General features: G+C 36.8%; 47 protein-coding genes and 1 pseudogene (1 of these 48 cut by a window edge). 22 read left to right on the top strand and 26 right to left on the bottom strand.

What is annotated here, in order from left to right; translation table 11 throughout:
- The first annotated feature begins 513 nt into the window (after positions 1–513).
- Positions 514–927: a glyoxalase gene (locus KG732_RS09690; RefSeq protein ID WP_213523008.1), complete on the top strand. Its 414-nt coding sequence runs from the start codon at positions 514–516 to the stop codon at positions 925–927.
- A gap of 886 nt (positions 928–1813) precedes the next feature.
- A complete protein-coding gene (dnaN, locus tag KG732_RS09685; protein WP_213523006.1) occupies positions 1814–2929 on the top strand; it encodes a DNA polymerase III subunit beta in 1116 nt (371 codons plus the stop codon).
- Between the two features lie 93 nt (positions 2930–3022).
- On the opposite strand, the gene KG732_RS09680 is transcribed toward dnaN, so the two are convergent.
- The 3 genes from KG732_RS09680 to KG732_RS09670 all read right to left on the bottom strand — a co-directional run bounded on the left by KG732_RS09680 (position 3023) and on the right by KG732_RS09670 (position 5181).
- Complete coding sequence (locus tag KG732_RS09680; protein ID WP_213523004.1) at positions 3023–3541, bottom strand: DinB family protein; 519 nt, start codon at positions 3539–3541, stop codon at positions 3023–3025.
- Positions 3541–4014, bottom strand: coding sequence for a winged helix-turn-helix transcriptional regulator (locus KG732_RS09675; protein WP_213523002.1), 474 nt, complete (start codon positions 4012–4014; stop codon positions 3541–3543). Before KG732_RS09675 ends, KG732_RS09680 begins: the two co-directional genes overlap by 1 nt.
- 81 nt (positions 4015–4095) lie before the next feature.
- Entirely contained in the window at positions 4096–5181 is a 1086-nt protein-coding gene (locus KG732_RS09670; protein WP_213523000.1) for a M14 family zinc carboxypeptidase, read from the bottom strand.
- Between the two features lie 381 nt (positions 5182–5562).
- Here KG732_RS09670 and KG732_RS09665 point away from each other — a divergent pair, with 381 nt between their 5' ends.
- On the top strand, positions 5563–6018 hold the full coding sequence (locus KG732_RS09665; RefSeq protein WP_213522998.1) for a helix-turn-helix domain-containing protein: 456 nt from the start codon (positions 5563–5565) through the stop codon (positions 6016–6018).
- Positions 6019–6055: 37 nt separating this feature from the next.
- Positions 6056–6427 (top strand): DNA topoisomerase IV, encoded by a 372-nt coding sequence (locus tag KG732_RS09660; RefSeq protein ID WP_213522995.1) that lies wholly within the window; start codon positions 6056–6058, stop codon positions 6425–6427.
- A gap of 529 nt (positions 6428–6956) precedes the next feature.
- Here KG732_RS09660 and mscL read toward each other — a convergent pair.
- From mscL to KG732_RS09640, 4 genes are all read right to left on the bottom strand, one after another.
- Positions 6957–7391 (bottom strand): large-conductance mechanosensitive channel protein MscL, encoded by a 435-nt coding sequence (mscL, locus tag KG732_RS09655; protein WP_213522993.1) that lies wholly within the window; start codon positions 7389–7391, stop codon positions 6957–6959.
- A gap of 160 nt (positions 7392–7551) precedes the next feature.
- Positions 7552–10221, bottom strand: a complete 2670-nt coding sequence (locus KG732_RS09650) for a DNA gyrase/topoisomerase IV subunit A (RefSeq protein ID WP_213522991.1) — start codon at positions 10219–10221, stop codon at positions 7552–7554.
- 109 nt (positions 10222–10330) lie between these two features.
- Positions 10331–12187, bottom strand: a complete 1857-nt coding sequence (locus tag KG732_RS09645) for a DNA topoisomerase IV subunit B (RefSeq protein ID WP_213522989.1) — start codon at positions 12185–12187, stop codon at positions 10331–10333.
- 698 nt (positions 12188–12885) lie between these two features.
- A complete protein-coding gene (locus KG732_RS09640) occupies positions 12886–14238 on the bottom strand; it encodes an NAD-dependent succinate-semialdehyde dehydrogenase (protein WP_213522987.1) in 1353 nt (450 codons plus the stop codon).
- Between the two features lie 897 nt (positions 14239–15135).
- Between KG732_RS09640 and KG732_RS09635 the strand changes: the two genes are divergently transcribed.
- Positions 15136–18171: a T9SS type A sorting domain-containing protein gene (locus KG732_RS09635; protein ID WP_213522985.1), complete on the top strand. Its 3036-nt coding sequence runs from the start codon at positions 15136–15138 to the stop codon at positions 18169–18171.
- Between the two features lie 14 nt (positions 18172–18185).
- Complete coding sequence (locus KG732_RS09630) at positions 18186–18407, top strand: hypothetical protein (RefSeq protein WP_213522983.1); 222 nt, start codon at positions 18186–18188, stop codon at positions 18405–18407.
- A gap of 648 nt (positions 18408–19055) precedes the next feature.
- Here KG732_RS09630 and KG732_RS09625 read toward each other — a convergent pair.
- The 4 genes from KG732_RS09625 to KG732_RS09610 form a co-directional block, all read right to left on the bottom strand.
- Positions 19056–20024, bottom strand: coding sequence for a phosphoribosylaminoimidazolesuccinocarboxamide synthase (locus KG732_RS09625; RefSeq protein ID WP_213522981.1), 969 nt, complete (start codon positions 20022–20024; stop codon positions 19056–19058).
- A gap of 226 nt (positions 20025–20250) precedes the next feature.
- Positions 20251–22965 carry a TonB-dependent receptor gene (locus tag KG732_RS09620; RefSeq protein WP_213522979.1) on the bottom strand — a complete coding sequence of 905 codons (2715 nt, stop codon included), beginning with the start codon at positions 22963–22965 and terminating at the stop codon, positions 20251–20253.
- 45 nt (positions 22966–23010) lie between these two features.
- Positions 23011–23865: a GLPGLI family protein gene (locus KG732_RS09615; RefSeq protein WP_213522977.1), complete on the bottom strand. Its 855-nt coding sequence runs from the start codon at positions 23863–23865 to the stop codon at positions 23011–23013.
- Between the two features lie 304 nt (positions 23866–24169).
- Complete coding sequence (locus KG732_RS09610; protein WP_213522975.1) at positions 24170–25120, bottom strand: PhoH family protein; 951 nt, start codon at positions 25118–25120, stop codon at positions 24170–24172.
- 151 nt (positions 25121–25271) lie between these two features.
- On the opposite strand from KG732_RS09610, the gene KG732_RS09605 reads away from it, so the two are divergent.
- The 4 genes from KG732_RS09605 to gldG are packed head-to-tail and all read left to right on the top strand — an operon-like array spanning position 25272 to position 28826.
- On the top strand, positions 25272–26108 hold the full coding sequence (locus tag KG732_RS09605; protein WP_213522973.1) for an SAM-dependent chlorinase/fluorinase: 837 nt from the start codon (positions 25272–25274) through the stop codon (positions 26106–26108).
- Entirely contained in the window at positions 26105–26401 is a 297-nt protein-coding gene (locus KG732_RS09600) for a putative quinol monooxygenase (RefSeq protein WP_213522971.1), read from the top strand. Before KG732_RS09605 ends, KG732_RS09600 begins: the two co-directional genes overlap by 4 nt.
- On the top strand, positions 26398–27126 hold the full coding sequence (gldF, locus tag KG732_RS09595; protein ID WP_213522969.1) for a gliding motility-associated ABC transporter permease subunit GldF: 729 nt from the start codon (positions 26398–26400) through the stop codon (positions 27124–27126). Before KG732_RS09600 ends, gldF begins: the two co-directional genes overlap by 4 nt.
- A gap of 2 nt (positions 27127–27128) precedes the next feature.
- Positions 27129–28826, top strand: a complete 1698-nt coding sequence (gene gldG / locus KG732_RS09590) for a gliding motility-associated ABC transporter substrate-binding protein GldG (protein ID WP_213522967.1) — start codon at positions 27129–27131, stop codon at positions 28824–28826.
- Between the two features lie 148 nt (positions 28827–28974).
- Here gldG and ychF read toward each other — a convergent pair whose 3' ends face one another.
- From ychF to KG732_RS09565, 5 genes are all read right to left on the bottom strand, one after another.
- Complete coding sequence (gene ychF, locus KG732_RS09585; RefSeq protein ID WP_213522964.1) at positions 28975–30069, bottom strand: redox-regulated ATPase YchF; 1095 nt, start codon at positions 30067–30069, stop codon at positions 28975–28977.
- Between the two features lie 193 nt (positions 30070–30262).
- Positions 30263–30907 (bottom strand): DUF4252 domain-containing protein, encoded by a 645-nt coding sequence (locus KG732_RS09580; RefSeq protein ID WP_213522955.1) that lies wholly within the window; start codon positions 30905–30907, stop codon positions 30263–30265.
- A 49-nt stretch (positions 30908–30956) separates the two neighbouring features.
- On the bottom strand, positions 30957–31487 hold the full coding sequence (locus KG732_RS09575; protein WP_213522953.1) for a DUF4252 domain-containing protein: 531 nt from the start codon (positions 31485–31487) through the stop codon (positions 30957–30959).
- Between the two features lie 32 nt (positions 31488–31519).
- Entirely contained in the window at positions 31520–31984 is a 465-nt protein-coding gene (locus KG732_RS09570; protein ID WP_213522951.1) for a hypothetical protein, read from the bottom strand.
- The gene (locus KG732_RS09565) at positions 31981–32490 is read right to left on the bottom strand and encodes a sigma-70 family RNA polymerase sigma factor (RefSeq protein WP_213522949.1); all 510 of its coding nucleotides are present in this window, start codon (positions 32488–32490) and stop codon (positions 31981–31983) included. The genes KG732_RS09570 and KG732_RS09565 overlap by 4 nt, the downstream gene beginning before the upstream one ends.
- Positions 32491–32765: 275 nt before the next feature.
- Between KG732_RS09565 and KG732_RS09560 the strand changes: the two genes are divergently transcribed.
- A complete protein-coding gene (locus tag KG732_RS09560; protein WP_213522946.1) occupies positions 32766–34199 on the top strand; it encodes a S41 family peptidase in 1434 nt (477 codons plus the stop codon).
- Between the two features lie 634 nt (positions 34200–34833).
- Positions 34834–37965: a hypothetical protein gene (locus tag KG732_RS09555; protein WP_213522944.1), complete on the top strand. Its 3132-nt coding sequence runs from the start codon at positions 34834–34836 to the stop codon at positions 37963–37965.
- Between the two features lie 118 nt (positions 37966–38083).
- Here KG732_RS09555 and KG732_RS09550 read toward each other — a convergent pair whose 3' ends face one another.
- Positions 38084–38332 carry a VF530 family DNA-binding protein gene (locus KG732_RS09550; RefSeq protein ID WP_213523203.1) on the bottom strand — a complete coding sequence of 83 codons (249 nt, stop codon included), beginning with the start codon at positions 38330–38332 and terminating at the stop codon, positions 38084–38086.
- Between the two features lie 854 nt (positions 38333–39186).
- Entirely contained in the window at positions 39187–39726 is a 540-nt protein-coding gene (locus KG732_RS09545; RefSeq protein WP_213522942.1) for a histidine phosphatase family protein, read from the bottom strand.
- Between the two features lie 227 nt (positions 39727–39953).
- Between KG732_RS09545 and KG732_RS09540 the strand changes: the two are divergent.
- The 4 genes and pseudogenes from KG732_RS09540 to KG732_RS09525 all read left to right on the top strand — a co-directional run.
- Positions 39954–40265: pseudogene (locus KG732_RS09540) on the top strand (OsmC family protein); the annotation flags it as partial.
- A gap of 147 nt (positions 40266–40412) precedes the next feature.
- Entirely contained in the window at positions 40413–40715 is a 303-nt protein-coding gene (locus tag KG732_RS09535) for a YdeI/OmpD-associated family protein (RefSeq protein ID WP_213522938.1), read from the top strand.
- Positions 40716–40775: 60 nt separating this feature from the next.
- Positions 40776–41405, top strand: a complete 630-nt coding sequence (locus KG732_RS09530; RefSeq protein WP_213522936.1) for a superoxide dismutase family protein — start codon at positions 40776–40778, stop codon at positions 41403–41405.
- 311 nt (positions 41406–41716) lie between these two features.
- Complete coding sequence (locus tag KG732_RS09525) at positions 41717–42490, top strand: S1/P1 nuclease (RefSeq protein WP_213522934.1); 774 nt, start codon at positions 41717–41719, stop codon at positions 42488–42490.
- Between the two features lie 251 nt (positions 42491–42741).
- On the opposite strand, the gene KG732_RS09520 is transcribed toward KG732_RS09525, so the two are convergent.
- The gene (locus KG732_RS09520) at positions 42742–43482 is read right to left on the bottom strand and encodes a DUF6503 family protein (RefSeq protein ID WP_213522932.1); all 741 of its coding nucleotides are present in this window, start codon (positions 43480–43482) and stop codon (positions 42742–42744) included.
- Between the two features lie 51 nt (positions 43483–43533).
- On the opposite strand from KG732_RS09520, the gene smpB reads away from it, so the two are divergent.
- Positions 43534–43998, top strand: coding sequence for an SsrA-binding protein SmpB (gene smpB, locus KG732_RS09515; RefSeq protein WP_213522930.1), 465 nt, complete (start codon positions 43534–43536; stop codon positions 43996–43998).
- Between the two features lie 434 nt (positions 43999–44432).
- On the top strand, positions 44433–46928 hold the full coding sequence (locus KG732_RS09510) for a DUF5686 and carboxypeptidase regulatory-like domain-containing protein (protein ID WP_213522927.1): 2496 nt from the start codon (positions 44433–44435) through the stop codon (positions 46926–46928).
- A gap of 202 nt (positions 46929–47130) precedes the next feature.
- Here the strand turns inward: KG732_RS09510 and KG732_RS09505 are convergent, their stop codons facing one another.
- Genes KG732_RS09505 through KG732_RS09490 form a run of 4 tightly spaced genes read right to left on the bottom strand, consistent with a single transcriptional unit; the run spans position 47131 to position 51952 of the window.
- Positions 47131–47328 carry a hypothetical protein gene (locus KG732_RS09505; RefSeq protein WP_213522925.1) on the bottom strand — a complete coding sequence of 66 codons (198 nt, stop codon included), beginning with the start codon at positions 47326–47328 and terminating at the stop codon, positions 47131–47133.
- Between the two features lie 23 nt (positions 47329–47351).
- Entirely contained in the window at positions 47352–49289 is a 1938-nt protein-coding gene (locus KG732_RS09500) for an OmpA family protein (RefSeq protein ID WP_213522923.1), read from the bottom strand.
- Between the two features lie 6 nt (positions 49290–49295).
- Complete coding sequence (locus KG732_RS09495) at positions 49296–50222, bottom strand: type IX secretion system membrane protein PorP/SprF (protein WP_213522921.1); 927 nt, start codon at positions 50220–50222, stop codon at positions 49296–49298.
- Positions 50223–50278: 56 nt separating this feature from the next.
- Complete coding sequence (locus KG732_RS09490; protein ID WP_300980420.1) at positions 50279–51952, bottom strand: Ig-like domain-containing protein; 1674 nt, start codon at positions 51950–51952, stop codon at positions 50279–50281.
- A 182-nt stretch (positions 51953–52134) separates the two neighbouring features.
- On the opposite strand from KG732_RS09490, the gene KG732_RS09485 reads away from it, so the two are divergent.
- Together KG732_RS09485 and KG732_RS09480 are read left to right on the top strand one after the other, a co-directional pair.
- Positions 52135–52899, top strand: coding sequence for a CDP-alcohol phosphatidyltransferase family protein (locus KG732_RS09485; protein ID WP_213522917.1), 765 nt, complete (start codon positions 52135–52137; stop codon positions 52897–52899).
- Positions 52900–53348: 449 nt separating this feature from the next.
- Entirely contained in the window at positions 53349–54251 is a 903-nt protein-coding gene (locus tag KG732_RS09480; RefSeq protein WP_213522915.1) for a hypothetical protein, read from the top strand.
- Positions 54252–55002: 751 nt separating this feature from the next.
- Here the strand turns inward: KG732_RS09480 and KG732_RS09475 are convergent.
- The 3 genes from KG732_RS09475 to KG732_RS09465 form a co-directional block, all read right to left on the bottom strand.
- Positions 55003–55242, bottom strand: a complete 240-nt coding sequence (locus KG732_RS09475; RefSeq protein WP_213522913.1) for a hypothetical protein — start codon at positions 55240–55242, stop codon at positions 55003–55005.
- Positions 55243–55246: 4 nt separating this feature from the next.
- Entirely contained in the window at positions 55247–55693 is a 447-nt protein-coding gene (locus tag KG732_RS09470) for a hypothetical protein (protein ID WP_213522911.1), read from the bottom strand.
- Positions 55694–55907: 214 nt separating this feature from the next.
- Entirely contained in the window at positions 55908–56159 is a 252-nt protein-coding gene (locus KG732_RS09465; RefSeq protein WP_213522909.1) for a type B 50S ribosomal protein L31, read from the bottom strand.
- A 149-nt stretch (positions 56160–56308) separates the two neighbouring features.
- Here KG732_RS09465 and KG732_RS09460 point away from each other — a divergent pair, with 149 nt between their 5' ends.
- A complete protein-coding gene (locus KG732_RS09460) occupies positions 56309–56821 on the top strand; it encodes a DUF4199 family protein (protein ID WP_213522907.1) in 513 nt (170 codons plus the stop codon).
- Positions 56822–56869: 48 nt separating this feature from the next.
- Positions 56870–57671, top strand: the 5' portion of a protein-coding gene (locus KG732_RS09455) for a glycosyltransferase family 2 protein (protein WP_213522905.1). It continues 176 nt past the right edge of the window; the window shows 802 of its 978 coding nt (coding positions 1–802); its start codon is at positions 56870–56872; its stop codon lies beyond the right edge, outside the window.

Genomic DNA, 57671 nt, shown 5'->3' with positions numbered 1-57671 from the left:
CTAGAAGCTATTTTTAAGGTGTCTTCCCTATCATTTGCATCTGCAACAAGTTAACTATGCTTCATTCCCCCTGTTGTTCCTGTTATCGTTTCTTTAAAACAGAAAAATAATGCTGCCAGCACCCCACTAACTAGGTTATACGGGCAGCCAAATAAATTTTTTAGTGGCCTTCACGCCTTTTTGATTGCGCACCAAAGTTGCATACTTCACTATAGAAAGCAGCGTTTTAGGATCATCCATAAGTATCCTCCCAAGTGTTTTGTAAAAATAAACCTTGAAAATTCAAAATAAGAATGAAGACAAGGCCCTTCTTAGCCTTTTACAACCCTACACAGGATTTTTAAAATTTACTTGCAAAGAACCTGTTTTTAATTGCATCTTAAGAAACAGCTGCCCTGCCCAAAACAACTTTACTATACCTCTGTTTGCATGTTAACAAACTTGTTGAGAACGTAAGGCTTTGTATTTTCAATAAGCCAACGAGTGATTCTATCTTTATACAAATGAATTGTTATGAATGAAAGAGATGAATATCTAGTCGCATTAAGACCCGAAATTTTCGGGGCTCGTATTGATGACAACACGAGTGATGAAGAACGTTTCCAAAATGCCACCTTGCGCCCTATTGCAAAATTGCAAAATGACTTGATCACCGCTATTTTTAGAAACTACATTAAAAAACATAAAAATGTTTTTTACGGTCTTACGGCTCATAAACGTATCGATTACATTGAAAATGCGGTCAATAGGGATCAAAAATTTAGAAATTCTTTAAAAGGGGTGATCATGGGGCAATTCACTATAGCAGAATACCAGCAGTACATTTCCAACTCCAGCGCCCTAAATAAACGCATGATGAACCTTGTAAGAGAGCGACTTATCAGCAATATACAGCTGTTTGAAAAACCCATGATAGACTTAGAGTAAAGACCCTTCCTTATGGGCCGTGGTCAACACCTCCTTTGCCTTAACCTCTAAATAAGGCCTCCCCGTTTTAAAGGATGCCTATACTTTGGTGGAAAAATCTGTACTTAGAAGCTCTTGTTTTGTAACTAATTTAATAAAATAAAAAGATTTTATCTTAATGAGGGCTTTATTTATATGTGCTTTATCCAAATTTTTAAGGGGTGGTTGCAACTGGTCGCCTTTCCAACCGCCTCAGCATGCTACAAAGACGCTATAGGTAAGAATAGCTCTTAATTATTGATCGTCTTTCTAATGCTAGTTCTTTAGGTATTCTTTAAAATGCTTTCTTTTCTGGATTAAAAACTATACCAATTAGCGCTACGCTACCTTTTTAAGGGGCTTCTATCTTTCTAAAAAACATACCTCTCTATAAAATGTATGCGTTTTAACAGGTTCTATAGCTTCATGCAGATTTAAATCTAGTCTTTAATATATGTAGTAGTTCTCATAAAAAGCAGCCTATTCATTTTACCATTGTAACCAAATCAAGATACCTAGAACGATGTTAATGTGGCTTTTAAACAACCATCACCTACTTAAATGTGCGTAACTAATTTGATAATTATAAAATTTCAGATCATTATCTCTGAGATCTTGATCCTGTTAATCATATTCTCCCATACCAAACAAAAGAATGCAGCAACACGTATACCTTAATAAGAAAGGTTTTATTTATAAATAGGCTTGAATTGTTAATAAGTATGTTATGGTACTAGTTATATATAAAATATCTTTGTGATGCGTTAAAATTAGGAAGGTCATGGCTATACCAACCTTCCTTTTTGACCTAATTTCTTATAATTCTTTAGAGAAAAGAAGTTAAGATCACCAAATAATAACCTATAGGATGAAATTTATAGTATCAAGTTCTTATCTACAAAAACACCTGCAACTGTTAGGTGGAGTCATTAATAATAACAACACCTTACCTATTTTAGATAACTTCCTTCTAGAATTAACGGGTAATGAGCTTAAAGTTTCTGCTAGCGATATGGAGACGACCATTATTAGCAAACTTGAAGTGGAGAGTGAAGATGATGGAAGCATTGCTTTACCAGCAAAATTATTACTTGACACCCTAAAAACATTTCCAGAACAACCACTTACTTTTCATTCTGTGGACACCATGATGACGGTAAGTCACGATAAAGGTAAGTCTGAAATAGCTTGTGCCGCCGCTGCAGAGTTTCCAAAAGCGGTTACTATTTCAGATCCTAGCAGCACCTCTATAATGGGCGATACCCTAGCCACGGCGATTAACAAAACTATATTTGCGGCTGGTAATGACGATTTAAGACCTGTAATGAGTGGTGTGTTTTTTCAATTTGCAAGTGATTCACTTACTTTTGTAGCTACCGATGCTCATAAGTTGGTGCGTTATAAAAGAGAAGACCTTACTGCCAGTCAAACAGCAGAGTTCATCATGCCTAAGAAACCTTTAAATCTTCTTAGAGCCATGTTGCAAGGAAGTGAATCTGAAGTCTTGATTGAATACAATGAAAGCAACGCACAATTTAGCTTTGATTCTACCAACATTATTTGTCGTTTAATCGATGGGAAATACCCTAATTATGAAGCGGTAATTCCAAAGGAGAATCCTAATAAGCTCACCATTTCTAGAACACAATTTTTAAATTCTGTAAGACGTGTAAGTATTTTTTCCAACAAAACGACACACCAAATCAGACTTAAGATGGCAGGTGCTGAACTTAACATAAGTGCTGAAGATTTAGATTACAGCAATAAAGCCGATGAACGCTTGACTTGCGACTATCAAGGGGATGACATGCAAATAGGTTTTAACAGCAGGTTTCTTATTGAAATGCTTAATAACCTAACTTGTGATGACGTTTCTCTAGAGTTGTCACTTCCGAATCGCGCAGGTATTTTAACACCTGTAGACGGACTGGATGAAGGCGAAAACGTAACTATGTTAGTAATGCCGGTTATGTTGAACCAGTAACCCTGGTGCAACTTATTGACCACAAAGAAGGCTCGCAATTGCGAGCCTTCTTTGTGGTATTCACTTTCCTTCCAAAAGTATTTGAATACCTACTTATAGATAGCGTTCTTTAATGATGTTTTCATGGTGCAAACTATGACCAGCTATTAAAAAAGGAATCACGCGTGCGGTCATGAACTGACCACTTGCAACTCCTCTAAATTGTAAAGAATCTGCTGTTGCATTCTTAAACACATCTATAGTTGCCTGTCTAGTGGACTGCATGGAAGATAATAATTCCGCTTTCGCGAAAGCGGAATCTGCTAATGCTTCAACAAAAAGATCTTGATCAAATCCTGGTAAAGGAGTCGCATCGTTTCGAATAAATCTAAGAGCGCGGTAAGCAAAAATGCGCTCCGTGTCCAAGTTGTGCTGTAATACTTGACCTATTGACCACTTACCCTTTGCATAGGAATAAGAAAAAGGCTTATCAATAGAGTTCACTAACTTCACTGTTTGCGAGATACTGTCTAATAAAACAGACTCTAAAGCAGTTTCTTTATCTAACAAGGAGAGATAAGGAGTATAGTATTCTGAATATTCGCTTTTGTCGAGATCCTTTAAAAGAAACATTACAGGTCTTGAAATACTTTGTGCAACAACCTTTTCTTATCATTGATGCTTTCCTCCAGACTAATCATGGTTTCAGTGCGACTTACCCCATCAATATCGTCAAACATAAAAATAATTTTCTTTGCGTGTGTGGTATCTTTTGCACGTATTTTACAGAAAATATTGAATTTTCCAGTGGTAATATGAGCTACTGTAACAAAAGGGATTTCTTGGATCCTGCTCAATACAAATTGAGTAGTACTTGTTTTTTCTAAAAATACACCTATATAGGCAATAAAGGTATATCCGAGTTGATGGTAGTCTACCGTCAACGAAGATCCATGTATAATACCTGATTCTTCCATTTTCTTAACCCGAACATGTACCGTACCAGCACTAATATGAAGTCTTTTTGCTATATCTGTAAAAGGGGTTCTTGTATTCTCAATGAGCACATCCAGGATTTTTTTATCAATATCATCAACTTTTGCCATAACATAGGGGTTTTTCTAACAATTTTTCGTAAAATTAGGACAATAGATGATAATAAACTAACTAATTCAACATTTTTGAAATTAATTAGCAAATATTTTGATATTTAAAGACTCTGAATGGATTTCAAAACTGCCTTCTACGATCAAATCATTTTTAAAATGATGATGACCTAACAAGTCGATAACCCGATGCCCATTGAGAACGTCTTCTCTGTTCACCCCTATAAGAATAGGTATAAAATAGAGTTCACCCTCCCTAACCTGCTCATGGTACTGAATAGAAAGATGCCTGTTTCCAATTGGAGTTGGAACGTTTTTAATTAAAATATCTACATAAGCAGTGCTCATTTCTGGAATAGATTCATAGGCACTCACAACATTTGCATCGAGTATTTGGTTGGTACCAACAGATTTCAATGCTATCACAAGCGCCTGATACACCAACATACTTACCTTATCTCTAGAGTAATCATCTCCTGAATGACCTGCCTCAAATAAGACCGTAGGAACATGAGAGTTCATCATAAAATCTCCTACACAATTCCTATTAAAGTCGTCCTTATACCTTCCTATAATTCCGTCTACACGATGATTCAAGTTGGTGTTTATGGAATTAATAACACGCATCGCCTTAATACGAGCAACACTTAGGGATTTCTTTTGATCTCCTGAAGGCGCTAGAAACGATAATTGAGCTGGAGTTGACCCATTTAAAGATCCGTACATACTGCGTTGACCGTGTAAATTAAAACAATAATGAGGTTGAAAATCATCACAAACCTTTCTTAAAACAATACTTTCAGGCTGTGACAATAAGACTGCGTCCCGATTTAAATCCACATTATTTGCATTTACTCTAGTCCAATTTTCTGCACCGTCAGGATTTAAAATAGGAATAATATATAATTCAATATCCTCTAGTAGGTAATCTAAATCACTCCTTTTTAAAAGCTCACAAATCGCTCTTGTAGTAGCAGATTCATTTCCGTGCATTTGAGACCATGCCAAAACTCTTACTTTTCCAGAGCCAAACTTAAGCCCGTAAATAGGTCTTTGAAGCACTGATTTACCTATTATCAGATCCTGTAAAACAGTACCGTTTAAGGCATGTAGGATCTTTTGGAGATAGTCTTCAAATTGGGTATACGAGTAATATCTAGGAAGCATTCAATAAAAAGGTTTAAAGCCAGCATCCTAATCATACAGTTAGAATGCTATTTATAAAGTACAAATGTAAACTCTTTAAAGGTTACAAAAGTAAACATCCTTGTAGTTACAAATGTAAACAAGCTTTCCTGCCGGGTAGTTTACATTTGTAATCAGTCTTAAGTGGGTTGTCGTCGCTTTTTAACCCTACTTTCATTCCTGAATACCTATTGAATGTAAATTAACAGCTATTTAATTATAATTCAATATTTAAAGCATCATGAAGTAAAGTAATTGTTAATACTATACTTACTAGTTTTAAAGGTTTTTACAACCCGTTTTTAAAAATGTTTACATTAATAAACACAATTGTAGGCTATATTTTGTTTACTTTTGTAACCTATGATGAATTCAGCAGATTTTTCAAAAAGAATGCAAAAAATTATGGATAGGAACGATTTAAACGCTTCATCCTTTGCAGAACGTATCAATGTAGGACGCAGTTCTATATCACATATTCTGTCCGGACGCAACAAACCTAGCTTGGATTTTGTTATTCATACCGTGAAAGAATTTCCAGAAGTAGATTTCGACTGGCTACTCAATGGTAAAGGAACTTATCCCAAATCAGAAGTGCCACTAACACCTCCTACTCAACACTCCCCTCCTGCCGCTGCGCCTGAAAAGAAAACAATGGAGCCCAGTCGTAATGAGCCAGTACAAAAAGCCTCTCCAGATCTTTTTTCCACTTCAGAACACCAACAAAATATCCCCACAACTCAAATAAAAAAAGGGAAAAATATACAAAAGGTGATTTTGTTGTACGACGATGGAAGTTTTGAATATTTTATACCTTAACTTCCTGCTCAGGAAGTAACTTTGCAAAAAAAAATACATGAAGTATTCACCTCTATTGATCTTAATTTTATTTTTTACCACCAGCTGTTATGAAAACACCCGAGATTGTAAGGACTTTCAAGAAGGTACTTTTATATGGGAACAAGAAAGTGGTGGTCGTTTATTAAAGACAGAGTTTACTCGCACCAAAGATTTTCAAATTGAACGTTTTGAATCTAAAGTTGATACTTCAAGAATTGAATGGGTCAATGATTGCGAATGGAGAGTGATCCCTATTGATCCTAAAACAAATGCCGAAAGCCGAGCTTACCTATTTAAAATATTGACCACGAGTAAGAATTCCTATACCTTCGAATTTAAACAATCCGGTCGTGACCAGATTTATAAAGGATCAGCAACTAAAAAATAAACAACTCCATTGTGTTGGAACTCTTTTCTTAAGCAGATGCCCCAGATAACACTTCTATCCCTAAGCTTATTAGAACTAGTTTAACGTGTAGATGATATTTTTTTTATTGCTTTTGCTACAGATAAATCACCCCGTACTCTGGGCAATAAACTACTGCCCTAAGGTTTGATTGGCAAAGGTTTTGACTGCTATTTTACCCTTTCTGAAGTAATCCTATAAAATACTACAATGATATTCTCTTTTCTTTTGATAGCAGTTAAGTTGACTGCAGAAGTCGCTCCTATGTCTTCTTAAAGCTTCTTTGGATACCAAACAGCGCTTGGCCTAAATTATATTGATACGTTGCTATTTTCTTCTCTATGTTTGTGGGAGTACTCCATTTTAAGTAGCGTACTAAAAAGCTACAGATCATATGAAGGAGTGGTTTCCTTAAAATAAGAACATTTTATTTATAAGAAAACAACAAGCGTCAGAATAACTTCCGACGCTTGTTGTTTTTAGTGGAAGGGTAAGAAACCGTTTGAAAAAATCACTTCAGTTTCAATATTGCATTTTGTTCTTGCATCAATTCCTTTAAGTCGTTGAGTAATTCTATATCCTTAGGAGTTACTGTCTTTTTATTGCTAGGATCTTGAGCATTATTACGCAATTTATTCATAAGCTTTATCACCATAAACACCGTAAAGCCAATAACCATAAAATCTATGATAACATTGATAAGCAATCCATAACTTATAGCAATCTCTTGAGCACGATAACTACTGCCTTCTAGAGCTTCTCTTAAAATATATTTTTTATCCTCAAAATTCACACCATCAGTCAAATAAGAAAGTGGAGGCAAAATGACTTTTTTAACAAGTACCTCCACCACATTGTTAAAGGCGGTACCTATAATGATACCTACCGCCATGTCTATCATATTCCCTTTTACGGCAAATTCTTTAAACTCTTTTAATAATTTCATGCTATAAACTTTGAATTTTTGATTGAAAAACACTCCTTGTCTATTTCTAAAAAAAGAATAGAAAATAGCAGCTAACAGAATAGCGCTCATTGACAAAGCTAAAATATACAAAGCGGTTGAATTTAAAATTCAACCGCTTTTTTATAAATGTATAGGTTCGTTAAAATAAACTAGACTGTCCTGTATGATCTATATCTGGATCAGGTACATCGGAATCAATTTTTGAAGTTATGACTTGATCATCATCAGCGTTCTTAGGACTAACAACTTCCTCTTGATTCACTTCTACCTCCTGAGCTGGAATGGTAGCTTCAGGCTCATAAGGCAAAGGTTCTAATAAATTAATTTGTTTGATCTTACTTTTACTCAACATATTACCTTGTGCTGCAATCCCTTTGACAGAAATAAATGCCTCTAAGTTGACCTCCTCATTATCTGGTTGTTCCTTACCTCTAGGTTTTACGCGAACCAGCTCTACCCTAGGTTTGTAATCTGTAGAGATCACTTCTAGATAAGAGTCTTCATGGTCTGTAATAATAGACTCTTCACGTTCTTCATTTTCGATTAAAAATCTCTTGATATAAAAAAGCTGGCGCTCCCCATTAAAATAAATTGCGGTAATGGGTTTTTTAGGTATCCATTTTTCTAAAACCACGATGTCATCATCAAATCTTGCAGTAACCTCTGGAATAATGGTCTTTGCAATACCTCGTTGCGTGATAATTAACAATCGATCCTCCCCTCTAAATTCGCCTAACAACTCTCCCCTCTCATCTACATTGAGGCGTTGTACACTATCGTCAAACCATATTTTACGAGGTTTTAAAGTAGAAACACCCTCTTCTTTCAAGTCGACTTTTTTAATGTTGTATTTAGTCACTAGATTCCCTTTGGATGTACGTCCCTTGATTAAGATGTCTGAAAAATCCACATCCCATTTGATCTTTTTAATACTTCCTTGTTGACGCAAGTTAATACTTACTACTTCTGCCTCTCCATTTGGATTTGCGCTAAAATAGTGCAGGTAGGAACCTTTTTCGTCTGTACCCATAGGGTACTCTCGGTCTCTGGTCATACTAGTCACAGCAAATCTTTTGATATAATTTGGTCCAGTTTTACCGTCTCGATAAATGACATTATATATGGTGCGCTTGTCATTTTTCTTAAAGACAGCAACATGAACAATATTTTTACCAATAAAGGTCTTGGCATCAACCTTAGTAACCATCATGGTTCCTTCTTTGGTAAAGCAAATAATATCATCAATATCTGAACAGTCACAAACATATTCATCCCTTTTCAAAGCAGTTCCTACAAAACCTTCTTCCCTATTGACATAGAGTTTTGTATTACGGATGATTACTTTTGAGGCTATAATATCTTCAAAATTTTTCAACTCCGTCTTGCGTTCCCTACCTTTTCCATAATCCGTTTGTAATTTGGTAAAATAATCAATAGCAAACTGAATCAGGTTTTCAAGATGGTGCTTTAATTCTGCAATGCGATCTTCTAATGATTGAATTTTTTGTTGGGCTTTATCAAGATCAAATTTTGAAATACGCTTGATCCGTATTTCTGTCAATTTTGCAATATCTTCTTCTGTAATCGTTCTTTTTAAATGACCTATATGGGGTTTTAACCCTTTATCTATGGCGCTTATCACACCTTCCCAAGTTTCCTCTTCTTCTATATCCCTATAAATCCGATTCTCAATAAAAATACGCTCGAGAGAGGCAAAATGCCATTGCTCTTCTACTTCATAAAGTAATATCTCTAACTCTGCTTTAAGTAATTCTACCGTATGGTCTGCACTGCGGCGCAACATTTCTGTCACTCCTACAAAAAGTGGTTTATTATCCTCAATAACACAACCTAATGGTGAAATACTCACCTCACAATTGGTAAACGCATACAGCGCATCCATGGTTTTATCTGGAGATAATCCAGGTGGTAAGTGAATCAAAATCTCCACATTTGCAGCGGTATTATCTTCAATTTTCTTGATCTTGATCTTTCCCTTTTCGTTTGCTTTGAGAATCGAATCGATCAATGTACTGGTGGTTGTGGAAAACGGAATTTCCGTAATAACAATCGAATTTTTGTCAGGTGAGTGCATCTTGGCGCGCACCCTAACTTTACCGCCCCGAAGACCGTCGTTGTAATTAGCTATATCTGCCGCTCCACCAGTGGGGAAGTCAGGAAAAATCTTAAAACGCTTGCCTTGTAAATGCTTAATAGAAGCATCGATCAGTTCGTTAAAGTTGTGGGGCAATATTTTTGTTGATAATCCTACCGCAATACCTTCAGCTCCTTGCGCTAGTAATAAAGGGAATTTCACTGGTAGGTTGATAGGTTCCTTTCGACGTCCATCATAACTGGACTGCCATTCTGTAATTTTAGGATTAAAAAGAACCTCTAATCCGAACTTTGAAATACGCGCCTCAATATATCGAGAAGCCGCCGCAGGATCACCGGTGAGTATGTTACCCCAGTTTCCTTGCATGTCTATCAATAAATCTTTTTGGCCTATTTGCACCATAGCATCGCCTATACTCGCATCACCGTGAGGGTGGTACTGCATGGTATGACCTACTATGTTTGCCACCTTATTGTAACGCCCATCATCCAAATCCTTCATGGATTGCATGATGCGTCGCTGCACTGGTTTAAAACCATCTTCAATGGCAGGTACCGCACGTTCCAAAATAACGTAACTCGCATAATCCAAAAACCATTCTTTGTACATGCCGGTTACACGGGTAATCGTCTCGGTTGTTGGCTCTTCCAAGCCGGCACCTAAATCCTCTAATTCTTCGTTTTCTTCACTCATGGGACAGTAGTCCGTTATCTGTTAATTATCATCTGTTGTTAGATAACTCTTGTTTATAAATTGGTTTCGCTTTCGCGAAAGCGACATTAAAATGAAGTGCTTTACCTAATCATTCATTCTCAATTACGTCCAATTCCACCTTCAAATTATCAATAATAAAATCTTGCCTATCGGGCGTGTTTTTACCCATATAAAACCTCAGTAAATCTTCAATACTCATTCCGTCATCCAACATGATAGGATCCAGTCGTATATCTTCTCCTATAAAATGAACAAACTCATCTGGACTGATTTCTCCAAGTCCTTTGAATCTAGTAATTTCTGGATTTTTCCCTAATGTAGCCATTGCCTCAGCACGTTCTTCTGGGGTATAACAATATTTGGTTTCTTTCTTGTTTCTTACCCTGAACAAAGGCGTTTGTAAAATGTATAAATGTCCCTTCTTAATCAATTCTGGAAAAAACTGAAGAAAAAAAGTAATGAGCAGTAACCTGATGTGCATCCCATCGACATCGGCATCTGTTGCGATCACAATTTTATTGTAACGCAAGTCCTCCATACTGTCCTCAATATTCAAGGCTGCTTGAAGTAAGTTAAACTCTTCATTTTCATAAACAATTTTTTTGCTCATGTTGTAAGAGTTCAACGGCTTACCTCGCAAAGAAAATACCGCTTGTGTATTTACATTACGAGATTTAGTAATAGATCCACTGGCACTATCTCCCTCTGTAATAAACAAGGTGCTTTCTAAGTTATTATCTTTTTTAGTATCTCCTAAATGCACGCGGCAGTCTCTTAATTTTTTATTGTGCAAATTGGATTTTTTAGCGCGATCACGAGCTAACTTTCTAATTCCAGAAAGTTCTTTGCGCTCCCGCTCTGCTTGCACAATTTTCTTTTGAAGGGCATCTGCTACCAAAGGGTTTTTGTGCAGATAATTGTCCAGTTGGGTTTTGATAAAATCGTTTATAAAGGTTCTTACTGTGGGTAAGTTACCGCCCATTTCTGTCGATCCTAATTTTGTTTTGGTCTGTGATTCAAATACAGGCTCCATGACTTTAATAGCTACAGCGCTAACTATGGATTTGCGCACATCGCTGGCTTCATAATTTTTATTGTAAAACTCCCGAATGGTTTTCACAATACTTTCTCTAAAGGCAGCTTGGTGGGTTCCCCCTTGTGTCGTGTTTTGACCATTAGCAAAAGAGTGGTATTCCTCACTGTATTGCGTCCTACTATGCGTCATGGCTATTTCAATATCCTCAGACCTTAAATGAATGATAGGGTACAAGCGATCGCTTTCTATGATTGTCTCACTTAACAAGTCTTTTAATCCGTACTCTGAATAAAATTTCTCGCCATTAAAGATGATTGTTAGACCAGGATTAAGGTATACGTAGTATTTTAACATGCGCGCTACGTATTCTGGTCGGTACTTAAAGTTTTTAAAAATATCGGCATCAGGAATAAAAGTCATTTTTGTTCCCTTGCGTCGCGTTGTTTCTTCTAGTAATTCCTTCCCTATAAGCTCACCTCGTTCAAATTCGGCACTAGCACTTTTATTGTCTCTTGTAGATTCTACTCTAAAAAATGAAGAAAGTGCATTGACCGCTTTGGTTCCTACACCGTTTAATCCTACTGATTTTTTAAAAGCTTTGGAATCGTACTTCCCTCCAGTATTCATCTTGGAAACTACGTCTACCACTTTACCCAACGGGATCCCGCGACCGTAATCCCTTACAATAACTCGTTCTCCTTGAATAGAAACTTCAATGGTTTTTCCCGCACCCATCACGTACTCATCAATCGAGTTATCGATAACCTCTTTAAGAAGTATATATATTCCGTCATCGGCACTAGAGCCATCTCCTAGCTTACCTATATACATTCCAGGACGCATTCTTATGTGTTCCTTCCAGTCGAGAGAGCGTATATTATCTTCGGTATATTGCGTAGTTCCGTCCATTAAAATAAAATCTGTATGTTCCGAAATATAAGGATTGTAACTCCTTTTGTCTAACTAGAAAAACTAATTTAATTAACATATTTCAGGTATACAATGTGAATAAATACCTTTGCCTTACAACTAAAAGCGCATCATTTCCTAACTTTTAAAAGCACTTGGCTCTGATCGAATGCCTTTGAGTGTAAATTACAGAGGTTCTCAATAGCTTTTAAACACCCTGTTTTGTTACTTTTAAAATGAGGATTGTCTTTCTAATCAACGAATTTATACCCTGCATCAATAAAATAAAGACGGATGAAATACATTGTAATAAGGTTAATGCGATAATTGTTGACGTTTTATAATTCAGTAAAAACAATCGTAAAATTTGTGGTGTGAAAACCCAACACCTTATTCAACCTATACAATTAGTGAGGTTATCATTTACACCTTGAATATGATGGCATTTAAGGAAGCGACGTTCTGCTTGTTATTTTAGTTGGGTATCACCAAAATAAATAGCACCGAAATCCTTGGCATTGAAGTATTTCTCTAAATGTACATAGGCAGTACAAAGCACTATTCGATACCTTAAAGATCCTAGCTGGTAATGTCTCCAAACCGTCTATTCACAAAAGCTCTTAACACGTGGAGGGTATTTGTTCGGGAAAAGAAACCCAAGATCAATTCGCTTTCGCGAAAGCAAAATACCTAATCTATTATGCGATCACCACTGTCTTAATATTTACAAATTCTCTAATCCCATAGTGAGCTAATTCCCTACCGTAACCTGAAATTCCTGTACCACCGAAGGGCAAGGCAGGATGACTTGCTACTTTATGATTAATAAAAACAGCACCATCTTTTATTTGAACTGCCAATTCTTCCATCCTTTTTAAATCGGTTGAAAAAAGACTTGCACCAAGTCCAAACTTGGAATTATTGACCAAATTAATAGCTTCCTGTGGTGTTTTAAAGGTTGTAACTGCGATCAAAGGACCAAAAGTTTCTTTTTTAAAAACAGGCATATCAGCTGTGACATTAGTTAAAATGGTAGGGGCAAAATAAGTTTTATGCCTAGTGCCCCCATAATGCAGCACTGCTCCTTTTTCTATAGAGTCATTCATAAGCGCTTCTAATTCTTCTGCAAGATCTTCCCTGGCCATGACACCTATATACGTATCTTCTTTTAGTGGATCTCCTGAAACAAGCGCTTTTACCTTTTGGGTGAACTTATCTAAAAACTCCTCTGCAATTTCTTCTTGCAACAGCAATCGTTTTCCTGCGATACAACTTTGTCCTGTGTTCTGAAACCTAGCGGCAACGCATTCTTCTACGGTCTTATCAATAGTTGCGTCCTTAAACACCACCAAGGCATTAGTGCCACCTAACTCTAATACCGTTTTCTTGATTTGTTTTCCAGCAGCTGCTGCAACCGCTGCACCAGCATTCATAGATCCTGTTAAACTGACCGCTTTGATAATATCATTTTCAATAATTGCCTCCACAGCACCGCTTCCAACTATAAAATTCTGAAAACAGCCTTGTGGAACTCCAGCTTCTAAAAAGAGATCTTGTATTAATTCTGCACATCCCATAACACTGCTCGAATGTTTTAAAACGCCTACATTACCCGCCATAAGAGCAGGCACTATAAAACGAAAAACTTGCCAAAATGGATAATTCCAAGGCATGATGGCAAGCACAACACCAATAGGTTCATAACACACATAAGATTTAAAATACTCGGTCTTGATATGTTCTTTGGAGAGATAGTCCGAAGCATTTTCAGCATAATGATCACATAACCAGGCACATTTTTCTAGTTCGCCTCTAGATTGGGAGATGGGTTTACCCATTTCAGCCGTCATCATTTTTGCGTAGGACTCCTTATGTATTCGCAGCAATGTTCCTACTCGATACAAGTAATTGGCACGTTGTTCAAAACTAGTAGCCTTCCAATCGTCAAAAGCCTGTTGAGCTATTTCTAATTTGGCTTTTATTTCTTTTTTAGTCAGCTCTTGATAGTGATGTAATTCCTTACCATGGTATGGATTTATGGTCGTGATCATTCCTTTTATTTTAAAAATACAATGATAAGCCAGATGATCAAGGAGATTTTAGACGTCTTTAACGTTAAGAACCATAAGCACTTGCCAAAAAATCATGCCCCGAACATGCTTTTACACTATGTACCTGTTGCTTCCTGTAGAGCGCGTTGATCAACCAACAAGTGAAACCCTTCTGAAACAGTCAGGATCATTGTTAGAATAAACGTAAAAAAGGGCAACAAAATTTTAAAAAATTAATACTATCACGTTGAATATGAAGTGGCACTGCCTATACTATAGCATCCAGTACGTCTTAGGAAACCCAAATACTTACTGACAGACGTAACAAAAATACATCAACCAAAGATTAAGGCGTTTGCAAAAAAAAAAAAATAAACAATCAGGTGAAGTAACTACCCTAGAAGAATAAAACAACCCAATCACGGAAGCTTGGAACGCACATGTAAAAGATATATTTCTGATAATTCATTTTTTAGGAGTGTTAGATGCACCCTAATGTAATTTAAGTCTTCTTTAATTTTAACTTTTTAAAAATTGGTATAAACTTATCAATACTGGTATACTTATTAAAAAAATTATAAAATGAAGAGATAATTGTATATTATTTTTTCGTTTTTTACTTGCAGAAAACAATGAAATTCAAACCTAAAATGGTGAAATAGGGATTAAATAGTGGTACATATTTAAAAAATAGTTGTAAATTTTTACAAATTTTAAGATCAAACTTTTTAAGAAGTTACATTCTTGTAGTTTTACCAAATGTTTGGAGTCCGATTGTGGTTTCTTGTTTTTCTTGAACTTGATTCTTGTTTCACTAACTGCGATGTTTTTATGAATAAGATCCTCTACATAAAGATGTTTTAAGATAATTCACCTTACCCTCAAAAATTTACTGAAATGAAAATAGTTACTTTAAAAAAGAACATTATTTTAGTGTTGATTTTATCCTTATTCTATCTTAACGGACATTCTCAAACCGCTACAGCCCCTAGTGGTTCGGGTACGAGCGCCGATCCTTATTTAATAAGTTCGTTAGAAAATTTGTATTGGGTTTCTACCAGTTTAATAAATAATGCTACTTTTTCTGATGGTAAATTTTTTTTACAAACCAATAATATTGATGCTTCTGCTACCTCAAGTTGGACGAATAAGTGGATCCCTATTGGAGGTAGAACTTCAGTTCAACCAAGTGATTCTTCTGATAACGAAAATCGTCCGTTTAACGGAACATACAATGGAGCCGGCTATACAATTAATGGCGTAACTTATAATAATGCGTTCTCGGGTAACAGTTTAAATGGTTTTTTTGGAAGTGTTGAGGGGTCTATTCTAAATCTTAGATTGACAAATCTTTCTATCACTACAAATTCTCAAAAAACAGGTGGTTTAGTTGCGTTCCTTAGAAATGGTAAAATTTATAATTGTAGCACCTCAGGAACCATTGCATCTACAAGTGTGGCGGCTGGTGGTTTAGTCGGTCAAAATTTGAATGGGGTGATTTTTAATTCGTATTCTACTTGTGCGGTGTCCGCTTCAAGCGTAGCAGGAGGCTTGTTAGGTTTAAATCAAGAAGCTGTTTATGATTGTTATTCGCGGGGTAGTGTTACAACCTCTAGTGATAATGCACATATTGGAGGTCTTATTGCAGAGTTTAGCACTAATCCTCTTTTCAGGTCTTATGCAAACACTTCTATTACTATGGCGGGCAGTAGCACGACAACCTATAACGGCGGTTTAATTGGCAGGCTCAGGACTAATATGTCAACTACTTCTGGCAGTGAAAATTACTGGAATACAGATGTATATACCATTGGTAGAGGTACAGCGAACACTAATTCTTTTTTTGGTTCTGGACTGACTTCAAATGAATTAAAAGATGCTTCCAATTTTGGTGCTAATTGGGATTTTGTCAATACCTGGGGTTTTGGATCCGATGGTTATCCTATACTCAACAATAATCCCAATACGTGGTTAGGAATAGATACCAATTGGAGTAATACTTCGAATTGGAGTTTAGGAGTTGTTCCAAGTTCTAATACTTTTGCCTCACCTAATAACAACACTGCATTCTTAGCCAAGGACATGGTTTATATACCCGATGGTTTAACTAATTATCCTATTTTGACGGGAAATGTTACTGCCTATTCCATACATATTAAGAATGGAGCTTCTATAGATCTCAACGGTTTTTCAATCAATAGTTCCTTTAAATTTGAACAAAGCGGTTCAAATACCTCTACTTGGACCGGATCTACTAATACGTTGTGGAATGTTTCAACCAACTGGGATCCACAACTTATTCCGCAACAGACAAATGATATAATAATTACTAATACCACTAATCAGCCTGCGATCAGTAATTCTGTTGAAGTAGTAAATTTGACCATCCAAACAGGTGCTTCACTGACAATTCAATCGACTCAAACTCTGAAAGTCAACGGTAACATCAACAATAACGGCCAAATCATTTTTAAAAGTGATGCTACTGGAAGTGGTATGTTTGATCAATTTACAGGGACAATTTCTGGAAATGGCACCGTTCAAGTGGAACGTTTTATACCAGCCCAACGTGCTTTCCGTTTCTTAAGTCCTTCGGTAACTACTACTACTTCTATCAGAGACAACTGGCAAGAAAATGGAGGTACGGCTGCTGGTTTAGGAACGCATATCACTGGTACAGGTGGCAGTGCTAACGGATTTGATGTTACAGGGACTAATAACCCGTCGATGTTTACTTTTAGCAATGGCTCTTGGGTACCTGTAACAAGTACACTAGGTGTTTTGACCGCAGGAACACCTTATCGCTTGATGGTACGAGGGGATAGAACAACCGATTTAACTTCCAACACCCCCACACCGTCTCTCACTACATTACGAGCTACGGGTGCTTTGCACACTGGTGATTTTACACCTAGCTTAAATCAAACAGCAGAGGGCTTTAGTTTTATAGGAAACCCATATCAAGCGCCAATAAACATCAAAACCGCCCTTGATGCTGCTTCTTCCAGTATGAATACTGGTCAATTGTTCTACTGGGATCCAACGTTGAACACTAGAGGCAGTTATGTGACAAGAACACTATCAGAAGGAACAGCTTCTAATAATGTCTCTTCAAGCTTTACAGAAGTTTTACAACCAGGACAGGCCGTTTTTGTTAAAAAAGACAACACTTCAACTGCTCCCTCTCTGACTATCTCAGAAACACACAAAGTGGTATCACAAGGTGCTGCTGGCGCTTTTAGAAATGCTGTACAGAATAATTCAGTCGGCCTGATTAGAGCAAACCTCCAAGCCAATTGGAACAATCAATGGCAAACTACAGATGCTGCATTGGCTGTTTTTAACGATACGTACAGCTGGAATGTCACAGAAGAGGATGCAGTGAAAATAGGAAATCTAGATGAAGAAGTTAGTTTTGTTAAAGCTAATACGGCTCTGGCAATTACTCAACAAAGTAGTGCAGCATTAACAGATGAATTACCTATTCGATTGAATCAATTGCGACATACCAATTACCGTTGGTACTTTGATCTAACTCATTATAATGGACACGATCCGTATTTAGTAGATGTAGAGAGTAATACCATTACTGCTATTGATGACGCAACAGTAATTCCGTTTACAGTTGGTGCAGATGCAACGAACCGATTTAAAATTGTATTCCAAAATACCACACTATCAACGCCAGATGTTGAAAACCCTATAGTAGTATATCCCAACCCATCAACAGGAGGTGAACTATATATAAAAGGGGTAACAGGGGATGTAAGTGTAGCGATACACAACCTACTAGGACAAAACATTCCTGCGACACTTAATTCTAGAAATGGCTTAGTAGAAGTGACAACCAATACTACGTTATCTAAAGGGGTTTATTTAGTATCTGTAACTTCAGAAGGAATTACCCAACAAGTAAAATGGATGGTAAAATAAAACACAAAAACACCATGAAAAGAACACACAAATTAAAATTAAAAATTAGTCTTGTAATTTTAAGTGTATACACCGCAATAGCACAAGGACAACCAAGTTTTACCAATGATGTAGAAGATGTTCCAGCAGCTCCAATAGATGATTGGGTGATGCCTGTAATGGGAATAGCCATACTATTGATCGTGAGTTACTTTAGAAAAAAAACACGCTTAGAACGCAAAACAGCTCAGGCATAAAACCAACTACCTTAAAAGTTGATCAGAGGTGAAAGGAGTTCTAAACTCCCCCTCCTAGCCCCTTTATATCAAAGGACAGGTTCTTTACTCCCTACAGGTAAAAGCAACAGTTTCTCTTCTAGAGAAGGTAGCTGTTGCTTCCTGTTTTACTTTAAGGGTGCACAAACAGTTTGTTAGAACTCTTTTAGGGGTGCTTGGAAGTTGGTTACTACTGCACTACATACCACCAATGAAATTGCTTTTGGAGATGAATCCTCCTGTCTTGTAAGAGGGAGTACCTACCTATCTTAAACTCGTAATGGGTTGGTGGTATTTTGCTTCTTAACGGCTCTATATAACTAAGTAACCTAAAATACTTAGGACAATTCCCAGGTATTTTAACTTATTTCTTGTGCTTTGGAGCTGGGGTTGATAACTTATTAGTTTGTTGAATTCCATAAAAACTACTAGGTGAGTTCTCTAGATCAAAATTTTAAAAAAAATATAATCTTTTAAAAAATTCAGCATAATTGTTGCACCTATTTATTGAACTAAACGGGTTTTCAGTTAAGATAAAAGAGCTGCCAGAATGCATTAAAGTTCAACATTGATCCAGTAGAAGTGAGCTCAGAATGCCGTTTCATTAGTGTTAAGCAATACATTTAACAACTAAGAGCTCTTTTCTAACCAAGCCAGTACGTTGGTCTCTATACGCGACAGGATATCTGAAGTTGTTGCTTTTTCAAAAGGCTTACCTGTAATATTTTCGTAAAGTTCCATATAACGATCGCTTACCGATGCTATGTATTCATCAGTCATTTCAGGTACTTGTTGTCCTTCAAGCCCTTGAAAATCGTTGGCGATTAACCATTGGCGCACGAACTCCTTACTCAATTGTTTTTGAGTTTCTCCTTTATCTTGACGTACCTGATAACCTTCTGAATAGAAATACCTAGAAGAATCTGGAGTGTGAATTTCGTCTATAAGGACAATTTTTCCATCTTTTGTTTTACCAAATTCATATTTGGTATCCACGAGAATCAGTCCTCGTTTTGCAGCTAGTTCGGTACCTCGTTGAAACAAAGCCTTGGTGTATTGTTCTAGAAGTTCATAATCTGCCGAAGAAACAATACCTTTTGCAAGAATAGCCTCTTTAGAAATATCTTCATCATGGTCACCCATTTCAGCTTTGGTCGCTGGGGTAATGATGGGATTTGGAAAGGCATCATTTTCCTTCATTCCTTCTGGCATAGCAACTCCACAAAGCATTCTCTTACCAGTTTTGTATTCTCTTGCTGCGTGACCAGACAAATAGCCACGAATGACCATTTCTACTTTAAACGGCTCACAAAGGTGGCCTATGGCAACATTAGGATCTGGTGTAGCAATCAACCAATTAGGAACAAGATCTTGGGTAGCTGCCATCATTTGCGTGGCAATTTGATTTAGGATTTGCCCTTTATACGGAATCCCTTTAGGCATCACTACGTCAAAAGCACTTAGCCTATCACTGGCAATCATGACTAACAAATCGTTGTTGATGTTGTAAACTTCTCTTACTTTTCCTTTGTAAAGGCTCTTTTGACCTGGAAAATTAAAATTAGTATCAGTAATCGTTGCTGGAAGTGGTGTTGCCATTTTAATAATTTATTCTTAAAACAAATTTCTGCAATTTCGTTGAATATGTAGAAGGTATTCCTTTTTTTTTATTGAAGTTATCTACTAGATATGAGCAAAGACGCTGAAAGCTCTTTAAGGTTTAAATACACAGGGTTAATAAGAAGCTTAACAGCGCTACTGCAACCCCAACCGAAACTAAATTTAAGCTCTCGCCAAAAACAGTCCACGCGACCATAATAAAAGCTTATAAACTGTATACCACCCTAAAAGTGATAAAACGTGGCTGTATAAAGGTTTCAGAAGTAAATGCAGCTATGTTATTAACTCTGTTAGTTACCTGGGATGAAATATTCAAAAGGTTGGTCGCGTTAATTTCATATTCAAATTTTGCCTCTCGATCTTTTCTATAAGAAAGTTTTGCATCCCAATTTTGGAAGGATTGTGATTGTCCATTTCCTATATTTTGATTGGTATAAGAATAGTTGGTTCTAAAGGTAACAGACTTCCAGATATAAGCATCTACATCTACAGAAGGGGATGTGGTAATAAACTGCGTTTTACGACCACCTTGATTGTTATCATTAATACTGTAACGGTAACTTAGCGTTACATTAGGAGCTACTTTAAAATTCGTACGGATACTAGGCGTATAAGATTGTGTATACGCTTCATTAACAGAACGCACTTCCTGTATCAACTGGTTGAACTTACTGTAATTAAGACCCGCATTAAAACTCGCTCGAATCTTACCAAAAGTACGTTGCACACGTCCAAATACGTTGGCGTTTTCATCTGCAAACGCAGAGTTTAGAAATGTATTGGTTCTAATAACGCTTTCAAAATCAGTGGAACTTCTTATCTGATCTATATTATTAGAATAAGAAGCTCGTGCAAATACATTGGTATAATTGAACAGGTTAAAACTGCTATAGATCAAATTGACATTATGTGACAAGGCATTTAGTAAGTCTGGTGTCCCCGATTGTATGCTGTTAAAGCTATTTAAAACAAGACCTTGTGCAAGTCTCGTTACATCTGTAAATTGATTGCGGATGTCATACCTCATGGTAAGGGATTCACTTTTTTTGAATTGAATACGTGTTTCAAAATCTGGTAGTAACCTTAAGAAGTTATCTTTAAAAGTTTCACCAAATTGAGTGTTCTTATTGCCATAGGCGTGTAAAGAGAATCCAGGCGTAATGGTAAACTTACCTGTTTTCACTCGGTAATGAGCACCTAAATAAACATCTGTAAAATTGTACTGTGTATCGTTTACAGCAAGTCCGTTATTAATGGTAGGCGTTGGATTAAAAGTGGTTCCATCGTTTAAGAACTGAAAAAGATTGGAGTTAAATTCCTGACTGCTCAAAATGGTTCCTAAGGTAAAATTCAAGTTACTTCTAGGATTCAAAATATGAAAGTAATCTAATTTAGCATCCAGCTGATTGGATTTGATGCGCCTATTTTGCCCTATGTTATAGGTATCTAAACTAGAATTCAATCCTAAATTAGCTGCAGTAGCGTCGTACTCATCTGACCCATTTGGATCATTCTCTAACACCGCATTGTAAAATGGATCTTCGTTTTTAAGCAAGTGCTGTGCTTCTAAAGAGAAGATATTGTCTTCATCTAAGGTGTAATAATATTGAAGGCTTTGGTTGATAGTATAAGGAGTCACTTCTTCTAGTTGATTGGTATTACCTATTACAGAAGAAAACAAATTCTGACGTTGCTTATCGTTTGAAATACGTCCTAAAATATCATATTCTAATTGGTTGCTAAAATTAGGCTGATAAGAAGCGCTTAATTTGACCAATCCTTGATTAGAGCGTTCGTTATTATTTTGCTCTGTAAGTTCATCAGGGATATTTAAATCTTCATTAGTATATTGAACAAAACTGGTTTCTCTTGAAGCAATCTGACTGCTATTGAATATAACAAATCCACTTAAATCCAAAGCTGGGTTGACCGCATAACTAAAGTTTGCCGATGCCAATTGATTTTCAATTTCGACGGCATTATTCTGATTGGTTAAAAAGTTAAGACTGTTATCTCCCAAATTAAGAGCTGTTCCACTACTCCTACTCGGTGCTCTAAAACCACCTCCAAAATTACGTATATCTCTTCTGGTTAATGCCAGCTCTCCCGTATTGTTTAAATCACCTATAAAGTTGATGCTATACTTAGGAGTATAGTAAAATAGCTTAGGTTGTAATAAATAGAGCTCCTTATCAGGGGAGCTGCCCCCACCCATGGTAACATCACCAAACCAGAAGTTTTCTTTCCCCTCTTTAAGCTTGATATTGAGTGCTACGTTATCTTGATTATTAGTTACCCCTCGTAGTTGACCTACCTCAGAGTAATTGCGCAGTACTTGTATTTTATCAACTGCTTTTGAAGGGATGTTTTTGGAAGCTAATTTGGTATCACCATCAAAGAAATCTTTACCGTTGACCATGAGTTTATTGACCACTTTCCCTTCGACTTCTATCTGCCCATCTTCATTAATTTCGACCCCCGGAAGGTTGGCAAGAATATCTTCTAGCTTCCTTTCTGACCCATTTTGGAAAGAATCAGCATTGTAGGTGACCGTATCTCCTTTTATAGTTACTGGCATTTCATAAATGAGTTCTATAGCGTCCAAGGAATTTTCAGGATATAAGGTATAGTCTTTTGTAATATCAGCTTCTTTCACATTTAGAGACTCTTCCAAAGTCTTCATCGCTATATAACTGATTTGTATTTTATAGGTGATGTTCTTTTTTAAAGATAAAGAATACTTACCGAAGTCATTGGTAACCCCGTAGGCTTCTAATGCCTTGGTTTCTTGATTAAAGGCAACAACACTGGCGAGTTCTAATGGCTGTTTTAAACTGTCTTTAACAACTCCTTGCAATTTAATTTGCGCAAAAGAACAATTTGCTGCTATTAAAAACAGTAAAAAACATAGTTTCTTCATAATTAGAATTCTTGAAATGGAACTAAAAAGTTATTGTATGTGTTCTTAACCTCTTCTTCTTCCTCTGTTAGTTCTCATTTCCATCATTTTACCTACAATGGTCTCCTTATAGGAAGCTTTAGTAATTTCTTTACCTTTTGCAGGAGCTTCTATTTCTACCTTTTCTTTGGGGTTGATCACTATTTTTGTACATAATATAGTGGTATCTCCCGCACTTACTTCTAAGATAAGTCCTGGAAGTCCCCAGTATTCCGCAGGCCCGTGACCGACTGGTATTTGCAGCGTATACCATGCTTCTACTTGTGTGGATGGCACTTCTTCTATTTCAATTGTTTCTGTAGTCGCTGTATCGCCTTCGGTAGCTGCAGGCTTTTCTTCATCGTTGTTTCTTATTTCGCTCCATGAGAAGGAGTACCATGTCAACTCTGAATTAGGAATAGTCGCAGTAGCTTTAAAACACATGTACTTCCCTATTTGTTTGGTTTCAGAACCCATTTTCCAATCTATAGCCGCAAGCTTGTCTTTTACTAGAAATTGCTTCCCGTAAAACTCTTGACTTTGTATAAGTTCATTTTTCTTAACATTCTTGTATTGTTCTCCTGCAGCAAAGTTATTTCCCCAGGAATCCGTCGCTCCTGATATAGCGTCCAACTTTTCTTTTTCGTCAAAAACAGATTCTTCTTTATTAAAGTTTAAGACATAAGTCTTTTCAAGTCTGTTCTTTAAACGTGCTTGCATTTGTTTCTTTTGTTCTTCACTCATCCTTGCACCCCAAGTTCCTAAATCCATTCTGGTTTTTGAAATATAAACCGCTTGACCTTGAAACTCTTGTAATTCAAGTTGAGATGGTAAAATAAATAAAGAAGCAGCGACGCTAACTAAAAAAATAATGGCCTTCATAATTTAAATTTTAATACACTACTCAACGAAAATATACAAACACCTAACAGGAGTACTCTATTTCTCAAAACATTAACACGCCTATTGCACTAGTTAGGATAAAAAACACCGGTTTAACATGAGGTGTGAGTTGTTGTTAATGGAACAAGATATAAGGTACTCATTAGAAGCTTGAGTAACAAGGTGTTTTTTATAATGATTCCGCTTTCGCGAAAGCGGACTTTTTTAATAAAAAGGCTTAAAGCTACTCCTATGGAGACTACTTAATGAATAGATGAGTCCAAACCAAATGAAACATGTCCAATTAATTTCTATTTTCAATGTCTTTATACGCCTCAATAACTTTTTTCACTAATCTATGGCGCACCACATCGCTATCATCTAAATACATCATACCCACTCCGTCGACATTTTTAAGAATTAAAAGGGCTTCTTTAAGTCCAGAGGTTACTCGACGGGGTAAATCAATTTGCCCTGGATCTCCTGTGATAAAAAACTTAGCATCTTTTCCCATACGAGTCAAGAACATTTTCATTTGTGCATGAGTGGTATTTTGAGATTCATCTAAAATCACATATGCATGATCTAAAGTTCTTCCACGCATAAAAGCAAGAGGTGCAATTTGAATGATTCCTTTTTCGATGTAATTGGAAAGACGTTCGGCAGGGATCATATCTCGCAATGCATCATATATAGGCTGCATGTAGGGATCCAACTTTTCTTTAAGATCTCCTGGAAGAAAACCTAGATTTTCACCAGCTTCTACTGCGGGACGTGTAATAATAATGCGCTTGACACGCTTTTCTTTAAGAGCTTTTACCGCAAGGGCAACCCCTATAAAGGTTTTTCCCGTTCCTGCAGGTCCTACCGCAAAAACCATATCATTTTTTTTAGTAAGTGCTACTAATTTACGCTGATTAGGGGTTTTAGGACGAATGAGCATTCCAGAATTGCCATGAACTAAAACATCGTCATGACCTGTGCCCATATCTTCATGGCTTTTGTCACTGGTTAATAAACGTTCCATGACATTCTCATCCATCTTGTTGTACCTACCAAAGTGGGTCAACATCATTTGTATGCGTTTATCAAATTCTCCTAATTGCTCTTCATCTCCAAAAACTTTCATGGTGCTGCCACGAGCGACAATTTTTAATTTTGGAAAATGCGCTTTTAAAAAAGCGAGGTTTTTGTTTTTTACACCAAAAAATTCTATTGGATTGGATTCGGATAGGTCAATGATAAGTTCGTTCAAAAGCGGTGAATTAAGTAAGTAATTAAATGTTTAATTTTATAGATTTGTGTTTCAATTTAATGACAGTTTGAAAATAGGGAAAAATGATTAGTTCATAGAACTCCTAAAGGATAATTTAACGACCAATTAATTAACAATTTTAAAATCCTTTATGCCTATTATAACCCTTACAACTGATTTTGGCTGGAAAGATCCTTACGTTGGAGCGGTAAAAGGTGCTATTTATAAAGAATTAGAAAATGTAAACATCGTTGATATCTCACACGAAGTGACTCCTTTCAACATTGCCGAGGCTGCTTACATTATCAAAAATGCGTACCACTCCTTTCCAGACGGTACCATACATATCATTGGGGTAGATGCAGAGCATACTCCTGAGAATATTCATATTGCCGTGTTGTTACAAGGCCATTTTTTTATTTGTGCCGATAATGGGGTGCTGGCTTTAATCATGAATAAATTACGACCAGAAAAGCTGGTAGAAATCAACATACACGACAGAATTTCTTCCAACTTTACCACTTTAGATGTTTTTGTAAGTACCGCGTGTCACATAGCTCGTGGAGGAACCCTAGAAGTAATAGGCAAACCTATCTCCCGTATCAGAGCCATATCAGGAGTTACCCCTAAAATCTCTGAAACTAAAAACATGATCTACGGACAAGTTATTTATATCGATAATTATGGGAATTCTGTCACTAATATAAATGAAGATATTTTTGAGCAAATAGGCAAAGGACGTAAATTTGAGCTCTCTGCCCGCAATGAACGATTTCAAAAGATTTTTAAACGCTACAGCGATATTATTAATTTTGATGAAGATGAAAAAAAGCGGGATGTAGATGGAAAAGGCTTGGTTATTTTTAACAGTGCCGGTTATATAGAAATCGCTACTTATAAATCAAATCCACTAACAGTAGGAAGTGCCAGCACTTTATTTGGATTACAAATTAATGCACCAGTAATTATTACATTTAAAGAATCATGATTGTACGAATTGTAAACATGCATTTTAAAGAAACTGCTGTAGGTAAGTTTCAACACATGTTTGATGCCTATAAGGAACAAATCAGGAATCAGCCTGGTTGCAGTTTTTTAGAATTATATCAAGACAAGGACGACGAACAGCGTTTTTACACTTATAGTTATTGGGAAAATGAAGAAGCTTTAAATACGTACCGAAAAAGTGCGTTGTTTGAAGAAGTATGGCCACAAACCAAAGCCCTCTTTGATCAGAAACCACAAGCCAATTCTGTAATAAAAATTCATAGCCTTTTATGAAAGCCATTTTCCTCAAAGAACTCCATGGATTTTTTGCTGGTCTAACCGGCTACCTAGTCATAGGCATTTTTCTTTTGATCAGTAGTTTATTTGTTTTTGTATTCAAAGGCGAGTACAATATCCTAGATTACGGTTTTGCAGACCTTGCACCTTTCTTTCTTCTCATTCCCTGGCTTTTTATGTTCTTAATTCCAGCGGTAACTATGCGCAGCTTTACCATAGAACGCAATTTGGGAACTTTAGAAATGTTAGTCACCAGACCTATTTCCATTAGAAAATTAGTAGCTGGTAAATATTTAGCCGCTTTAGTGTTGATCGTCATTGCTTTGATCCCTACGTTGGTGTATGTGTGGAGTCTAGGGCGATTAGGGGAGACTTCTTACAACCTTGATTACGGAAGTACTTTTGGCAGTTATCTAGGTGCTATCCTACTGGCGATGAGTTATACAGCAATAGGTATTTTTAGTTCTACAGTGACTTCTAATCAGGTGGTCGCTTTTTTATTGTCTGCGGTGTTGTGTTTTATTCTTTATTTTGGTTTTGAAGGACTTTCTAGCTATTTATCAGACAGTGATTTTCTGGCCTCCTTAGGCCTTAAATACCATTATGAAAGCATGGCCAGAGGCGTGATCGATACTCGTGATGTGACCTACTTTTTAAGCCTTGCTGTTTTGTTTTTCGCTTTAAGCGAAATTTCACTAAAATCCATCTCCTCAAAACGATAAGCATGAAAAGAACCTATACCAGCTTTATCGTGGTCGTTTTGGTTTTAATTGTGTTGAACCTGGTCTCTAGATCTGTTTACCAGCGGTTTGACCTTACCAAAGACAGCCGTTATACGGTTAGTGAAGAAACAGAAAAAATCCTGGAACAAGCCTACAAACCTATCATCATAGATGTATTTCTAGATGGGGAGTTGCCAGGCGAATTCCGTAAACTGAAGTTGGAAACAGGTCAGTTTCTAGAAGAACTAGCAGCAATACATCCCAATTTAAAATATGATTTTATCAATCCTATTGAGGATGCTTCACAACAAGAAACCGAACAGATTACCGCACAACTGGCCAAAAGTGGTGTAAAAGGTGCTATAGCTACTGTTCAAGAAGGAGGAAAAAGTACTAAGATTACTGTTTTTCCCTACGCACTGATTCTTTACGATGGAAGAACCACTGCGGTACCGCTTTTAAAAACAGTGGCTCGTGCGACTGCAGAGGAACGGGTAAATTCCAGTATCCAACAATTGGAATATCAATTTGCCGACGGCTTGCGTAAAGCCTCTCAAAAAAAGACTAAAACAGTAGCTTTCCTAAGGGATAGCGGCAGCTTGTCTGATTTAAAAATTGGTGATTTTATAAAGAGTATACAAGATTATTACCGCGCAGCGCCTTTTGGGATCGAATTTGTGAGGACTAGTGATACTATACAACCTCAACAAGTATTGGAGTCTTTGAATAAATTTGATTTAGTGGTCGATCCAAAACCCACAGAAGCCTATAGCGAGACAAAAAAATACCTGCTCGATCAATACCTCATGCAAGGGGGGAAATTACTTCTCGCAGTAGACCCTATCATTATGGAAAACGACAGTCTTTCTAATCAAGAAGCAAAAGCATATCCATTACCGAGAAAAATGAATCTAGACGACATGCTATTTAAGTATGGCTTGCGCTTAAAAAACGGATTAGTAAAAGATGTACAACATGCCCCTATTGCTCTTGCCACGGGTCAAGGTCGCAATACTCAATATGAAGCCTATGGCTGGCCCTACTACCCTATTTCTAAGTCTTCCTTAGACACCAGTGCAACAGCTCAATTCATTACTAAAAATCTAGAAGGTGTCAAGTTTGAATATACTGGATCTATAGACACTTTAAAAAATGGGATTAAAAAAACTATTTTATTAAGTACTTCTTCTAAAACACAAGTAATGACCTTACCCTCCTTGGTTTCCTTAGCAGAGATCGGTCAAGAAATCAATCCAGAAACTTATAACAGCTCCCATTTACCGCTAGCCGTGCTAGCCGAAGGTTCTTTTACCAGTGCATATAAAAACCGGGTGAAACCAGTCAACTTGAAAGGAAACATAGATCATGGAAAAAGTGCGGCTATAGTGCTCATAGCAGATGGGGATATTCTTAAAAACCAAGTAGACCGCGGACAAGTTCAAGAACTGGGCTACGATATGAGAACTGGACAGTTATACGGTAACAAAGAGTTCTTAATGAATACCGTTAACTACTTGCTAGACGATACGGGACTCATCAAGCTGCGCAACAAAGACATTAAAGTTCCGTTCTTAGACACTAAAAAAATAATTGACCAAAAATTAAAATGGCAATTGATCAATGTGGTCCTTCCGCTGCTGTTGGTCGCTGGTTTTGGTTTTGTATTTATATGGTTGAGAAAAAGGAAGTACCAAAGTTGAAATGATCAAACTTTCCGGAAATAAAATAAAAAAGCTCCTTTTTCATTTTGAAAAAGGAGCTTTTTTATAATATCAAGCGAGCAAAGCGAGCGAGCCAAAAACCTCATCCCACATTCCTCACGCCCTATAAAACGCATTCAATGCACTACTACACATTAAACAAGAAATGCATCACGTCACCATCTTGCACAATATATTCTTTACCCTCTACCTTGAGTTTCCCTGCTTCTTTTACTTTTGCTTCAGAACCAAATTCTACATAGGTATCGTATTTAATCACCTCTGCACGTATAAATCCTTTTTCAAAGTCGGTATGTATCACTCCAGCAGCTTGTGGTGCTGTAGAACCAATATTAATGGTCCAAGCTCTTACTTCTTTTACACCAGCTGTAAAATAGGTTTGCTGATTGAGTAAACGGTAAGCACTGCGTATCAATTTTGCACTACCAGGCTCTTCTAGTCCCATGTCTGCAAGAAATTCTTTACGCTCTTCATAGTCTTCTAATTCGGTAATGTCGGCTTCTGTTCCTACAGCAAGTACAAGAACCTCAGCGTTTTCACCTTGTACAGCTTCTCTAACAAGGTCTACATACTTATTTCCAGAAACGGCAGACTCATCATCTACGTTACATAAATACATTACTGGCTTATCTGTGATAAATTGTAATGGCTTTACAAACTCTGCTCTTACTTCATCGCTTAATTCTACTGCACGTACAGAAATACCAGCCTCTAAAGCAGCTTTAATTTTTACTAAAGCTTCTTCTTCCTTAATCGCTTCTTTATTACCAGTTCTGGCCGCTCTTTTTACTTTTTCTAGTTTTTTATCTACGGTTTCCAGATCTTTTAATTGCAATTCTATATCGATAGTTTCCTTATCACGTATAGGGTCTACGTGACCATCTACATGGACAATATTATCATTATCAAAACAACGCAACACGTGAATGATGGCATCTGTTTCACGTATGTTTCCCAGAAATTGATTACCCAGTCCTTCTCCTTTACTCGCTCCTTTTACAAGACCTGCAATATCTACGATCTCTACCGTTGCTGGCATCACACGCTCTGGATTTACCAGTTCTTCTAATTTCTTAAGACGTGCATCTGGCACGTTGACTACTCCTACATTGGGTTCTATGGTACAAAACGGAAAGTTGGCACTTTGCGCTTTGGCATTGGATAAACAGTTAAAAAGAGTTGATTTACCTACATTAGGTAGTCCTACGATTCCAGCTTTCATGTGTAAAATTATTTGTTATTATTCCTCTTTATTTTTGTCAAAAAAAAATACAAGTTGTAACTGAACTTGGCTTCCTGCGAAAGCGTGCAAATATAAGGTTTACCTAAGCATATTATAAAATTTATGAGTCCATAGCGCATAAAAAAATCTGTATCTAGGGAGATACAGATGTTATAAAGTGTCAGGAAACTAATTATTCCTTAGTAACTGCCATAAATGAGGTGTCAATTCCTTTTGATTCCAACATCGCTTTCATTGCTTCTTCCTTTAGGTCTCCAGTACTATTTGTATCAATTCCCATAGTTCCTAGAATACTTGTTATACCTGCTGGATCAATATCTACCTTTTCCAGTTCCTTCATCATTTTCATGATTCCAGAAAGATTCATGTCATTGCCTAAAATACGCGCAACACCCATTCCCATATCATCAGAAGTGCCAAAAACAATAACTTCGTCTATAGCGTCTTTGTCACCTTGATAAAGGAATTTTGCTCGTATTCCATCTTCATTGTGAACCATTAAAGTTTTATATTGATTACCCTTTAAAATATTATTGAGTTGAGTGCTTTCCTTTTTAAAGACAGCAGCATTCTCGGCTGTTTTAGGGTATACCAATACACTTACTTTACTGACCGATTTATAAGCCTTTTGTGCTTCTTTGGAAAATTTGCTATCGTCTATTCCAAAAATTGATTTAGGAATTGAGGTACTGATAAATCCCTCTTTTGCACCACTATCTACTATATAGCTTTGTAAGGTTGGATCGGAGTCACAAGAGGTAAGTGCTACAGTAGCAGCAAGTGTTAAAAGCACTATTTTTAAAATGATTTTATTCATAAGTAAGATTTTTTAAGGTGTTCAAAAGTTGAAGTTGTAGCCTACGCCACTACCCTTGAGTAGCTTTTTCAATCTGTTTTTGCCCAGGCACATTCATCATCTTAGTCAGTTTAGAGATTTGGCCAAGGTCAATAGTTCCAGTTATTTTCATCACTATAGCTTCTGGATTTGATGTATTCATAGTTTCATCAATGATCATTACTAGTGCTTGTATTTTCTTTGGCGTGTTGCCTTTCTTTATGTAAAAAGCAAAATCTTGGTCATCTTCTTTTACACTCATCAATTTTACCAAGCTGTTGCTCTTTACATAGGCGTTTGCAATACTGATCATCTTCTTTGCGCTATCTGCGTTAGAGGTCGAATAAAAACGAGCGTCTTTAAGACTGTCTAGCAGATCTTTACCTGCTTTCAAATTTTCATCTTGGATATCCATATCCATCTCTGCGAGGAGTTCAAAGGCGTCTTTGGTTACTACAGTTTCTTTAATGTTTTTTAGGGAACCCATCTTTTCAAATGCATCCTGAGCAAATAATGGGGTGGCCATTACTGCGAGTACTAGGGTAAGAATTAACTTTTTCATGTTGACTTTTATTTAAATTGTGATTGAGATTATTATTTAAGATTAAAAACAGCTGCTGTTTTATTATCCAAAGTTTGTAGTGGTTTCATATTACTACGACCTTTATTTAACTTGACACTTACCAGCTCTAGCATATCTAGGGCTGCTGCTCTAGCTTCTTCTGGAGTTTCATAAGTTCCTAAGTCTGGCTTTGTTTTGTATTGTTCTTGATAGTAGCCGGCTCCTACTGCGAGAAGTAGAGAGAAACCTGCTGCTATGGCGAGTGCTTTCCAGGTTCTTTTCTGGAACTGCTTATCTAGGGATTGTTTTTGTTTCACTTTCGCGAAAGCGTCAAAATCACCTTCTTCCAACCCCTGTTCTAACTCAAAAGTGTTGAACAGGATGCGGTATACCTCATGCTCTGTGGACACCTTCTCAGAGCTGAAATAGTCTCTAAGTTGTTGTTCTTCCAACAGAGTGGTCTCCCCGATCCAATATTTTTCTAATAAATCGTTCATGCGATTTCTATTTTATACTGTTCTTCTATTTTTTCCTTAAGCATTTTTCTTGCTCTGCTCAGCCCTACTCTTACCGCTGTAGCCTTCATATCCATTATATTTTCTATAGCTTCAAAATCATAACCTTGTATATCTCTAAGCTGAATAATCATTTTATAGTGTTCTGGCAGTTCATTAATCATGTTCTGTACGAGCGTTACGTTACCAAGTCTTTCTAACTCATCTTCTACATTTCGCTCTTCGCTATCATAGTTGCTATGCACTATTTTTAAATGACTTGCTTGTTTACTTTTCAATCGGTCTAAGGAATAATTTTTAACCATTTGCATGGCGTAGGCTTCCTTATTTCTAACCTCTTCCAGTTGGAAACGCTTTTCCCAAAGTCTTGCAATCACTTCTTGCACTGCATCTGCCGCTTCCTCATGAGAAGTGAGCAATCGCTTGGACAGAAAGTACATTTTTTGCTGTATTCCTTGGAAGGTAGTTAAAAATGTTTGGTGATTCATTTCCTTAATTCTGTTGTTATGACGAGTCTGCTTTTTAATTGTTACAAGAATATGTTTTTTTTATGATTCCGTTTTACTCCCTCTACGTCAAACACAACAAACAAAAGGACTATTGTTAAGGTTTTGGTTAACAGGATAGGAAATTTACTACTTTATAGTGGCCTTTTAATTCCATGAAGAATCCCTTGTGGCGCTCCTTGATTCGTAACCTAGCAGTATTTCAATTCTATTTTCTAATGCCTTTTCCCTATTTTTACTTCCAAATAAGTATGAAAATGAAGATATTATTTAAATATACCTTAGTTGGCCTAATTGCAGTTACTGCGCTTTCCAGCTGCTTTAAGGATAATGATGATGTATTTGCTGGTACAAGCGAAATCAACAACTTTATCTATAAAGGCATGAATGCTTTTTACCTATATAAAGCTGAAGTGGATGTGCTGGCAAACGATAGGTTTGCCAACCTCCAAGAGCTCGAAGGGTATCATTCCCAATTTGATTCTCCAGAAAGCTTTTTTGAATCCCTCGTATTTGATCGACCAAGAACAGATCGTTTCAGCGTTATTTTTGATGACTATGTAGCTTTAGAAAATATTTTAGCTGGAAACACCCTAAATAATGGGATGAAATTTGGTCTTGTAGGAGAAACTGGAAGTGCCGCTGATGTTTTTGGTTACGTGCGTTATGTACAACCCAATACCAGTGCCGAAAGAGAAAACGTAGAACGAGGTATGATCTTCAACTCGATCAATGGCATACGTTTATCTAGAGATAATTTTAATGCGCTTCTTGCTCAAAACACTTATACCATAGGTCTTGCAGACCTCAATGCTGGAGTGACCACATCTAACGGACTAGAGATCACACTTACTAAAGAAGTGGTGCAAGAAAATCCTATTCTTGTTACTGAAGTCTTCAACCAAGGAGCTCAGAAAATAGGTTATTTGATGTATACCGGCTTCTTGTCACAGTTTGATGAGCAGTTAAATGGCGTTTTTGCAGACTTTAGAGCCCAAGGAGTGACTCATTTGGTATTGGACTTGAGATACAATGGAGGTGGCTCTGTAACTACAGCTATTATTTTAGGGAGTTTAATTTCTGGAAATCCTATTACAGATGTATACTCAAGAGAAGAGTGGAATCCGGAGATACAGGGACAGTTACAAACAAATACTCCAGAACAATTAGTCAATTTCTTTAAAAACCAAACCAATTCCGGTTCGTCATTAAATACGCTAGATCTTAATCAGGTACATATCATCACTACAGGAAGTAGCGCCAGCGCCAGTGAATTAGTGATCAATTCGCTAGATCCTTATATCAATGTGGTGCAAGTAGGTGACGATACCGTAGGAAAATTTCAGGCAAGTATTACCTTGTACGACAGTCCGGACTTTAGAAGATCTGGAGCAAATCCTGCACACCGTTATGCGATGCAGCCACTAGTGCTTAAAAGTTTAAACTCTGTTGGAAATACCGACTATTTTGATGGGTTAGTTCCTGATATTGCTCAAAATGAAGATTTTGAGAACCTAGGTATTCTAGGAGATGTGAATGAACCTCTATTAGCGCGTTGCTTGGATGATATTTTATTGAATGGTCGTTCTTCTCGTTCTTCTTTACCTACAGTTTCTTATGATGAGATCATCGGGAGTAATGAATTAGAACCCTTTGGCAACCAGATGTGGAAAGAGTCCCGGCATCAATAATTCTTTACCAAATTACACCTCGAGCTCTTAGTAGGTATACAGTCATTGCTTTTAAACTGTTAAGAATGCATTGACTGTTGATCGCCTATTAATTGCATCTACCTATAAAACCTAATATTGAAGTTACTGTTCTTTACGTTTCTTATTATAAGAAGTGATTATAAAGAGAATCCAGGACTTATTTAAAGGGAATCATCGCGGGAACAATAACCTCCAAGTCTATGCTTAAATTACCGAGGCTATCCACCATGCTTTGTTCCATTTATCCTACTAAAATGTTACGCGATTGCGGCGCTCCGTGAGGTTGGCAGCATTCAACCTGCAGTTTTTGGTCATCAAATATTAACCACTACGATTTGGGGATCCTTGGAGCGCATGTTAAATGACAATTGGTATTGGATTTAAATCCATGACTTCATTGCATGATGTTTTATTGATTATTTGATGATTTTCGAATTAAAATTCCAGTAAATTATGGACTGAATAAGGTATTTGATAATAGTACATCAAAAAATTGATCCTAAAAATATGTAGTTCATGCAGATCAACTACAAAAAACCAATCCTAACAAACTACTAAAATCGTCAAGGTTTCCATTTTAGGTTTTATATTTAGAGTTTTAACAACAACTAATATGAAACATATTCTTCTCTTTGCCTTGTGCTTTATTACGGTACAAGCATTTTCCCAAAAACTAGATCTTGAATTGGTCAAAAACTTAGAACCAAGAAATATAGGCCCCGGAGGTATGTCTGGACGTGTCACTTCTATAGATGTGGTTCATGATCATCCAGAAATTATTTATGCTGGTACTGCCAGTGGCGGATTGTGGAACTCGCAAAATGGTGGGATCACTTGGGAACCTATTTTTGAAAAAGAAGCCACTGCATCTGTAGGCGCAGTAGCTGTACAGCAGTCCAACCCTAGCGTGATCTGGGTAGGAACCGGAGAAGGAAATCCGCGTAATTCATTAAATGGTGGTGCCGGGATCTACAAATCTCTCGATGGTGGTAAAAACTGGAAATTGATGGGACTAGAAAAAACACGCAACATACATCGCGTGATTATAGACCCTACCAATCCAGACATCGTATACGCAGCAGCTATAGGTTCTCCATGGGGAGTTCATCCAGAACGAGGAGTTTTTAAAACCACTGATGGCGGTAAGACATGGAAGAAAATATTATACACCAACGATATGTCTGGTGCAGCAGATCTCGTAATGGATCCTGAAAATCCTAATAAACTCATTGCTGCGATGTGGGAACACAAACGCGACCCTTGGTTTTTTAAATCTGGTGGTGAAGGTTCAGGAATGTACATTACTTATGACGGTGGAGAAAACTGGAAAAAAGTAACCGATAAAGAAGGATTACCTGAGGGAGCGTTAGGACGTATAGGAATTGCTATTGCACCCAGCAACCCTAAAGTCATCTATGCACTGGTAGAAGCAAAGAAAAATGCCTTGTACAAATCTACGGATGGCGGATTCAAATGGGATAAAATCAATGATAAAAGCGGAATCGGTAACCGACCTTTTTACTACTCCGAGATTTATGTAGACTCTCAGAATGAAAACCGCATCTATTCCGTATTTACTTACATCAACGTTTCTGATGATGGCGGTAAGAATTTTACACAACTCATGCCTGCTTACGGTGCAAATAATGGTGTCCACCCAGATCATCACGCTTGGTACATACACCCTAAAAATGGGAAGTACATAATCGATGGTAACGATGGTGGTTTGAATATTTCTCGTGATCGTGGAAAAACTTGGAGGTTTATAGGCAACCTGCCTGTCGCTCAATTTTACCATATCAATGTAGATATGGAAATTCCTTATAACGTTTATGGTGGGATGCAAGATAATGGAAGCTGGCGAGGTCCTGCTTATGTATGGAGAGCCCAGGGAATAAGAAATAGTTATTGGCAGGAGATTAGTTTTGGCGATGGATTTGATGTCATCCCAGACCCTGAAAATAATCGATTTGGTTATTCTATGAGTCAGCAAGGCTCGGTACAACGTTATGACTGGCAAACTGGTAACAACTACAGCATACAACCTACCCATCCAGATGCTGACGTAGAACTGCGTTTCAATTGGAATGCTGCGATCCAAATGGATCCTTTTGATGCTTCAACTTTGTATTTCGGAAGTCAGTTTGTACATCAATCAACAGACAAAGGATTGACCTGGAAAGTGATTTCTCCAGACTTGACCACTAACGATCCTGAAAAACAAAAACAATCAGAATCTGGCGGACTAACCATGGACGCTACAGGTGCTGAAAATCATACCACCATTCTAGTTATTGAACCTAGTGCGGTAGAAAAAGACGTGTTATATGTAGCCTCTGACGACGGCTTGGTACATGTTACTAAAAACGGTGGCGGTAACTGGGAGGATATTACTAATGGCTTAAAAGGATTGCCCAAGGGAAGCTGGATTACCCAAGTGAAGGCTTCACAAACTAAAAAAGGCCACGCGTTACTAGTGGCAAACGACTACCGCAGGTTCAATTTTGAGCCTTATGCCTACCGCACCACCAACTACGGTAAGAATTGGACGCGTATCGTAGACCAAGACGATGTAATCAGTTATGCGCTTAGTATTATGGAACATCCAGAAGAAAACAACCTGATGTTTCTTGGAACAGACGACGGCCTTTATGTAAGTATAGATGCTGGAGACAACTGGACCAAATACACCAACGGATTCCCAACGGTTTCTGTAAAAGATTTAGTGATACACCCGCGGGAGGATGATTTGATTATTGGAACTTTTGGAAGAGCTGCATGGGTGTTAGATGATTTGGAGCCTTTTACCGCTTTCGCGAAAGCGAAACAGAGAAAAGCCATCGAGTTATACGAGCCACGTACTGCCTACTTTGCTCGATACCAACAACCTACAGGAAGTAGATTTGGTGCAGACGCCATGTTTCATGGAGAAAATCGCAGCAGGCCTAACGGGAAGTTTAAATACTTCTTTGACAAAGACTTGAAAGCCAAAACAGATACCATCAAAGCTGATTCTCTTTTCTTGAAAATCTATAAAGGAGACCAATTGATCAGAACATTATCTGATAAGGCGCCAAAGGAAAAAGGGGTCAACACTTGGACGTGGAGGCTGGACGAAAAAGGAATTGATTACCCCTCTAGAACAGTAAGAGATTCTAAAAGAGAACCAGGCGGTAAAGATGTGCTCCCTGGAACTTATAGAGCGGTATTGCATTATGGAGAAATGACTAGTGAGCAAATGATCGAGGTAAAAGAAGATCCACGTATCGATGAATTCACCATGGCCGACCTTAAAGAAAAGCGAGCGGCACAAGATCAATTGCAATCTTTGATCAGCGATGTGGAAGCAGTGACTTCTCAATTGGCTAAAAACAAGGAAACATCCGATAGCTTTAAAAAGCTACTCAGCAGCCAAGATAAAAAAGCTTTTAAAGAACAAATAAAAGCCACCGATTCTATCGTAAAACAAATCGAAAAATTACAGAACAAATACTTCGGCACACCAGATGAACGTCAGGGAATCACTCGCAATCCTGAAGTAACGGTAATGAATCGTATTTACGGAGCTTCTAGTTATATAGGAAGCCGTCAGGGGGCACAAACCACTACCGAAGAACAATTGTACAATCAGGCAGCAGTTCTCGCAAGAGAAGTCAATACTGAAGCTAAAAACTTTTTAGAAAAAGAGTGGAATGCTTTTGTTACAGAAATGAAACTGGTGAGTATTGATCTGTTTAAGGACTAAGTTTTGAGTCTTTGAGTTTATGAGTTAAACCTCATGAACTTTTTAGTTACCAAGGGATGCAATTTATTGCGTCCCTTTTTTGATGGTTTAATTTTAGAACAACTGCCTAACCAAAAATTTAATCCACAAAAGTGTACACATACAAATCTTCTACTTTCTTTCTAGCCCAGTCGGTTTTTCTTAGAAATTTCAAACTGGATTTGATGCCTGGATTGGAGTTAAAGGAATTGATTCTGATGCGATCCCCTAGTTCGTCCCAACCGTAGTGATCGACGAGTTTTTCTAACATATAAGAAAGTTTGACACCGTGCAACGGGTTGTTCACCTGCTTTTTGATCTCTTTTTCTTTGATCTCCACTAGAATCATTTCTTGATCAGATAAGTTTATATCCACAGGGAATACCTCTACTTGAGTGGTGTTTCCTTTTAAAAACGACTTGCTTACTCCAACGTGATGTATGCTGTTTTCAAAATCGGCAGTAAGAATAGCTATTTTTTGATCGTTTAAGAATTCTTGGAATTCATGAACGGTTTTTTCATCTGGTAACAAAGTTCCTGTAAAGGAAGTGTTCCAATCTCCTGCATAACAAACAGCACCTTCTATTCTAACGAGGTCTTCTTTTTGTTCTACATAATCTGATTTAAAGAGCTCTTGTTTGGCACCTATGATGGTTCCATAAACATTTAAATTACCTAAAGGAGTCTCTATCATTTGGCAAACACTAGTGTAATCGTCAAAGGTGTTTACTTTATTTTTAAAAGGGTACTTGGTATATATACTCACCCTGTTTTCTCCTTCTTGATAATCCATACCATCGTGTCGCAACGGAATTTCTAAAGTGGAAATTTTCTTATACGTTCCACCTAAATAAAAATCTAGCTTTGTATTGGTAAGAATGATGATGTCAGCATCTTGCTCCAGGATCAATTGCTTGCGAGAGTTATTGATATCGCTATCTAAATTGCCTTCCAGATGATGTAGATTCCAGCTTAATATTTTCATAGGGTGTTGGTAATTGGTATTAAGTTACTCTTAATAGTAAACAATTTGAATAAACTCTCTTTACATTATTGATCAATAAGTGCTATAAAGTCTTTGATCTTTCCTCGACTCTTACAGGGGTGCACTGTTATGTTTGGTGAAATGCTTTAAGCTTTGTAAAATTGTTCTTTACTAGCGCACTTCAATTCTATTTCAAAGGTGTTTTACGCGATGGACCATTAGTCATCGTATTCCATAAAATCTATAGACTCCATAATAGCATTAGAGTTTCCATCTTTATCGATTCTTACGATAAAAAAATGATCGTAATCTGTTTCTTCTAGGTCTTTATAAACACTATCGTTTTGAAGTTCATTTGCATAAGCATTGATCGTATTGCTATGACCGAAAAGCGCTACCGTTTTACCTCTATAGGTATCTAAAAGAGAGGTGCCAGTTACTTCTCTCACATCGTAGATTTCTATGTCTAGCTTTTTTGCCTTGGCGAGTGGCGCTGCTGTGGCTTTCGTTCTTTTAAAGTCAGAAGAAATCACGTGATCTAGATCTTTTAAAAAGAAATAATTCACCCATTGCTCTGCTCTTTTCTTTCCTTTTTCAGTCAACTCAGGATCGCTACCTTGATCGGTAGCCTTCTCTGCGTGACGAATAAAATAAAAGGTGGTTACGTTTTCTTTTGCCTTTTCCTCAGGTGTTTTATCTGCATTAGAATTAAAACAAGAAACCAAGGCTAAGGAGAGTATAAAAAATATATTTTTCATGATACATAGATCTGCAGTTGTAAAAGTAAAGAATCCAATCCTAATCTATAATAATTAGCTCTATTAATAGTACTCTGATAAAAAGTCTTTATTTTTAAGCAAAACTAGGTTAATGAGCTTTGAAAAAATCAGTTTTAAAAATGCACAAGGCTATGAACTGAGCGGTAGCAGGAAGGCATTACTTTACCGCAGATGAGCCAGAAGCTGCAGGTGGAAATGATTTTGACCCTAACCCATACGAATTGCTTTCCAGCGGTCTGGCAGCCTGTACCGTAATGACCATACAGATGTATACCAAACGAAAGCAATGGAACCTAGAACATGTAGCATGTCATGTGAACTACGACAGGCAACATGCCTTAGATTGTGAAAATTGCGAACTAGAAACTGCTAAAATTGACACTTTTACAAGGGAGATCAAGTTAACTGGAGATCTGGACGATAAGCAGATTCAAAGAATATTACAAATAGCAGATAAATGCCCCGTCCACAACACCTTGCATTCAAAAAACCAAGTACTTACAAAATTGATGGATTAATAGTAGTTGAATTTGATACTCGATGAAGTAAAAATGGCGCTACAGGAGCTGTTCTTATTCCAGAAGATAGTGTTGGATAGTTAGCTCTGGGAAAATAGCCTGACGTTACATGCAGGAATAACAAAGAGGCAGGGCAGCGTTTATCTGATGTTTTCAAAAGCAAATCAAAAGAAACTAGACATCTCTCAAGGAGATTCTTTACATGTGATCATGCAAGAAGACACGAGTAACGATCAAGCACTTGTGACAGAAGAACTAGAAGCCGTTCTCCTACGGTATTACGAAGCTTATGAGGTTTTTGAAAACTTACTTCCTGGCAAACAACGCAACATCATTTTTATGATTTACAACCTAAAAGATTCTCAGAAAAGGGTTGATACCGCGTTGAATGCCATGGAAAATTTAAAAATGGGAACTCACTACCCTATAAAATTTGAGAAACTCTTGTGATAAAAAACTATAAGATATTCTTACATTTAACCTGAATTATAACTTAAAATAACCAAAAAAATGAAAAAATTAATAACAGGGATTTTTGCTTTATGCTTGACTTTAAGCATATCATCATGCAAAGAAACTAAAGAAACAGATAAGCCTAGCAATGAGACAGAAACATCTTATGAAGATGGAATGGATCATAAGGAAGGTATGAATCACGATGACCATACCATGGCCGATGGCAGCATGATGATGGGTAAAACAGTTACGGTACCTATGTCTTCAAAAAGTGGAAGTAACGTAAGTGGAACGATTAAATTTATGCAAACAGAAGGAGGTGTTACGATGAATGTAGCTCTTGAAGGATTAACTCAAGGCACACATGCGATACACCTGCATCAAAATGGAGATTGTAGTTCTGAAGATGCTAAAAGCGCTGGTGGACACTGGGATCCAACAATGAAAGATCACGGTAAATGGGGAGAAGGAATGTATCATTCTGGTGATATAGGCAACTTAGAAGTACTAGAAGATGGAAAAGCATCTCTAGAATTTACCACAGATAAATGGTGTATAGGTTGTGATGATGAAATGAAAAACATCATTGGAAAAGGAGTTATAGTGCATGCTAGTGCCGATGACTTTAAATCCCAACCTAGCGGTGCTGCAGGTGCTCGCGTAGCTTGTGGAGTAATTGAATAGTTGAGACGTATTTAAATAATTAAAGTCTGTGGATCTCTATTCACAGACTTTTTTCTGCACCTTAAACAACTATTTTTTAATTATTGCCTCACAACCTGATGTACAAATTGAAAGATGGAAAAGTAGAAATCAAACTGCATTTAGGCGCATTATTGTTCCTTACCAAGAAGAAGATGTATGTGAGGTCTAGGAATTGTCTTTTGCCTCTCAGAGCAGGACATAACTCATATCTATTTGATATAGGCATATTTTTAACGATAGGATAACTTTACAGTGAGTCTGACATCTTACCTTCGTTTAAAAATTTACTTATGCGCAAATTCTTATTATGTTCACTTATTTTATGTGTCTCGTTTCATGCCTATGCTGACGATTGGGGAAAAACAGGTCACAGAACTACTGGTGCCATTGCAGAGCAGTACCTGACTAAAAAAGCCAGAATGGCTATTGAAAAATTACTAGATGGTGAATCACTTGCACTGGTTGCTACTTATGCAGATGAGATAAAAAGTGACTCTAAATATAGGTCATATGACCCACAGCATTATGTGAATATTCCATTTGAAACTGATTATGAACATCATCCTAAAAATGAGAATGGTGATATTATACAAGCAATAGATACCTGTATCGCTGCTCTAAAATCGGATGCAGCTACTAAAGAAGAAAAAGCCTTTCAATTGCGCCTATTGATCCATTTTATAGGAGACCTGCACCAGCCACTTCACACTGGATTAAGTGAGGATAAAGGAGGTAATGATTTTAAAGTGAAATGGTTTGGAGCGGGTACTAACTTACACAGTGTTTGGGATACAAAAATGATAGAAAGCTACGGAATGTCTTATACCGAACTAGCTAACAACATGCCTAACCTGACTAGAAAGCAAGTTAAAACCATGGGGAGCGGTACTCCTAGAGACTGGCTAAAAGACAGTCGTGTAATGGTTAAAGACATCTATGCCAATACCGAAAAAGGAGCTAATCTAAGTTACCGTTATATGTATGAATACTTCAACAAGCTGCGTGATCAATTACAAAAAGGAGGTGTACGTCTTGCTGCTTTATTGAATGAGGTGTTGGGATAGTACCTGTTTAGTTGAAATTAGATTTGATTTTATTCTTATTAAAAATGGAGTTCCTACCTGTTGAAAAATAAAATGTCTAGCATTGAAATAGCCTTACACTTTGTTTGGTGTAAGGCTATTTAAGGATTAAACACATCATCATTTGCATTAGTAGGAATACCACTTCTGATAAGTAGTAAGAAGCAATAGTCTTATCTTAGAACGATATACCGCCTATTTGAAAATAAAATATTTGGGATAATTGCCTGCTTTTAATTGTTCTTAAAGCTAGCGCGTTTTAAATCAATGTCACTTACTTTAAGAAGTTCTCCTTTTTCAAACATATCATCCATCTTAGAAAGATCTGGATCTCCATTTAGAGCTTTGAAGTTGTTGTAATCTTGTAAAATTATACCGTTGATATTTCTGCGGTTCTCGCTTTCGCGAAAGCGGTAACCACATTCTTCTTCACAGTAAGAATAAGCCATATAGTCAATCAGGTGATCTTGCGTATTGATCCAATACATAAACTCATCTTCGTGATCTTCCCCCCCACCTTCTTCTTTAAAAGTTACTTGCAATTCATGATAAGCTTTTCCATTAATGGTATCTTGAGCAATGTATTGAAGCTGGATCGCCTCACCATCCAGACTATACGGAAGTTGGGCGAAATAAATAACTGAATTTAAACTTGAAGTGTAACGCGTTAAAAGTGAGTCTGCTAGTGGCAATTCCATACCGTTGCTGTAACGGGAAAAACCCTTGTTATCCAAACGGTCCAATATCGTGTCTGCCCCGATCATCAAATGACGTTGGTATACAAAACGACCATTATCCCGCTCTACAGAGTAATCAATACCTCTAAAGTTAAAAGACAAGGTTCCCTTTGCAGCAATAGTGGTACCATGAGCATTCATTGCCTGATCCATTATAGCTCGTGCATCTGGATCAGTATTGGTACAGGAAAAAAGGATTGTTGTAATCGCAAAAAGTAATAAAACATTCTTTTTCATTTCACAAAGATATAAGAGATTCTGCTATCGATTCAAGTATATTTGTTAATTATGGATTTTAAGAATAAAATAGAAATTAAGAATCGAAAAGCGCGATTTGAATACGAGCTTATTGATAAATATACCGCTGGAATAGTCCTTGCAGGAACAGAGATCAAAGCTATACGATTAGGTAAGGCCAGTATTGCTGAAGGCTTTTGCGAATTCAAGAACAATGAACTGTTCATCATCAATATGACAGTGCAGGAATATTCTCATGCGACCTATTTCAACCATGCTCCCAAAGCAGAGCGCAAGTTACTCTTGAATCGCAAAGAGCTCAAGAAACTAGAAAAAGAAGTAGCTAACTCTGGTAACACCATTATACCTTTAAAATTATTCATTAACAATAAAGGTTTTGCTAAAATAGATATCGCATTAGCAAAAGGTAAAAAACTATTTGATAAACGCGAGACCATGAAAGATCGAGATAATAAAAAACGCCTGGATCAAATAAAAAAAATGCACCGCACCTAGGCGTTGTTTTAATTCTATTAAAATTTTAATTCTATTAAAAGCACCTCGACCTATTTCTGTTGTTTTCCCTTTTGCCCTGCCAATAGCGCCAAACGTTCACCCTTTAAATGATAGATGGGGTAATATCGTTAATTCTATCTTCAGATACGTTTACTGGATTGCAACTAAATTTGAAGGGAGTTTTTTGTTGTTCTTCTCTTTTGCCGCACCAAACATTATGAAATATACAGTCGCTACGTTTTAACATCTTGCAGATAAAAACAACACCAACTTAATTGTTATCGATATCAGCTACAACCCCATAAACGCAACTGAAAAACACTCTCTCTATTCAGGCAACTTTATTACATTTATAACGTCTTAACAATAGGTAATGATCATTAACACCTACACTGACAAAAGCTTTATTAATTTGCACTCCAACCACCGACCAAATGAATTTTATTACTAAAACTGCTATTTCCTTTATTATTGCTTTGCTGGTTTCTGCTTTCGCGAAAGCGCAACTCACAGGTACCTTATCGGACTCGAGCAATGAGCCTATAGCTTTTGCCTCCATCTACATCAAAGGCACTTATACAGGAACAACAACCAATCAAAATGGGAGTTACACGCTGAAATTAGCGGAATTCAAGACCTACGAGATCGTTTACCAGTCCTTAGGATACCGGCCCAAAACCATTTCTGTCGCTTTTACAAAGAATGGACAGGTGCAAAACATAGTACTAGAAGAAGAAATTGCCTCGTTAGACACTGTGGTGATCAATTCTAATGAAAACCCAGCAGACCGCGTCATACGTGAAGCTATTGCCAACAGAGAAGCCAATAGAAAGAAATTTTCCAGCTACAAAGCAGACTTTTACTCCCGTGGTATCTGGCGTTTGGAAGATGTACCTGAAAAATTTTTAGGACAAGAAATAGGCGACTTAGAAGGATCTTTGGACTCCGTATCTCGTAGCGGTGTGATTTACCTATCTGAAACAGTTTCTAAAATCGCTTATGAAGCGCCTGATCATTTTAAGGAACGTATTATTGCCAGTAAAATATCTGGAGACGATAACGGCTTTAGTGCTAATAGTGCCGAGAGCGCAAACTTTGATTTTTACAACAACACTATAGATCTCAATAACCGCATCGTCTCTCCTATCGCAGACTATGCTTTTAGCTATTACAAATACAAGTTACTAGGTACTTTCTATGATGAGAACCAATTCTTGATCAATAAAATAGAGGTGATCTCACGACGTCCTAAGGACACTACTTTTAATGGAATCCTATATATCGTTGAAGATCAATGGACCATTTACGGCTTGGAAATGAGCACCCTAGGCGAAAACATCAACGTACCAGCCATCGAGAAGCTCACCTTTAATCAAGACTTTACTTATGAGCCTAGTAGTGGCGATTGGGTAAAACGTTCCCAGAGTATTGATTTTAAATTTGGCTTTTTTGGATTTAAAGGAAATGGTAGGTTCCTCGCCAATTATACCAATTATGATTTTAAGCCAGCTTTTGATAAAAAGTCCTTTGGTGCAGAGGTGTTGAGTTTTGAAAAAGATGCTAATAAAAAAGACAGCAGTTATTGGAATCAAAAACGACCCGTTCCACTCACGCTAGAGGAAGATAAAGAGTATGTAAAAAAAGACAGCATCGCTACAGTGCGCAACGACCCCAAATACAAAGACAGTGTAGATCGGGTCAATAATAAGTTCAAGATCTTAGATCCTTTAAATGGGTATACGTATAGAAACAGCGAGAAAAATGAAAGGTGGAGCTATGATGGACTGTTGGGCCCAGGTTCTTTTAAAGGCTTTAATACGGTGCAAGGTCATGTGATCGGGACAGCACTGAGCTATTCCAAAGGTTATGATGACGATTACAACCGCAATCTTTATGTGAATGCAGCTATCAATTACGGGATTTCAGACGACCGATTGAGGTATACGCTAAACGCCAATTACAGATTCAACAGAACCAACAGAAGAACTATTTCCTTATCTGCGGGTACAGAAGCGCGACAAATCAATAACTCAGAACCTATCAGTACGCTAGAAAACACCCTTTCTAGTCTGGCATTTGAACGTAATTTTGCCAAATTCTACGAAGTGAATTTTGCTGGAGCAAGCTTTTATGAGGAAGTCGCAAACGGGTTTTTCTTAACGGCAAGTGCTAATTATGAGAGAAGGCAGCCGCTTCAAAACACTACAGATCAGGTGTGGTTTAAACAAAGTGATGTAGATTATACCAGTAACAACCCTGTCGCGCTAGACAACAACCGTTTTGCCTCTATAACCGAGCACGAGCTATTTAAAGTTGGCCTTGCGGTTACTATACGTCCTGGACAGAAGTACCAGAGCTACCCAGACCAGAAGTTCAACATACGCAATGAAAAATACCCGACTATTTCTTTGAGGTATGAAGGTGGTATAGGAGCAAATGACAGTCGCAATAACTTTCACCAGTTCAGTGCCAACCTTTACCAAAGCTTTGACATGGGCAACTTAGGCCGCAGCAGTTACTGGGTAAATGGCGGTACGTTTCTCAATGGAGAGGACATCTCTTTTGTGGACTACCAGCATTTTAATGGCAACAGGTTGCGCTACAAGTTAGCCGCCTTGAATCCTTATGGTTTTGGCTTATTGAATTACTACGATTACAGCACCAACTGTGATTATGCACAATTCCATCTTCAGCACGATTTTAAAGGTTTTGTACTGGGTAAAATCCCTGGATTGAACCAATTGAACTACGATCTGATTCTAAGCGGTAAGGCACTATTTACAGAGCTCAAGCCCTATTTTGAGGCCAGTGCTGGGATTGATAACATCGGTTTGGGCAAGTTCCGACCATTTCGTGTGGATTATGTGTACAGCATGACCAGCGGTAGAAGTTATGGCGCCTTTGTGGTAGGGATAAATTTCGGGTTGTAGTATGTTGTTTTTTCCGCTTTCGCGAAAGCGAGATCATCAGGTAAAAAATTAAAAAAAATAGAATGAATTGCAATAAATGTGGCTCAGATAAAATCATTCCAGATCTAAGAATTAGGGATCATGCACCTGGAACTATGGAAATGAATTTATCCATGTTTGGGCCTAACTAATAGTTACAGATCATTTAGAACTAGACAAATTGTTAATTTGATTCTTTATCAACCAAATCATCAATGAATTTGCTGTGATTTGGATAGCACCTTTTTAATAAATTAACCAAATTGATATGAGGGCGATTTTTTTTCATTTTAACAAGCTGCTGATAAAATTTTATTATCTCCTTTTCATCAACTTGCAGATCTACAGGTAATTGCTTGATACTCTTTTTAGAGAATTTCATAACTATAGATTTGGTTTAAAATGTTAATTAATAATAAAAAATTCAGAGCGGCGGTTGGCTTGGTGTTGTTCCTTCGAACACTTTAAACCATCTACACACTCGTTTAACAGTTTTGACTCACCATAACCGTGTGCAGTTAATCGCTTTGGTGCAATGCCATGAGTAATCAACCATTCTCTAGTCGCGTCGGCTCTTCTTTGCGATAATTTTTGATTATACACTGATGAACTTCGGCTATCGGTATGCGAGCGAATATCGATTCGTATTTGAGGATACTCCTTCATTATATCCACAATTTTTTGTAATTCCAAAGCTGCATCTGTTCGAATAAAATGTCTGTCTAAATCAAAGTAAATGACTGGGATTGATAGTATTTTAGATAAATCTACCTCTACTATCTCTAATTCTTTTTTCTTTAGCGCATATACAACCGTTGTTTCTTTTTCTTTAACTATTAAAGGTTCATCATAGGGATCAACATCAGGGTGGGTAATTGTAATAAAATAATTTTTGCCTTGTTCTAAATCGGTAAACAGAAACTTACCGTCAACAGCCGCTGTCTGTGTAATTTTGTTTTTAAATTCATCAAATAATGTTACTTGCGCTGCTAGCGATGTGCGTGAGACTTCTTCAAGTACTGTTCCTGATACGTTACATAATTTAGGAATTTTTAAAGATTTAAAGCTGTAGATATCATCTTTTCCTAGATTGTCTTCGGCACGATTAGACGTAAAAAAACCGTCTTGTAGTGTGTCTTTAAATATAAGTCCAAAATCGTCTTGGGTTGAATTTATTGGAACGCCAAAAGTTTTTATTTCTTTTTTTTCACTATCAAGATGCACATAATATAAATCCAATCCTCCTAATCCTGCTCGGGCATCTGAAGCAAAAATGAGCACATTATCATTGGTTACAAACGGAAAAGTTTCTCTACCTTCTGTATTGATGTTATCTCCTAAATTCTCGGGTTTACCGAAGGTATCGTTATCAAGAATAGCTACTTTGTAAATGTCCGACAAACCTTTTGAACCGGGTTGATTTGATGAAAAGAATAATTCTTTTTCATCGGCGGATAATGCAGGGTGTGCACATCCGTAATTATCACTGTTAAACGGAAGTTCTTCTACGTTTCCCCATTTTTTTCCGTCATAGGTAGCTTTGTATATTTTTAATAAAACCGAATTTAACGTATCGGTCTTTGCTTTATTTTTCAATTGATTATTTCTAGTGAAATACATTGTTTTACCGTCTTTAGTAAATACTGCCGAAGATTCGTTATAATATTTATTAATTTCACCGTTTAGTGCTTTTGGGGCAGAAATGCTATCCTTTTCATGGCTACCTTTTTTATGTAATCGAGTTGCTAAAAATAAATTAGTATAAGCCTCCCCAGTCCAAACGTGTTTGCTAAGCATGGCTTTTTGTGTTGCGCGAGTAGAACTGAAGACGATAGCGCTATCTCCTAAAAAAGCAGGTGAAAAATCTGAATTAGCACTATTTATTCCTGCGTTGCTAATTTTACTTGTGGTAGGCGATTCCTTAATGTTTTTTAAGTAATCTTTATTAGCAGCATACACCTTAAAACGCAAATCATTTGGGTATTTCTCACCCATTTGCAACATAATTTGATCAGCCCTAGTATACTCTTGTCGTGTTTTTAAAGTACTGACATATTTGCTGTAAGTGTTTGCTGATACATCTTTGGTAAATTGAAATAACGAATCATACCATCGTTTTGCAGATGCAAATTCAGCTCTGTAAAAATATGCATTAGCTAAATTTTCTAGCATTTCTTTTGATTTGTGACCATCTTTTGCAAGCTCTTCATAAATATTTATCGATTCACCGTAGGCTAATTGATTATATTTTTTTTGAGCCACATCTATTTTATGTTGTTGAGCCAAAACTTTAGATCCAGCAATTAATAAAACTAACAGGAAATATATAATTTGTTTTTTCATACTATTTTAAAAAAATCGAGGTGATACTACTTGTTTCTTTCTACTGAATTCATAACGTAAAAACAATTCATGTGATCCTGAATTATAGTTTACTAAATTGGTTACTTCACTATCATAGCCATAGCCGATAAACATATTATCATTTACCTGAAATCCTGCCAACAAACTTATGGAAGCATCCCAACGATAAGCCATTCCTAATGTAAATTTTTCATTAAATAAAAAATTAGCTGATACATCTATTTGCAATGGAGCACCCTCAACTATTTTAGCCAAAAAAGCAGGTTTAAACTGTATCCAGTAATCAACATCATAAACATGACCTAACATTAAATGATAGTGCATTCGTTCTTTAGCTACCGATGTCGCGCCTAGACTCGTTTGTCCTTTATCAAAATGGGAAGTCTCTAAAAAATTTGGAACAGATAACCCTATATAAGTTCGACTTGAATACCAATAAATTCCAACTCCAAAATTTGGAGAAAATCTGTTATCGATATTGTATTGCGACAATGCATCGCCGGTGTTATAAATATTTAATTTAGTAAAATCAACATTTAGTAAATTTACTGTTGATCGCAGTCCAAAAGCTAACTTAAAATTTTCTGAAGTTGGCACCGTATAAGATACATCTAAAGATATAGTACTTTCGTTAGATGGACCTATAGCGTCGTTCATTACATTTACACCCATGCCTAAATTGGTATCACGTATAGGACCGTGAATCGAAAATGTATTAGTTGTCGGTGCGCCAACTAAACCTACCCACTGAGTCCTATGCATACTAAATATACTTGTAATACCTCTAGATCCTGCATATGCAGGGTTAATATTCATTGTATTGTACATATAATTTGTAAACTGAGCATCCTGTTGACCGAAAGCAAGTATACCAACGTTTAAACTAAAAAATAAAACTAAAATTCTTTTCATTTTGATCTTCTTTAAAAAAGTATTGCAAAAAAACATGACAGTCGTATTAAGTTTTTCTATCTGGTCAGATATAAATATCCTACGCGTTCTTTCCAAATGTCATTAGTATTTTTATATCTCAAAATGTACCAATAAGTTCCAACAGGTAACTCTGCAGATGTATTAATCGTTGCTCTTCCTTGTGAAACGCCCCTGAAAAAGTTGCCGTTTTGTCCATAGCCATTACATGCATATACCTTAACACCCCATCTGTTATAAATCTCTATGTTGTTATCTGGATATAACTCAATATTCCGAATTACCAAAACATCATTATCACCATCATCGTTTGGTGTCACTAATGTAAATACCTCCAAATCATCTTCTGATGGTTGATTGTTATTAATCTCCAAATAATCAGGGATGCCATTGTCGTTAGAATCCAATGGTTTTGTTGGTTCTGGACCTATCTCTTGTCCATTGGTTAAACCATCACCATCACAATCCCCTTCCAAAAATTCTTCTGATAGTGGTAAAGTTATGCTTAAAGGATCAGATGAACAGGGATCTTGTGGATCGGTCCCATCTAATATTTCATCTAAATTAATTACTCCGTCACCGTCGCAATCTAATAAATCCCATATTGGACTGTCTAGTATCTGATTTGCTATTACTAAAGAGCAAGGGTCTAATAGATCTGTTCCATCTAAAATCTCTTGCCCATTAGTTACACCATCGCCATCACAATCTCCATCTAACCACTCTTGTGACACTAATAATAAATCTTGACTTTCATAATTAAATAAACAGGGGTCATTAAGATTTGTACCATCTATAAGCTCTTGTCCATTGGTTACTCCGTCACCATCACAATCTAAATTAAACCATTCTGGAGATGCCAGAGATACATCTTGACTTTCAGGATCGAATGAACAAGGATCATTAGGGTCTGTACCATCTAATATTTCCTGTAAGTCAAAAACACCATCTCCATCAGAATCACCAGATTGTACAACGATATAAAGCGTTGCCTCTGTACAGTTTGCGGGCGTGTTATCGTCGCATACCGTGTACACTACTTCCACTGTACCTGTAAATCCAGGTGCTGGTGTGAATGTGTAAGTTCCATCGGCGTTAAATACAAGCGTACCTTCCCCAGCAGTTGGTCCTTCCACCAAACTGGCAGTCAAAGTTGCGGTGGCATCCGTACTGTTGTCGTTGTCTAACACATTGCCTCCAACACTGGTGGTGCCATCTGGACTCGCAATCACTGAAACATAATCGTCTGATGCTGTCGTTTGCGGTGCTGCACCTTGCGGTAAAGTCGTTACGTAAACCGTAGCTTCCGAACAGTTTGGCGGTGTTACTGTATCGCAAACAGTGTATGTAAAACTATCCGTTCCAACATAGCCAGCATTTGGTGTATAGGTAACTGTTCCGTCAGCATTCACAGTAACTGTTCCATTTGTTGGAGCTGTTACAACCGCTACTGAACCAGTATTCAATGCACCGCCGATATTACCTGCCGCGTCATTTACCAACACATCAATCACAACTGATGTGTTAAATCCTGCTGTCGCAACATCTGGATTAACAACCGGTTCATTATCCTGAGCCATTGGATCCAAAACCGTAATTTGTAATGGAACTTCTGGACAGTTTACCGTTTGTCCCGGTGCACATGTTGGAACCAAGAACGTGTAAACGCCTGGTGTTGTGCCAACAAATGTATACGTACCGTCCGCATTCATGGTCAACGTACCACCCGTTGGATTAGTTGTCGCAGCAACTGCTGGACCGTACCCGCAATTTTTTAAGTATGCGCATTCATAAGGTCATTACTTCTGTAAAACCAATTTATGAACTAGGATTTAAGCGTATCTTTGCTGCTTTCTAAATTGGTATATTCCACAGTACTTTTCTATGACATTACATGTCCAAATTACCCCAAGAGCATAAGTTTATTGATCTTTCCGATTATGGAAGACCAGTAGCAAGAATGATCGCCAACTCTTTAAAAAACACTTCGTGCACTCCTGTTCAGGTGACTATAGGTTTTATCATATCAGGACTCAGTGCTATTTATTGTATTCTACAGGAATATTTTTGGTTGGCTGCATTCTTTTTGATTTTCAAATCCATCCTTGACGCTGCAGATGGTGAACTGGCTCGAGTAAAACAAAAACCATCCTACACCGGTCGCTATTTAGATTCTGTTGCAGACATTATACTAAACGCGCTGTTTTTCCTTTCTATATGGTTCATTACAGATACTCCTTTATGGATTTGTATTGGTGCATTTTTAGGATTGCAATTGCAGGGAACACTATACAATTACTACTATGTAATTTTGCGAAATAAATTTGATGGGGATACCACCAGTCGGGTGTTTGAAACCAAAACACCGGTAGCATTAAAAGGAGAGCATCAACAACATGTAAATATTCTTTTTCGTTTGTACGTATTTTTCTATGGTGCTTTTGACAAAGCTATATATGCCCTAGATACTAATGCAGGTACTGGTAAAATATTTCCCAAATGGTTAATGACGAGCATCTCTACTTTTGGTCTAGGGTTTCAATTATTACTCATTTCTATCTTTCTGGTAGGAGGCTTTAAATCTGTTATACTGCCTTTCTTTTTAGGATACACCGTCATGGTCTTTGTTTTTATTGGAATACGGAAAACCTTTTATTAAAACGGTTTTAGGTCATTTAAATGAACCACATTTATTTATAAATCTCAATACCAAATAGCCTCTCTCAGCATAGCTCGGTTTGCAGCGTTTCCTTCTAGCCCACTTATTTGAGCCTTTGTTGTAATAAGAAAAACCTACAGGTTCTGTTATAGACAATATTGTTTGATAACCCCCACTTTCTAGTCATTAGTGTATTCAACTATGAACAATTCTTCGGGTTCACTGATCCTTATAAACACCCACAATTACTTAAGAACTATAAATTGAATCTAGAAAAAAACCTTTTAAAACAGGGAGCTCTCGGTCTCAGTTGTTATAAATTCCTGATCCAAAATACCTAAATAGATGTGAGATATTACCTAAAAATTTATAACTTTTTTAATAAAAAAAATAGTTTATATTAGTTCTAACGACATATCTAATAGGTATTATTTAAAAAGAGGTGAAAAATGCTAAAAAATAAAGTGCTATTTCTATTTCAAAAGTTTTTTTCTGATGAGACACGGGAACGAACAGAAAAGGTGATTCTCAATCTTGCACTACTCAGTTTTTTCATTCATCTAGTAGTGATTTATTTATTCAAGTTTGATTTTATAGCGTTATCAATTGATACAGAATTATTAATGAACCCTATATCAGCGGTTTATACTCCGTTTTCATTTATACTTATCTACGAGGTTTACTTGCTTATTTATTATTTACCTAAGTCCATCACAACATACATTACTAAGCAGTATGAAATAATAACCTTGATCATTATTCGCAAATTATTTAAAGATTTAGCGTCTCTAGAACTTTCTTCAGAATGGTTTGAAATAAAAGGAGATTTACAATTTACTTATGATCTAATAGGGTCCTTAGTGTTGTTTTACTTGATATTTTTATTTCAAAAGCAGGGCAGAAGAAAATTGATTCAAGAAAATGAATCAAAGCCTCGAGTAGAAAACTTCATTTATAAGAAAAAAATAATCGCTGTTGTTTTGGTGCCATTATTTTTTATTATGGCTTTGTATACCCTGACCACTTGGGCGATAGGTTTTACGTTAACGCCTAACGATCTTGCACCTTTTGAAAGTATCAACAACCTATTCTTTGATGAATTTTTTACCGTCCTTATTTTAGTTGATGTCGTTCTTCTTTTGATATCATTATTTTATACTGATCAATTTCATAAGATCATTAGAAACTCTGGATTTATCATATCTACCATTTTAATAAGGATGTCATTTGGAGTAAACGGTGCGATAAGCACTATCCTAATTGTAGTGGCTGGCCTTTTTGGACTTGCTATGATTACTGTTCACAATAAATATGAAAAAGATATGCTTAGTAAAGGAACTAATAAAGCATAACTTCTTCAAGTAGGGTATCAGAAAACGAGTAGATTTATATTTACACTTTTACCCCTTTTATTAGGGGCCTTAGATCTATTAAAACCCTTTTAAAGAAATCCAACCATTTATCTAACTCAACTAATTATACTATTTTCATTTAAAATACTTCTAGAATAAAGAAACAGAAAATAAATGATCTGGTATGATTTAAAAGCCTTGTTAGGACGGGACAGTTTGTGTAGTCCTAAATAAACGATACAGATTATTAAAGATTAAATTTATTATTTAAATCTCATTGAAGCTAGCTTCAATGAGATTTTTTGATTTGTACTGTTTTCATTTTAAGTTTATTCTGTTTGCATCTGCTGTGGTGTTAGCATATAGTTTGATAAATGTGGTCTTATATTATAAATACCAGCAGCTTCTTCCAGTCTTTTCTTTATTTCTAAAGATTTGACTTTTTGCTACATCAAACTCTGTTTGAGTATTCCACTCGTTCTGAACTGTTTCGTACGGATCGTACTTTTCAGTATACTAGGTTTAATAGCATGCTGTTTAAGTAGGTTCTTGGTATTCATTAGAGCAATATTGTAATCCTCTATCAGAATGATGAATAAGTGGTTGATCTTTATACTTTCTATTATTCAAGGCCATTTCAAGAGCTTGTAGTGTTCCATTAACAGAAAGACTGCTGAGACATTATATCCTACGATTTCTTTTTGAATAAGCATCAGTTATTAATGCTAGATAGGATGGGTTTTCTCAGTCCCTAATAAGTGATATCACTAACCCATACTTGTTCTGGTTTATTAATCACCATATTACAAACAACGTTTTTATGCTTTCTAAAGCGATGATGTGAGTCTGTGGTTATATGATAGGATCTCTTAGGTTTTATAAGCATATGATTTGCTCTGAGTATTCTAAATAATTTATCTCTTCCTACATTTATAGCAGAGAGTTTATCTTTCAACATATGATATAGCTTTCTAGTGCCTAGTTTAGGCATTATACTACGTATAGCCCTGACAGCTCAATAACTTGTTGTGAGATATGTTGTTTTTGAGTTCTAGATTTAATGGCTCGGATAAATATACCTGTCTGTCCAGCCCAAGTAAGTTACAGGTGGAAACTATTGTTTCTTCTTGATCTTCTTTGAAGCGTTCAATAACCGGGCGTGTAATTTTTCTGGATAGCGATGTCCATATTCTTTCTCTGCCATATCCAACTAGCATATCAAAGATGATTACCTTCTTATCAGCTCTTTCTGCAAGATGTTCAGCTCGAGCCTTTTGCTTTTCCAAAAGTTTGACTTTTGCCTCTAGTTCTATGATTCTTTGTTCTGGTGTTTTTGCCATGGTCACAACGGATAGGTTCTCCCAATCAAAGGTACCATATTTTCTGAGCCATGTGGTAATCGTTGACCTGGCTTGAATGCCATACTTAAGGTGAGCAGACAACCTGTCTAATTGACCAGACTCAATTTCTTCGACTATTTGAAGCTTAAAAAGAGCGAGTAGTCTTTTTGGGTTCTTTTTGCATAACCCTTCTTTACTGACTTGTTCATTACACTAAATTTTAGTGTATCGCTATTTTAGGACGGGACAGTTGTTAAAATAAAAACGCCCAGCTACTAGCTAGGCGTTTTTTAAGTAAAATAAAATTCTAAGAAAATTACTTCTTAAATTTTGAGTATTTATTTTTAAATTTATCAATACGACCTGCGGTATCGATGAGTTTGCTCTCTCCCGTGTAGAATGGGTGAGATGTACGAGAAATTTCCAATTTGATCAATGGATATTCTGTTCCTTCAAAATCGATGGTCTCACTAGTATTTGCAGTAGATTTGGTAATGAAAATCTCTTCATTAGACATATCCTTAAACGCTACTAATCTATAATTCTCTGGGTGTATTCCTTTTTGCATGACTTAAATCTTATTCTTTTGCGGCTGCAAATTTACTTATTTTTCTTTAAATAACAACCTTTTGATTCCAAATTAATTTAAAACAAAGGTAAGCCTTAAAACCACACTTCCTAGCTTTATATTTGCGTTGTTATTTAAAACCTATTTTTGTGGAACAAACGATCAAGAGAAACTCTTTTATTTTAGGATTTGCAGGAGCTTTAGTAACCCTAGCCGTTTATATGTACATGTGGCAGGCCCAAGATTATTTAAATCCGCTATTCAACACCTCTATATATATTTACCCTATCTTTTTTGGCGTGATTTCGCAAATATGGGCCAGAATAACTATGAAAGGCAACGTTTCTTTTAAACAGGTTATATTAGCTTACTTTATCTGTATTGTTCTTATTTTTCTGACAGAATCAGTTACTTATTACCTTTTACTCAACCATATAGATACCAACGCCAAAGAAATTTTATTAGAAGCATGGCGAGGTATTAATGACAAGAGTCAGAGCAATCTAGCTCAAGTAAACGTGTTTAAAGAGCCTGCTTTTTCTTTGTCAGAATTTGCCTTAGGCTTTGCTACAAAAACACTGATGTTTACGGTCCCTGGACTCATTACTGGACTAATAATAAGTAAGATTCCGCGTAGGGTATCTAACAAAATACCAGAATAAATTATAAGAAGCGATTTATCTTTGTGCTTCCAAAAACTTTTAAACCCATTGCAAAAAACAGCTCTTTCCATTGTCATACCGCTTCTTAATGAGGCAGATTCGCTTGCAGAATTACAGGCGTGGATCGATAGCGTCTTAGAAAGTAGCCAATTATCTTACGAGGTTATTTATATAGATGATGGAAGTACCGATTCCAGTTGGGATGCTATCAGTGAGCTTTCGCGAAAGCGAAATGAAAATCAAAATCCTAATCGAATTAAAGGTATTAAGTTTCAAAAGAATTACGGGAAGTCTCAGGCCTTGCACGCAGGTTTTGAACTCGCTCAAGGAACCGTAGTTATTACCATGGATGCAGATCTTCAAGATTCTCCAAATGAGATCCCAGAGTTGTATCAAATGATTACAGAAGGGAACTTTGATCTTGTCAGTGGCTGGAAAAAGAAACGATACGATAGTGTTCTTTCTAAAAACTTACCCAGCAAACTTTTTAATTGGGCAGCCCGCACAACCAGCGGTGTAAAACTCAATGATTTCAATTGCGGCTTAAAAGCCTACAAAAGTGAAGTCGTAAAAAACATAGATGTTCACGGAGAGATGCACCGTTATATTCCAGTTTTGGTCAAAAACGCTGGATACAAAAAGATTACTCAAAAAGAAGTGGTTCATCAAGCACGGAAATACGGCAGTACCAAATTTGGCTATGAACGTTTCATTAATGGCTTTTTAGACTTGATTACCATCGCCTTTATTTCAAAATACGGGAAACGACCTATGCACCTTTTTGGTAGCTTAGGGGTTATTATGTTTTTGATAGGCTTTGTAATTGCAGGCTACGTAGGCAGTTCCAAGC

Source organism: Nonlabens sp., assembly GCF_018401815.1.
In the GTDB taxonomy this organism is placed as follows: domain Bacteria; phylum Bacteroidota; class Bacteroidia; order Flavobacteriales; family Flavobacteriaceae; genus Nonlabens.
The sequence above is the reverse complement of the archived record's forward strand: the minus strand, read 5'-3'. Positions and strand labels throughout refer to the sequence as shown.

Excerpts from the sequence above, each read along its gene's own strand:
- KG732_RS09465 (WP_213522909.1), bottom strand. The coding sequence starts at position 56,159 with ATGCAAAAAGGAATACACCCAGAGAATTATAGATTAGTAGCGTTTAAG.
- gldG (WP_213522967.1), top strand. The coding sequence starts at position 27,129 with ATGAAAAGAACCTATACCAGCTTTATCGTGGTCGTTTTGGTTTTAATT.
- KG732_RS09560 (WP_213522946.1), top strand. The coding sequence starts at position 32,766 with ATGAAGATATTATTTAAATATACCTTAGTTGGCCTAATTGCAGTTACT.
- KG732_RS09690 (WP_213523008.1), top strand. The coding sequence starts at position 514 with ATGAATGAAAGAGATGAATATCTAGTCGCATTAAGACCCGAAATTTTC.
- KG732_RS09635 (WP_213522985.1), top strand. The coding sequence starts at position 15,136 with ATGAAAATAGTTACTTTAAAAAAGAACATTATTTTAGTGTTGATTTTA.
- KG732_RS09520 (WP_213522932.1), bottom strand. The coding sequence starts at position 43,482 with ATGAAAAAGAATGTTTTATTACTTTTTGCGATTACAACAATCCTTTTT.
- KG732_RS09630 (WP_213522983.1), top strand. The coding sequence starts at position 18,186 with ATGAAAAGAACACACAAATTAAAATTAAAAATTAGTCTTGTAATTTTA.
- KG732_RS09615 (WP_213522977.1), bottom strand. The coding sequence starts at position 23,865 with ATGAAGGCCATTATTTTTTTAGTTAGCGTCGCTGCTTCTTTATTTATT.
- KG732_RS09525 (WP_213522934.1), top strand. The coding sequence starts at position 41,717 with ATGCGCAAATTCTTATTATGTTCACTTATTTTATGTGTCTCGTTTCAT.
- KG732_RS09640 (WP_213522987.1), bottom strand. The coding sequence starts at position 14,238 with ATGATCACGACCATAAATCCATACCATGGTAAGGAATTACATCACTAT.
- KG732_RS09500 (WP_213522923.1), bottom strand. The coding sequence starts at position 49,289 with ATGAAAAAACAAATTATATATTTCCTGTTAGTTTTATTAATTGCTGGA.
- KG732_RS09620 (WP_213522979.1), bottom strand. The coding sequence starts at position 22,965 with ATGAAGAAACTATGTTTTTTACTGTTTTTAATAGCAGCAAATTGTTCT.
- KG732_RS09580 (WP_213522955.1), bottom strand. The coding sequence starts at position 30,907 with ATGAATAAAATCATTTTAAAAATAGTGCTTTTAACACTTGCTGCTACT.
- KG732_RS09680 (WP_213523004.1), bottom strand. The coding sequence starts at position 3,541 with ATGTTTCTTTTAAAGGATCTCGACAAAAGCGAATATTCAGAATACTAT.
- KG732_RS09495 (WP_213522921.1), bottom strand. The coding sequence starts at position 50,222 with ATGAAAAGAATTTTAGTTTTATTTTTTAGTTTAAACGTTGGTATACTT.
- KG732_RS09660 (WP_213522995.1), top strand. The coding sequence starts at position 6,056 with ATGAAGTATTCACCTCTATTGATCTTAATTTTATTTTTTACCACCAGC.
- KG732_RS09550 (WP_213523203.1), bottom strand. The coding sequence starts at position 38,332 with ATGATTCTAGTGGAGATCAAAGAAAAAGAGATCAAAAAGCAGGTGAAC.
- KG732_RS09575 (WP_213522953.1), bottom strand. The coding sequence starts at position 31,487 with ATGAAAAAGTTAATTCTTACCCTAGTACTCGCAGTAATGGCCACCCCA.
- KG732_RS09565 (WP_213522949.1), bottom strand. The coding sequence starts at position 32,490 with ATGAATCACCAAACATTTTTAACTACCTTCCAAGGAATACAGCAAAAA.
- KG732_RS09670 (WP_213523000.1), bottom strand. The coding sequence starts at position 5,181 with ATGCTTCCTAGATATTACTCGTATACCCAATTTGAAGACTATCTCCAA.
- KG732_RS09650 (WP_213522991.1), bottom strand. The coding sequence starts at position 10,221 with ATGAGTGAAGAAAACGAAGAATTAGAGGATTTAGGTGCCGGCTTGGAA.
- KG732_RS09605 (WP_213522973.1), top strand. The coding sequence starts at position 25,272 with ATGCCTATTATAACCCTTACAACTGATTTTGGCTGGAAAGATCCTTAC.
- KG732_RS09645 (WP_213522989.1), bottom strand. The coding sequence starts at position 12,187 with ATGGACGGAACTACGCAATATACCGAAGATAATATACGCTCTCTCGAC.
- KG732_RS09570 (WP_213522951.1), bottom strand. The coding sequence starts at position 31,984 with ATGAACGATTTATTAGAAAAATATTGGATCGGGGAGACCACTCTGTTG.
- ychF (WP_213522964.1), bottom strand. The coding sequence starts at position 30,069 with ATGAAAGCTGGAATCGTAGGACTACCTAATGTAGGTAAATCAACTCTT.
- KG732_RS09535 (WP_213522938.1), top strand. The coding sequence starts at position 40,413 with ATGTTTTCAAAAGCAAATCAAAAGAAACTAGACATCTCTCAAGGAGAT.
- smpB (WP_213522930.1), top strand. The coding sequence starts at position 43,534 with ATGGATTTTAAGAATAAAATAGAAATTAAGAATCGAAAAGCGCGATTT.
- KG732_RS09625 (WP_213522981.1), bottom strand. The coding sequence starts at position 20,024 with ATGGCAACACCACTTCCAGCAACGATTACTGATACTAATTTTAATTTT.
- KG732_RS09480 (WP_213522915.1), top strand. The coding sequence starts at position 53,349 with ATGCTAAAAAATAAAGTGCTATTTCTATTTCAAAAGTTTTTTTCTGAT.
- KG732_RS09530 (WP_213522936.1), top strand. The coding sequence starts at position 40,776 with ATGAAAAAATTAATAACAGGGATTTTTGCTTTATGCTTGACTTTAAGC.
- gldF (WP_213522969.1), top strand. The coding sequence starts at position 26,398 with ATGAAAGCCATTTTCCTCAAAGAACTCCATGGATTTTTTGCTGGTCTA.
- KG732_RS09675 (WP_213523002.1), bottom strand. The coding sequence starts at position 4,014 with ATGGCAAAAGTTGATGATATTGATAAAAAAATCCTGGATGTGCTCATT.
- KG732_RS09485 (WP_213522917.1), top strand. The coding sequence starts at position 52,135 with ATGTCCAAATTACCCCAAGAGCATAAGTTTATTGATCTTTCCGATTAT.
- KG732_RS09600 (WP_213522971.1), top strand. The coding sequence starts at position 26,105 with ATGATTGTACGAATTGTAAACATGCATTTTAAAGAAACTGCTGTAGGT.
- KG732_RS09505 (WP_213522925.1), bottom strand. The coding sequence starts at position 47,328 with ATGAAATTCTCTAAAAAGAGTATCAAGCAATTACCTGTAGATCTGCAA.
- KG732_RS09510 (WP_213522927.1), top strand. The coding sequence starts at position 44,433 with ATGAATTTTATTACTAAAACTGCTATTTCCTTTATTATTGCTTTGCTG.
- KG732_RS09555 (WP_213522944.1), top strand. The coding sequence starts at position 34,834 with ATGAAACATATTCTTCTCTTTGCCTTGTGCTTTATTACGGTACAAGCA.
- dnaN (WP_213523006.1), top strand. The coding sequence starts at position 1,814 with ATGAAATTTATAGTATCAAGTTCTTATCTACAAAAACACCTGCAACTG.
- mscL (WP_213522993.1), bottom strand. The coding sequence starts at position 7,391 with ATGAAATTATTAAAAGAGTTTAAAGAATTTGCCGTAAAAGGGAATATG.
- KG732_RS09475 (WP_213522913.1), bottom strand. The coding sequence starts at position 55,242 with ATGCCTAAACTAGGCACTAGAAAGCTATATCATATGTTGAAAGATAAA.
- KG732_RS09665 (WP_213522998.1), top strand. The coding sequence starts at position 5,563 with ATGATGAATTCAGCAGATTTTTCAAAAAGAATGCAAAAAATTATGGAT.
- KG732_RS09490 (WP_300980420.1), bottom strand. The coding sequence starts at position 51,952 with ATGAATGCGGACGGTACGTATACATTTGTTGGCACAACACCAGGCGTT.
- KG732_RS09545 (WP_213522942.1), bottom strand. The coding sequence starts at position 39,726 with ATGAAAAATATATTTTTTATACTCTCCTTAGCCTTGGTTTCTTGTTTT.